The sequence below is a fragment of the Streptomyces sp. JJ36 genome, assembly GCF_021696945.1.
GTDB lineage: Bacteria > Actinomycetota > Actinomycetes > Streptomycetales > Streptomycetaceae > Streptomyces.
On sequence record NZ_JACYHE010000048.1, the window covers coordinates 1 to 43,968 of the forward strand.

A 43,968-nucleotide genomic window follows, 5' to 3' on the forward strand; every position below is an offset into this window, starting at 1 on the left:
TGGGGCCGCCCTGCGGGGCCGGCTGCTGCGGTCCGCCGGGGGGCTGCGCGGGGGCGCCCGGGTGCCCGGCCGGGGGCGCGGGTGTGCCCTGGGGGCCGCCGGGGCCCTGCTCCGGGGCGGCGGGGACGCGGCCCAGCAGCACCGTGTGCTCCGGGGCCTGCGACGGAGGCGTGGCGTCGCCGCCGGCGGGGACGCCCCCGGTGTCCACCGGGGCCCCGGAACCGCCGGGCGGCGGCTGCGGCGGCTGTGCGGGCCGGGCGTCCTGCGGGTCCTGCGGCCCCTGGGGGTCCTGCGGGTGCTGCGTGGTCATCGGGGGTCCTTGCTGTACGGCTGGGCGGTGTCGGGCGCGGGAGCGGGGGCGCCGGGCGGCGGGGCCTGCCACTGCTGGGGCGGCGGATACCCGCCGGGCCCGGGCGGCGCCGCCGCCGGGGGCCCGTAGCCGTGCGGTGCCGCGGCCTGCAGCGCGGCCCGCTGGTCCGCCGTGGAGCGGTAGTCGACGGCCCCCTGCGTCATCCGCATGTACGCCTCCTCCAGGGACGCCTGGTGCGGCGACAGCTCCCAGAGGCGTACGTCCGCGCCGTGCGCGAGGTCGCTGATGCGGGGCAGCGGCAGCCCGGTGACCCGCAGTGCGCCGTCCTGCTCCGGCTGTACCTGTCCGCCGGACTCCACCAGCGCGGCGGTGAGCTTCTCCCGCTGCTCCGGCTCGCCGTCCGGGGTGCGCACCCGGGCGAAGCCCACGGAGTTCTGCGTGATGAAGTCCTGCACCGGCAGGTCGGCCATCAACTGGCCGCGGCCGATGACGATGAGGTGGTCGGCGGTCTGCGCCATCTCGCTCATCAGGTGGCTGGAGACGAAGACCGTGCGTCCCTCGGCCGCCAGCCGCCGCATCAGGTTGCGCACCCAGTGGATGCCCTCGGGGTCGAGCCCGTTCACCGGCTCGTCGAAGAGCAGCACCTGCGGGTCGCCGAGCAACGCGGCGGCGATGCCCAGGCGCTGGCCCATGCCGAGCGAGAAGCCCTTGGACCGCTTGCGGCCGACTTCCCGCAGACCGACCACGTCCAGCACCTCGTCCACCCGGCGCTCCGGGATGCCGGAGAGCTGGGCGAGGCAGAGCAGGTGGTTGCGGGCGCTGCGCCCGCCGTGCACCGCCTTCGCGTCCAGCAGGGCGCCCACCTGACGCGGTGCGTTGGGCAACTGGCGGAAGGTGTGTCCCCCGATGGTCACCCGGCCCTCGGACGGGGCGTCGAGACCGAGGATCATCCGCATGGTGGTGGACTTCCCGGAGCCGTTGGGCCCCAGGAACCCGGTGACGGCGCCCGGCCGCACCTGGAAGGACAGGTTGTAGACGGCCGTCTTGGCGCCGTAGCGCTTGGTGAGGCCGTACGCCTCGATCATGCTTCGCCCCTGGACGCAGTTCGGGGCTCCGAGTCGCCCCCCGACACGGGTAGGAGGGTATCCGGGGCGCTTCCGGTTCCCTCGATCGGGTGGCTTTGGCGCTGCCTTCCCAAGGCGTTCCGAGGCGTTCCTCGGCGTTCCAAGGGCTTTGCGGGCGCGTTCCGGACACGGGCGGTCCCCGCCGCCCCGTCAGGCGTCGCGGCGCCGGAGGGTCGCGTAGCCCGCGAGCAGCGCGGCCGCCACCCAGCCGACCATGATGAGCAGCCCGCCCCACGGCCCGTACGGGCGGTCCCCGCCGCCCATGCTGCCCGGCACCACCGACATGATCATCGACCCGGCCTGGTCCGGCAGATACTGCGCGAACTCCCGGGTGGCGTCCACACCGCCGAGGATGTTCGAGATCAGGAAGAAGAACGGCATCAGGATGCCGAACGCCAGCAGCGGCGAGCGCAGCACGAAGGCCACACCCATGGCGAAGAGGGCGATGAGTGTCATGTAGAGGCCGCCGCCGAGGACGGCCCGCAGCACCCGGGGTTCCCCCAGCGAGGTGCCGTACTCGCCCAGCAGTGCCTGGCCCAGGAAGAAGGTGGCGAAGCTGGTCGCCATCCCCACCAGCAGCACCAGCAGGGAGGCCACCAGCACCTTGGCGGACATGAAGGTGCCGCGCTGCGGCACCGCGCCGAGCGAACTGCGGATCATGCCCGTGCTGTACTCGCCGGTCACCACCAGCACACCGAAGGCGATCATCGCGAGCTGGCCGAGCGACATCCCGGCGAAGCTGACGAAGGTCGGGTCGAAGGTGGCGCGCTCGGCGGCCGGCAGGTCCTGGTAACTCGTCCGGGTGAAGGCGGAGATCACCGCGGACAGGCCGACGGTCACCACCACCGCGGTGGCCAGCGTCCACAGCGTGGAGCGCACGGTGCGCACCTTGGTCCACTCGGACCGCAGCACCCGGGTCGTATGGGTCATCGCTCAGCCGCCCCTCTTCCGCGTCCGGCCCTGCCCGGCCTGCCGCTCCCGCCATCCCTCGCCCCAGGCCGCGGGGGCCGGCTCCGGCGGGGCGCCGCCCGGCGGGGGGATGCCCGCGGCGGTGGCCTCGCCCGCGGTGTGCGCGTGGTACTCCACGGCGCCGGCGGTGAGCCGCATGAACGCCTCCTCCAGCGAGGCCTGCTGCGGGCTCAGCTCGTGCAGCACGATCCGGTGCTCGGCCGCCAGCTCGCCGAGCCGGTCCGCGGGGGCGCCCTCCACCTGCAGGGAGCCGTCGGCCGCGGTCTGCGGCGGCAGCCCCTCCGCGTGCAGCACGTCCCGCAGCCGCTCCGGCTCCGGCGAGCGCAGTCGTACGTAGGTGCGGGAGTGGGAGGCGATGAACTCGGCCATCGTGGTGTCGGCCAGCAGCCTCCCCTGCCCGATCACCACCAGATGGTCGGCCGTCAGCGCCATCTCGCTCATCAGGTGGCTGGAGACGAAGACCGTGCGGCCCTCGGCGGCCAGCTCCTTCATCAGGTTGCGCACCCAGTGGATGCCCTCGGGGTCGAGCCCGTTCACCGGCTCGTCGAAGAGCAGGATGCCGGGGTCGCCGAGCAGGGCGGCGGCGATGCCCAGCCGCTGACCCATGCCCATCGAGAAGCCCTTGGGGCGCTTCCGCGCCACTCCGGTCAGCCCGACCAGATCGAGCACCTCGGGCACCCGCGACTCCGGAATGCCGTTGCTCTGGGCGAGGCAGAGCAGATGGTGGTACGCGGTGCGCCCGCCGTGCACCGACCTGGCCTCCAGCAGGGCGCCGATCGCGTTCAGCGGCTCCCGCAGCTCGGCGTAGTGCCGGCCGTCGATGCGGACGTCGCCGCCGGTGGGGAGGTCCAGACCGAGCATCATCCGCATGGTGGTGGACTTGCCCGCGCCGTTCGGGCCCAGAAAGCCGGTGACCACGCCGGGCCGCACGGAGAAGCTCAGCCGGTCGACGGCCTGCTTCTCCCCGTAGCGTTTCGTCAGCCCGTCGAGCTCGATCATGCTGCCGACGCTACGGGCACCGTGAGGCCGCCGCCATCGAGAGGGGCCCGTGCGAGTGCGCACGGGCCCCTCTCGCAGGCGGGTCGCGGCTCACCGCTCCGGAGCACGGCCGGCGCGGCGGCTGCGCCGGCCACGGCGGAGGACCGCCGGGACGTCAGCGCGACTGCTGCGCCGGAACGCCGCGGGTCAGCGCCTCCTCGTCCGACTCCTCCTCGCCCTGCGGCTGGCCGGCGGCGGCGACGGCCGCGCCGGTGAGCGTGGCCAGCATCTCGCGGACGTTGGTGAGCTGGGCGTTGATGCTGTCCCGGCGGTTGGTCAGGGCGGCCAGCTCCCGCTCCGACTCGCTGCGCACCCGGTCCGCCTTGGCGTTCGCGTCGGCGACGATGTCCTCGGCCTGGCGCTGCGCCGTCTCCACCGTCTGGCGGGCCCGACGCTCCGCGTCCGTGCGCAGCTTCTCGGCCTCCAGCCGGAGCTGCTCCGCGCGGTGCTCGATCTCCGCCAGCCGCTTCTCGGCCTTCGCCTGCCGGGAGGCCAGGTCGCGCTCGGACTGCTCACGCCGCTTGGCCAGGTTGGTCTCGAAGTCCGCGGCGGCCTGCGCGGCCTTCGCACGGGTGTCCTCGAAGAGGGAGTCGGCCTCCTCGCGCTTGGACTGCGCGTCCTTCTCCGCGTCCGCACGGAGCTGGGAGGCCTCGCCCTTGGCCTTCTCGACGATGCTCGCGCCCTCGTCCTCCGCCTTGGCCTTGCGCTCGGCGGCGAAGGACTCGGCGTCGTTCCGCACCTGCTGCGCGGCGTTCTCCGCGAGCTCGCGGTGCTGCTCGGCGGCGCGACGGGCCTCCTCGCGGAGGTCCTTGGCCTCTTCCTCGGCGAGGCGGAGGATCTTCTCGACCCGGGCGCCGAGCCCGGCGTACGACGGCTCCGCGTCGTTCACCTGGGCCTGCGCGTTCTGCGTCTCGAGATGGAGCTCCTCGATGCGCTTTTCCAGCGAGGTGATGCGAGCCAGGGCGCTGTCACGGTCGGCGATGAGCTTGGTGATGCGGTCGTCGACCTGGCCGCGGTCGTAGCCGCGCCGCACGAGCTCGAAGCCGAAGGGGGAGGAAGTGTCGCTCATGAGGTTCCTGTCGAGTCAGACGGGTTATCAGACGGGGAGTGATAGGGGGAATCCTAGGGGGACAAGCGGCGTGTCATCGAGCTAATGCCCGTTTGATCTGGAGAATGTGCGCTCGTTCGAGTGGCTACCCCTCCGAGCCCTTGCCACCCGAGCGTGCACTTCCGGCACCGGCGCCCGCTTTGACGCCCCCGTTCGCACCGGAACCGCCCTTGCCGGACTTGGAGGACTTCTCGGCGTTCCCGTTGCCGCTCTTGCCGCCGGACCCGCCGGGCGCCTCGAACGACTCCAGGGCTTCCAGCACGTCCTGCACCCGCGAGATCTCGGCGTTGATGTCCTCCTGGCGGCGCTCCAGGACGTCGAGTTCGCGCTTGCCGGCCTCCACCATGGACCGCGCCTCCTCCTCCGCCTCGGTGCGCAGCCGGCCGGCCTCCTCCTCGGCCTCCCGGCGGGTCTGCTCCGCCTCGCGCAGCGTCGCGGCCTTCTTCTGCTCGGCCTCCTTGAGCAGCCCCTCGGCCTTCTTCACGGCCGCGATACGGATCTTCCCGGCCTCCGAGCCGGCCTCGCCGACCAGCTTCTCGGCCTCCTCGCGGGCCTCGGCGAGCTGCTCCTCGGCGGCCTGCACCAGCTTGTCGCAGCGCTCCCCGGCGGACTGCATGGCCTCCGCCGACTCCCGGCGCGCCCGCTCGTGCAACTCCTCGACCTCGCTCTCCACACGGGACCGCAGCGTCTCCGTACGCTCCCGTATGGCGGCGGCGTCGTTCCGCGCCTCCTCCAGCAGGCCGTCCGCGTCCGCACGGGCCTTCTCCACGAGGTCGTGGCTCTCCGAACGGGCCTCCGTGACCAGCCGCTCCGCCTCCCCGCGGGCCGCGCCGACCATCGTGTCCGCCTGCTCCTCGGCGGCCGTCGCCGCGGCCTGCGCCTCCTCCCGGGCCTGCGCCAGCAGCCGGTCGGCCTGCTCGGCGGCCTCGTTCCGCCGGCGCGCCGCCTCCTCGCGCGCCTCGTCCCGGACCCGCTCGGCCTCGGCGTGGATCCGCTCGGACTCCTCCAGCGCCTCGTTGACCGTGCGCTCCGCCAGCGCCTTGGCGGCGTCGGTCTCCTCCCGCGCCTCCCGGCGCAGCGACTCGGCGTCGCGCTCCGCCGCCGACCGCAGCCCGGCGATCTCCTCCTCGGCCTGCTCGTGCAGCCCGGCCACCGAGTCGCGTACCTGCTGGGCCGTCTCCTCGGCCGCCGAGACCAGCTCCGCGGCCCGCCGCTCGGCCTCCTCCACCAGCCGCGCCGACTCGGTCTGCGCCTCCTCGACCCGCTGCCGCGCGGAGGCTAGCAGCTCCTCGCCCTGCTCCCGGGCGGCCGTCCGCTCCCGGTGCGCCTCCTCGCGGGCCTCGGCCAGCAGCTCCTCGGCCTCCCGGCGCCGCCGGGCCGCCTCCTCCTGGGCGGCCGTCAGCGCCTCGGCCGCCTCGCTGTTCGTGCGCTCCGCCGCCGCGTCCGCCTCGGCCCGCACCCGGTCCGCGGTCTCCTGGGCCTCCGCCCGCAGTCGCTCCGCCTCCGCGGCGGCCTCGCCACGCAGCCGTACGGCGACCGCCTCGCCCTCGGAACGGGTGTCCGAGGCGTCCGAGATGGCCTCCGTCCGCAGCCGCTCGGCCTCCTCCTCGGCCTGCTCCAGGAGCGTGCGGCGGCGCTGCTCGGCCTCCTCGCGCAGCCGCTCCGTCTCGCTCCGGGCCTCCTCGCGCAGCCGCTCCGCCTCACTGCGGGCGCCGCTCAGCTCCTCCTCCGCCGCGGAGAACCGCCGCTCCGCCTCCGCCCGCAGCTCGTCCAGCTCCCGCGCGGTCTGCTCGGTGCGCTCCCGGGCCGCCTGCTCGGCGTCCTCCCGCACCCGCTGGCCGGCCTCCACCGCGTCCGCCCGGGTGCGCTCTGCCTGCTCCTCGGCGGTGCCGTGCAGCTCCTCGGCCTCCGCCCGGGCGCGCTCCAGCGCCTCCTCGGCCTGCCGGCGCAGCGTGCCGGCCCGCTCGATGGCCTCGGTGCGCACCCGCTCGCTCTCCGCGGTGGCGTCGGTGCGCATCTCCTCGGCGTCGCCGCGCGCCTTGGCCAGCAGTTCCTCGGCGCCGGCGGCGGCCTCCTCGATCTGCTGGACGGCCTCGCGGCGGGCCTCGCCGCGGATCTTCTCGCCCTCCTCGACCGCCTCGGCGCGGAGCTGCTCCGCCTCGCCGCGCAGCCGCCGCGCCTCCTCCTGGAGTTCGACGGTCTTGGCGCGGTACTCCTTGGTGTCGTCCTTGGCCGCGCCCTTGAGCTCCTCGGCGACGTCGTGCGCCTCGGCACGCAGCCGGTCGGCCTCCTCCTCGGCCTCCCGGCGCAGCCGGTCGGCCTCCTCGCTCGCGGCCCTGGTGGTGGCCTTGGCCTCCTCGGAGGCCTTGTTCAGCACGTCCTCGGCCGTGCGGGCGGCCTCCGCGAGCTGGTTCGCGGACTCCTCGGCCGTGCGGGTACGGGCCTCCTCGCGGGCCTCGGCGACGATCCGCTCCGCCTCCGAGCGGGCGTCGGCGCGGAGCTGCTCGGCCTCGCTCCGCAGCGCCTCGGCCTCCTTGGTCGCCTCGGCGACCAGCCGGGAGACCTCCGACTTGGCCGTGCGGAGCCGCTGCTCGTGCACCGACTCGGCGTCCTCGAGCTTCTTGCCGGCCTCCTCCTCGGCCTCCTCCAGCTTCTTGGCGGCCTCCGTGCGCGCCTCGCGGAGCGCCGTCTCCGCCTCCTGCATGCGCTGCTCGGCGCGGCGCACCAGCTCCGCTGCCTCGCGGCGGCTGGTCTCCGTCTCGCTGGCCGCGCCGGCGCGGAGCTGCTCGGCCTGCTCGGTGGCCTCCCGGGCCTGGGTGGTGGCGGAGCCGAGCATCCGCTCGGCCTCCGTCCGGGCCCGGCGGAGGATCGACTCCGCCTCCGCCCGCGCCTGCTCCGTCTCGCTGCTGAAGCGCTGCCGCGCCTCCTCGGCCAGCCGGTGCGCCTCGGCCCGGGCCGAGGCGAGCGCCTGCTCGGACTCGGTCCGGGTCTCCTCCATCAGGCGGCGGGCCTGCTGCTCGGTGCGGGAGCGGAGCTGCTCGGCCCAGGCGACGTTCTCGTTGACGTGCGACTCGACGGTGGCGCGGCGCTCGGAGAGCTCCTGGTCGAGCTGCTGCCGCCGGCGCACCGCCTCGGCGTGCAGCTCGGCCTCCAGCCGGGACTGCTGTTCGGCCTGCTCCTGGAGGATGCGCTGGGTCTGGGCCCGGGCCTCGCGCAGCTCGCGCTCGGCGTCCGCGCGCATCTGGTCCGCCTGCATCTGGGCGTTCCGCAGGAGCTGTTCGGCCTGCGCGGACAGATTGTCGTAGCCGCCGGCCGGGCGCGCGGCGAGGGCGCGGCGCGCCTCGTGCAGCTTGGCGCGCAGCACTTCGACCTGGTAGCCGAGGTCGTCGGCGTGGTCGACAGCCTTCTCCCGCTCCTTCTTCAGCCGCTCCATCTCGGCCTCGAAACGCGAGAGGTGGTCGTCAGCCTCGTAGCGGTCGTAGCCCCGCACTGCGCGGTCCCATCCGTCCCCTGGTCGTCGTGAAGGTGATCCGGCGCTCACCCGTTCTCCGTCTCCCGGAACCTCTCACGGGGCAGGAGGTGCGTACCCCGCGGGCTGTTCCCGGGACGTGCCCCGGAAATGGTGTCAGATCATCGGCGGAACGTGGACCGAGCCCGGTCCGGAGGCCTTCCGGAGGTCCCGGACGAACCCGCCCCGGCCGCGTCGCCACTCTACCGGCCGGGGGAGCGGGCGTCAGTGCTCCGTCGTCGCGGAGGGCGACGCGGAGGTCACCAATTCGGTGAGAACGCCGTGGCAGTCCTTGGGGTGCAGGAAGGTGATCCGGGAATTCATGGAGCCCCGGCGGGGTTCCTCATAGAGAACACGGACGCCCTTGTCCCGGATCTCCGCGGCCTCGCCGTCCACGTCGGCGGTGCCGAAGGCGATGTGGTGGACGCCCTCACCGTTCTTGTCCAGCCATGTGGCGACCGTGGAGTCCGGGCGGATCGGCTCCAGGAGCTGCAGATAGGAGGCGCCGCCGTCGTCGGTGCCGTTGATGCGGAGCATGGCCTCGCGGACCCCCTGCTCCTCGTTGACCTCGGTGTGGAACACCTCGAAGCCGTAGGTGGCACGGTAGAACTCGACGGTCCGGTCCAGATCGAAGCAGGCGATCCCGATGTGGTCGATGCGTGTCAGCATGCTTTCAGTGCAGCGCCTGAAGTGTGGTTACGCAACGTGCGCACGGTCACACCGGCCGACCGGTGACCCGGAGGCGTACCGCTCAGTACCTTGAGTGGTAACCCTCGTTAACTTCCCGCTGGAAGGGAACCTCGCATGACAGGCACGACTGGCACGGCCGGCACCGCGTCCGGCACCACTTCCGTGATCGTCGCGGGCGCCCGGACGCCCATGGGGCGGCTGCTCGGGTCGCTCAAGTCCTTCTCCGGCGCGGACCTCGGCGGGTTCGCGATCAAGGCCGCGCTGGACCGCGCCGGCATCGGCGGCGACCAGGTCGAGTACGTGATCATGGGCCAGGTGCTCCAGGCCGGGGCCGGCCAGATCCCGGCGCGCCAGGCGGCGGTGAAGGCGGGCATCCCGATGAACGTGCCCGCGCTCACGGTGAACAAGGTCTGCCTGTCCGGCCTGGACGCGATCGCTCTCGCGGACCAGCTCGTGCGGGCCGGCGAGTTCGACGTGGTCGTGGCCGGCGGCCAGGAGTCCATGACCAACGCGCCCCACCTGCTGCCGAAGTCCCGCGAGGGCTACAAGTACGGCGCGATCGATATGCTCGACTCGATGGCCTACGACGGCCTCACCGACTCCTTCGAGGGCGTCGCCATGGGCGAGTCCACGGAGAAGCACAACACCCGGCTGGGCATCGAGCGCCCCGAGCAGGACGAGATCGCCGCCGCCTCCCACCAGCGGGCCGCCGCCGCGCAGGAGGCCGGCCTCTTCGCCGCCGAGATCACTCCGGTGGAGGTCCCCCAGCGGCGTGGCGAGCCGGTCGTCTTCTCCCAGGACGAGGGCATCCGCGGGGACACCACTGCCGAGTCGCTGGGCAAGCTGCGCCCGGCGTTCGCCAAGGACGGCACCATCACCGCCGGCTCCGCCTCGCAGATCTCCGACGGCGCCGCGGCCGTGGTGGTCATGAGCCGGGCCAAGGCCGAGGAGCTGGGCCTGGAGTGGATCGCCGAGATCGGCGCCCACGGCAACGTCGCGGGCCCGGACAACTCGCTCCAGTCGCAGCCGTCCAACGCCATCCAGCACGCGCTGAAGAAGGAAGGCCGCGCGGTCGCCGACCTGGACCTGGTGGAGATCAACGAGGCCTTCGCCGCGGTGTGCGTGCAGTCCACCAAGGACCTGGGCATCTCCCCCGAAAAGGTGAACGTCAACGGCGGTGCGATCGCCCTGGGTCACCCGATCGGGATGTCCGGCGCGAGGATCGTGCTGCATCTGGCGCTGGAGCTGAAGCGGCGCGGCGGCGGCCTCGGCGCGGCCGCGCTGTGCGGCGGCGGCGGGCAGGGCGACGCCCTCGTGCTGCGCGTGCCCGGCAGGTGACCGGCGGTCCCGGACGGCCCGCCCCTCCCGGGGAGGCGGGCCGGCCGGGCGGTCACGCAAAGTAACGGAAGGCCGCAGGCCCACGGGGGCCGCGGGAGAGCGGAGGAGCAACTGTGGTGGACGTCCCCACGCTGGTGACGCAGGCGCGGGAAGGGCGGCCGCGGGCCGTCGCCCGGCTCATCTCCCTGGTGGAGGGGGCGTCACCGCAGTTGCGCGAGGTGATGGCCGCGCTCGCCCCGCGCTGCGGCAACGCCTACGTCGTCGGCCTGACCGGCTCCCCGGGCGTGGGCAAGTCCACCTCCACCTCCGCACTGGTCTCCGCCTACCGGCGGGCCGGCCGGCGGGTCGGCGTGCTCGCCGTGGACCCCTCGTCGCCGTTCTCCGGCGGCGCGCTGCTCGGCGACCGGGTCCGGATGAGCGAGCACGCCTCCGACCCGGGCGTCTACATCCGCTCCATGGCCACCCGCGGCCACCTGGGCGGCCTGGCCTGGGCCGCCCCGCAGGCCATCCGGGTGCTGGACGCCGCCGGGTGCGACGTGATCCTGGTGGAGACCGTCGGAGTCGGCCAGTCGGAGGTCGAGATCGCCTCCCAGGCGGACACCAGCGTGGTCCTGCTGGCCCCCGGCATGGGCGACGGCATCCAGGCCGCCAAGGCCGGAATCCTGGAGATCGGCGACGTCTACGTGGTGAACAAGGCGGACCGGGACGGGGCCGACGCCACCGCCCGGGAGCTCAACCACATGCTGGGGCTGGGCGAGGCCCGCGCCCCCGGGGACTGGCGGCCGCCGATCGTGAAGACCGTCGCGGCCCGGGGCGAGGGCCTGGACGAGGTCGTCGAGGCCCTGGAGAAGCACCGCGCCTGGATGGAGGAGCACGGGGTCCTCGCCGAGCGGCGCACCCGCCGCGCCGCCCGGGAGATCGAGACGATCGCCGTCACGGCGCTCCGCGAACGGATCGGGGAGCTGCGCGGCGGCTGGGCCCTGGAGGCGCTGGCCGAACGCATCGTGAACGGCACGCTGGACCCGTACGCGGCGGCGGACGAACTGGTCGCGGGCGTCACCGAGCGGTGACCCCGCCGGGGCCGCCTCCCGCCGCGCCGGTGCTGCGGCGGAAGCGGCCGGGGCCCACCGGTGGACCGGTCGTCGGTGCTCCGCTGCGGCGTCGTCACCTGGGGAACCGGCCCGCCTGCCGGGCCCCTCTCCGCCGTTGCGGCCGGTGTCCACGGCGCGACGGACCGGCCGGCGGGCGGCGTGCTCGCGGTGGACCGCCTCGCCGTTCTCCGGCGGTCCGCAGCCGTCGGGCCGCGCTCCCGGTGCTCCCGGTGACCCGGTGCTGCGGGCCGTCAGTCGTCGTCGCCCTCGGCCCCGTCGTCGGAGCCGTCCCCGCGCTCGGCCCGGCCGTCCCCGTCGGTGTCGCCGTCGGTGTCCCGCTCCTGGACCAGTACCTTTCCGGTCTCGGCGTCGATCAGGACCTCGTACGCGGTGTGGTCGCTCCCCAGCACCTCGGTCTCCCAGGCGAGCCGCCCGTCCCCGTCGTCCCCCTCGTCGTCCTCCTGATCTGCGTGGCCTTCGCCGTCCAGCTCCACGGACCGCACGGTGCCGCCCCCGACCGCGGAGAGCGCCTTCTCGGCGGCCTCGCGGGCGGAGAGCCGCGTCCCCGAAGCCTCCTCCCCGGCCCGGTCGTCCTCCCGGCCGTTCCCGCGGGCGTCCCCGGACTCCCCGGCGTCGTCACCGGCACGGGCGAGGGAGGCTGCGGCCCGCGCGGCGTCCCGCGTCCCTCCGGCGGCGCGGTCGTCGTCCCCGAAGCCCGCGAAGGCCGTGGTCGCGCCTCCGACGGCGACCGCGGAGGCGGCGACGGCGGCGATGAGCAGCTTGCGGTTCATGGTTTCTCGTCCTCCCGTGGGGCGGGCTCGTGCACTGACCTCCACACCGTTCCAGCAGCACCCTGAAGCCACGCTGAAGCCACCTGAAGAGGGCTTCAGGCGACCGGTGGCAGGGTGGGCCCATGCGGTTGCTGATCGTGGAGGACGAGCGCCGGCTCGCGCTGTCGCTGGCCAGAGGCCTGGAGGCAGAGGGTTTCGCCGTGGACGTGGTGCACGACGGCCTGGAGGGCCTGCACCGGGCGCGGGAGGGCACGTACGACCTGATCGTCCTCGACATCATGCTGCCGGGCCTGAACGGCTACCGCGTGTGCGCGGCGCTGCGGGCGGCGGGCGACGAGGTGCCGATCCTGATGCTCACCGCCAAGGACGGGGAGTACGACGAGGCCGAGGGCCTGGACACCGGGGCCGATGACTACCTCACCAAGCCGTTCTCCTACGTCGTCCTCCTCGCCCGGGTACGGGCCCTGCTGCGGCGGCGCGGCCGCGGCCGGGTGGAGGTGTTGCGGGTGGGCGCGCTGACGGTCGACCCGGGCAGCCGGCAGGTGGCCGTAGGGGAGCGCGACGTGGCGCTGACGGCGAAGGAGTTCGCCGTGCTGGAGCAGCTCGCGACCCGGGCCGGCGAGGTCGTCTCCAAGGCGGAGATCCTGGAACACGCCTGGGACTTCGCCTACGAGGGCGACGGGAACATCGTCGAGGTCCATGTCAGCGCCCTGCGCCGGAAGCTCGGCGCCGAGTGGATCCGCACCGTACGCGGGGCCGGCTACCGGCTGGTGGACGGCCGTGCGTAGGGCTCCCGTCCGGGTACGGGCCGCGGTGGGTGCCACGGTCGTGGTGGCGCCGGCGCTGGTCGCCACCGGGCTTGCGGTGGTACTGACGCTGCGTTCCGGGCTGGCCGACACCGCGCGGCTGGAGGCGGAGTCGGTGGCCCGGGAGGCGGCCGCCCAGGCCACCGACGTACGCGACGGCGGGCTCTCCGGGATCGAGGCGCTGGAGGGCGACGCACCGGTGCAGGTGGTGGACGCCCGGGGACGGGTCCGCGGCACCACCGAGGGGCTGCGCGGCCGGCTGGCCGACTTCTACCGGGTCGGCATGCGGCCGCCCGCCCCCGGCCCCACCGGGGACGCGAGGGAGCCGGACGACGCCGCCGGCGGGGACGACCGGAGCGGCCCCGCGGCCACCGGCGACGCGACGGGTGGCGACGGCGACCAGGACGACGACGGGGAGGGTCCCGGCGGCGACTCCGGCGACTCCGGCGACTCCGGCGACGACAGAGACGACGGAGACGACGGAGACGAGGGAGGCGACCGGGACGACGACTCCGGCGGCGAACAGGGCGCGCACGACCCGGGCGACGGCACGCCGGCCAGACCGGACCCCCGGATCGGCGCCGAGGACGACGGCGACGCGCCGGTGTCCGCCGCCCCGTCCCCGGAGCCGGTCCGCGTCGACCGCGACAGCCGGGACGGAGTCGTCACGCTGCCCGTCGACGAGGACGGCGAGCCCGCGGCGCAGGCCGCGGCGCGCCAGGACTTCAGCGTGGTCGGCGTGCACGCCGTGACCCGGGACGGCACCCCGGTGACGGTGTACGCCGGGACCTCGCTGGCCGGTCAGCAGGAGGCCGTGGCGTCGGTCAGCCGGGCGATGCTGCTGGGGCTGCCCGCCGTGCTGGCCGTGGCCGGCGGGGTCACCTGGCTGGTGACCCGGCGGGCCCTGCAGCCGGTGGAGGGCATCCGGCAGGGCATGGCCGACATCACCGCCAGCCGCGACCTCTCGCGGCGGGTGCCGGAGCCCGGGGCCCGGGACGAGGTGGCCCGGCTCGCCCGTACCACCAACGAGACGCTGGCCGCCCTGGAGGAGGCCGTGGAGCGGCAGCGCCGCTTCGTGGCGGACGCCTCGCACGAGCTGCGCAGCCCGATCGCCTCGCTGCGCACCCAGCTCGAGGTGGGGGCCGCCCATCCGGAGCTGCTGGACGTCGGCGGGGCCGTGGAGGACACCGTACGGCTGCAGGAGCTGGCCGCGGATCTGCTGCTGCTGGCCCGGCTGGACGCGGGCGAGGGGCCCGGGGAGGCGCGGGTGGAACTGGCGGAGCTGGTGCGGGAGGAGCTGGCACAGCGCCCCGCCCGGGTGCCGGTGCGCACCGAGCTGGCGGCGAGCGGGGTGACGGGCTCGCGGCCGCAGCTCGCCCGGGTGGTGGGCAACCTCCTGGACAACGCGCAGCGGCACGCCGGGTCCGCGGTCCGGGTGAGTCTGCGGGACGGGGTGCTGGAGGTCGCGGACGACGGCGCGGGGGTCCCCGAGGCGGAGCGCGACCGGGTGTTCGAGCGCTTCGTGCGGCTGGACGACGCCCGCAGCCGGGACGACGGCGGCGCCGGGCTCGGGCTGGCCATCGCCCGGGACGTGGTCGAGCGGCACGGCGGCACGCTGACCGTCGGCACCTCCCCCGAGGGCGGCGCCCTCTTCACCGTCCGGCTCCCGGCCGCCTGAGCCGTGGACCGCTTCCCGGCCCGCCTCCCGGGAGCGGGCCGGCGGGGCACCCGGTATGTTCCGTCACGGCGTCCCCGGGTACTCACGCGCTGCACGCGCACCCTTGTGGTCCGGAGGTACCCCATGGCCGAGGTCACCGATGTGGTGAGAACGCGGATCCCGGCGCGGATGGACCGTCTGCCGTGGTCCCGGTGGCACTGGCTCGTCGTCTTCTCGCTCGGCACCGTCTGGGTGCTCGACGGGCTGGAGGTGACGATCAAGGGTGCCGTGGGCGCGCAGCTCCGCGAAACCATCGGCTTCTCCACCGTCCAGGTGGCCGGCTCCGCCTCGATCTACATCTTCGGCGCGATCTCGGGTGCGCTCTTCTGGGGCTTCCTCACCGACAAGTTCGGGCGGAAGAAGCTCTTCATGGCCACCCTGGCCGTCTACATGGTCGGTGTGGTGGCCACCAGCTTCACCGGTGCCTTCGGGCTCGGCTACGAGTTCCAGTGGTTCGCGGTGGCCCGCTTCCTGACCGGCTTCGGCATCGGCGGCGAGTACGCGGCGATCAACTCGGCGATCGACGAGCTGATGCCCGCCCGGGTACGGGGCCGGATCGCGCTGGCCATCAACGGCAGCTACTGGCTCGGCGCCCTCTTCGCCGCCTCGCTCGGCTATCTCTACCTCACCTCGCTCCCGTCCGGCCTGGGCTGGCGGATCGCCTTCGGCACCGGCGGGCTGCTGGCGTTCGGCATCCTGCTGCTGCGGATGTACGTCCCGGAGAGTCCGCGCTGGCTGCTCACCCACGGCCGGGCGGACGAGGCCGAACGGGTGACCCGGGAGATCGAGGAGGACGTGCAGGAGCACGTCGACGAGCCGCTGTCCGAGCCCGAGGACGAGATGACGCTGCGGCAGCGGCGGTCCGTCGGCTTCGTCGAGATCGCCAAGACGGTCTTCGTGGTCTACCCCCGGCGGGCCGTGGTCGGCTTCTCCCTGATGGGCGCGCAGGCCTTCCTCTACAACGCGATCTTCTTCACCTACGGCCTCATGCTGACCACGTTCTACGACGTCAGCGCGTCGAGCGTGGGCCTCTACCTGATCCCCTTCGCCGCCGGGAACTTCCTCGGCCCACTGCTGCTGGGGCCGCTCTTCGACAGCTGGGGCCGGCGCCTGATGATCCCCGGCACGTTCGTGCTCTCCGGGCTGCTCACGGTGCTCGTCGGGTGGCTGTTCGCGGCCGAGGTGCTGGGCGTGCTGCTGCTCACCGCCGGCTGGGTGGTGATCTTCTTCTTCGCCTCGGCGGCCGCGAGTGCCGGGTATCTCACGGTCAGCGAGACCTTCCCCATGGAGATCCGGGCCATGGTGATCGCCTTCTTCTACTCGGTCGCCACCGCGATCGGCGGCATCCTGGGCCCGATCTTCTTCGGCAACCTCATCGCCAGTGAGACCCGCTCGCGGGTCCTCACCGGCTATCTCATCGCGGCCGGCGTCATGATCATCGCCGGGCTGGTCCACCGCTTCCTCGGTATCGCGGCGGAGAAGCGGTCCCTGGAGGGCGTCGCCGCGCCGCTCTCCGTCGAGGAGGCCCGCGAGCAGGAGAAGGAAGGACAGCAGGCGGAGGGAGAGCGGAAGGAGCCGGAGGGCGCGCGGGAACCCGCGGCGGCCGGGGCGCGGCCGTCCGGGGGACGGGCCGCGGGGCCGGCGCCGCCCACGGGTCCTCCGTACCGGCCGTACCGCGGCTACAGCGCCCTGCCCATGGTGCTGGGCCCGGTCGGCACCGACCGGGAGATCGCCGGTGAACTGGAGATCCTGGTGCGCGCCCTCGCCGAGGACGGACCCGCCACCCGCAGCGAGCTCCAGCGGCGCGTACGGTCCCGTTTCTGGGGCCCCGGCCGGTTCCGGCAGGCGCTGCGGGCGGGACTCGCCGAGGGGCGGATCGTCCGGTCCGGCCGCGGGCGGGTCGAGGCGGCCGCCTCGGAGCTGGAGCGCTACGGCACGGGAGGGCGGTGAGCATGGGACGCCCGCTCGCCTGCCGGCTGCTCGGCTGCACCTGGGACTTCCGCGCCGAGGACGCCGAGGTGCTCTGGACGTGCGCCCGCGGCTGCGGCCGCGGCGGGCACGCGCCCACCGCCGGGCCCGAGGCGGCCGCACGGCTCGTACGGCAGCTCGAACGCGGACGGCCCGGGCCGCCCCTGAGCCTGCTGTCTGCGATGGCCGGGACGGTGCACCGGCCGCGGGGCGGCTCCGGGGGGCGCTGACGCGTGGACCCCTCGGGCCCCGGGGCACGTCGCCCCGGGGCCCCGCGCAGACTCCGCGTGGAGCGCCGTGTCTCAGGCGTCCCGCGCCGTGTGCAGGTGTTCGGCGACCACACCCAGGTGCTTGGTCAGGTCGGCCAGTGCCTGCGGCGGCAGCAGGTCGATGAAGTGCCGCCGGACCGAGGCGACGTGGTGCGGTGCGACGTCCCGCATGGTGTCCCAGCCGGTCTCGGTGAGCACGGCGAAGAGGCCGCGCTTGTCCGAGTCGCAGCTCTCCCGCCGCACCAGCCGGGCGTTCTCCATACGGGTGATCTGGTGCGAGAGGCGGCTCTTGGACTGGCGGGTGCGGACGGCGAGTTCGCTCATCCGCATCCGGTGGCCCTCGGACTCGGAGAGGTTGACCAGGATCTCGTAGTCGTTGAGGGTCAGCCCGAAGGGGTGCAGGTCCCGCTCGAGCTGGTGCAGGAGCAGCCGACTGACGTCCAGATGAGTACGCCAGGCCCGCTGCTCGTCGGCAGTGAGCCAGCCCTTTTCCGTGTCCATGGCATGAGACCTTACGTCACCGGACCGTACACGTGTGCTCACAGTCCGAAGCGGCGCTGGAGACCGCCGAGCTGACCGGGGAGCCGCGGGGTCTGCGGGCCGCCGTGCCCGGCCCCCTCCCCGTGTCCGCCCTGGCCTCCGCCGGGCACCCCCGCCTGCTGCGGGACCGCTCCCGTGGCCTGCTCCGCCATCAGCACCTCCGTCGACTGCACGAGCACGGTGCCCGCACCCGTGAACTCGAACTGATGTTCCTCTCCGGAGGCGCCCCCCAGCCCCGTCATGGCCCGCAGGCCGCCCAGCACGCCGCGCAGGTACTGGTGGTCGTAGTGATGGCACGGCGACGGGCAGTCCGCCCAGCCCACCAGCGCCTGCGGGTCCACCCGCACCGGCGGCTCCACGAAGTGCACCGGGCCGTTGGAGGCGGCCACGAACGTGCCGGTGCCGACCAGGGTGAGGAACCCCGGGATGATCGACTGCTTGAGCGAGAGCGAGGGTTCGAAGGCGAGCAGGCTGCCCGAGCGGATGGTGAGGTTGCCCTCGTCGAGGTCGTAGGAGTTCACGTCGAAGGCGCGGTCGGCCAGGAGCATCTTGCCCCGTCCCTCGGCGACCACCCAGTCCGCAGCGTGCAGCGGGGAGTGGAAGCTGCTCGCCACCAGGCCGTCCAGGGGGCCGTGGCCGATGCCGTGGAAGTCGATCTGCCCGTAGTAGGCGATCATCTTCCCCTTCTGCAGGAACCACCGGTCGTGCAGCTCCACGCAGAAGGTGTACGCGTTGACGTTGTCGTCCGCCGGCAGGGACCCGTACTCCAGGGGGGCGCTCACGTCGCTCACGGCTTCTCCTCGTTCGCTCCGCCCGCTCGGCGCAGGGGTGCGGGGATCGTCTCCGGGTGCGGGCCGGTGGCCTCGCGTGCGTCGCTCACAGCTTCTCCTCGCTCGCCTGTACGTACACCGTCCCGCTGCCGCTGAGCTCGAGCTGGAAGGCCTCGCCGGAGCCGCGGCCCACCATGTCCCGCCAGCCCAGGGCCGTGGACAGCTTGTTGCGCACGTCGCCGTGGTGCGCGACGTACGCCTGCGGGTCGACATGGACCGGCCGGCCGGGCGTGACGGGCAGCTCCAGCACCCCGCCGTGCGCCATCACGGCCACCGCGCCCTTGCCCTTGAGCGTGGTGGTGAACAACCCCTGCCCGGTCACCTGACCCCGCACCATGCCCATCACCCCGCCCTGCGAGCCGAGGAAGACCGTCCCCTGCTCCAGGGAGCCGTCGAAGGCCAGCAGCCGGTCCGACTCGACGTAGAGGGTGTCCCCGTCCAGCTCCACGACCTCCACATGGTGGCCGCCGTGGCCGAACAGCACGGTGCCGTCCCCCTCGACGGTCATCAGCGGGGCGGCCTCGCCCGCGGCGCGGCGGCCGATCATGGACATCACCCCACCCTGACCGCTCGCCATGTCGGGGGTGAAGGCGACGTCGCCGTGGTAGGCGATCATCGCCCCGCGCTGGCTGAACATCCGCTGCCCGGGCACCACCCGGGCCTCGACCAGCTTGGAGTTGATCTCGCGGAACGGCATCTAGACCTCACCTCCGACGGTGTTCCGCTCGCTGGGCTGCACCCAGACCAGGCCGTCGCCCTCGAAGCGGATCTGGAAGGCCTCGCCACCGCCCTCACCCAGCAGTGTGCGGAAGTTCACACCCGTCTGGAAGTTCTGCCGGAGGTCGCCCTGGTGGGCGACGTAGGCGCCGGGGTCGACCTGGAGCGGCGTGCCGTGGGTGACCCGCAGCACCACCGGTGTGCCGTCGGAGATCAGTGCGGCCTGGCCGCTGCCCTCGACGGTGGTGGTGAACAGGCCGTTGCCCTGGCTGGCGCCGCGCAGCCCGGTGAAGCTGGTGCCGGTGCGCAGCGAGCCGTCGGCACAGAGCAGGTTGCTCGCCTCCACGTGCAGGGTGTCGCCCTGCAACGAGACCAGGCTGATGTCGCTCGCGCGGTCGGCGAAGTAGCAGGTGCCCTGCCCCTTCACCTCCATCAGCGTCATCTGCTCGCCGGTGAGGCGGCGGGTGACCATGCCGCGCAGCCCCTCGCCGCCGCCGGAGAGCTTCCTGAAGTCCATCTGGCCGTCGTAGGCGACCATCGCGCCGTTTTTCGCCTTCACCGCGTCGCCGGTCATCGTCACGGCGAGCACCTTGCTGCCTTGGAGTCGGAACTGAGCCACACGGGTGAAAATACCCCGCGTCCGCCGCCCGTGGGGGGCCTGCCACAATGGAGCAGCGCTTGTGCATCCGTTCACAAAGATCGAGGACCCCCACCGTGGACATCAAGACAGTCTCCGCGCTGCGTCGGCTGCGCCTCGTCTCGGCCCCCGAGGCGGTCTCCTTCCTGCTGCTGCTCGTGTGCTCCGTACTGAAGCGGACCACGGACTTCAACGCGGTGCCGGTGATGGGTGCCGTGCACGGCATCCTCTTCATCCTCTACGTGGTCTTCCTGCTGGACGCCTGGAACCGCACCAGGTGGCCCGTCACCACCGCGGCCTTCTACTTCGTGCTGGCCGTCCTGCCGGCCGGCGGCTTCTTCGCGGACCGCCGGCTGCGGCGGGCGGAGGACGCGGGCGTCATCGCGGCGCGGGCCCGCCGGGAAGGTCTCGTCAGCTCGTGATCGTCGCCTTCTCGGTCACCCCGCTCGGCGTCGGCGAGGACGTGGGGGAGTACGTCGCCGACGCCGTGCGCGTCGTCCGCGCGTCCGGCCTGCCGCACCGTACCGACGCGATGTTCACCTCGGTCGAGGGCGAGTGGGAGGAGTGCATGGACGTGGTGCGCCGTGCCGTCGCCGCCGTCGAGGAGCGGGCGCCGCGGGTCTCGCTGGTGCTGAAGGCCGACATCCGGCCCGGGGTGACGGACGGTCTGACCGGCAAGGTGGAGGCCCTGGAGCGCCATCTGGGTTGACACCGCGCCACACCACCCGCTCGGCCCCTCCCGGCTCGACGCCCCTCCGGACGTCCCTTTGGGTGGAGTCGTCGGCTGAGTTGTCGAGGCGGGAGGGACCGTGGCGCCGGTGGGCTATGACTACGAAACCTACAGCCGCCTGGCCGGCCCGAGCGGCCCCGCGGGTCCCGACTACCGGGTGTGCTACCGCAGTCTGCTGGCCCGGGAGCCGCACCGCATACGGGCGGTGCTGCTGCTGGCCGCCGCCCCGTTGCTCTCCGCCACCCTGCTCTGCTGGCTGCTCTGGCCCTCGCACTGGACGCGCCGCGAGGCGGGCGCCCCCGGCTGGCTGCTCGCCGCGGACGCGGTGATGCTCGTCTCGATCGGCCTGATCGAGCTCTGCCGCCTGGCGAACGTGGTCTCGGTCGCGCACGCCGCGCTCGTCGCCCGCGATCCCGTGCCCGTCCGGCCGGAGAAGGGCACCCGGGTCGCCTTCCTCACCACCTATGTGCCCGGCAAGGAACCGATGTCCATGGTCCGGGGCACCCTCTCGGCGGCCGTGCGGCTGCGGCACCGCGGCCTGCTGCACGTCTGGCTGCTGGACGAGGGTGACGACCCGGAGGCCCGGAGGCTCTGCGCCGAGCTCGGCGTCCGGCACTTCACCCGCAAGGGCATACCGGAGTGGAACCGGCCCCGCGGCGCGTTCCGTGCGAGGACCAAGCACGGCAACTACAACGCCTGGCTGGAGGCGCACGGCGACTCCTACGAGTTCTTCGCCTCCGTCGACACCGACCACGTCCCCCTCCCCGGCTACCTGGAACGGATGCTCGGCTACTTCCGGGACCCGGACGTCGCCTTCGTCGTCGGCCCGCAGGTCTACGGCAACTACGAGGCCACCGTCACCAAGTTCGCCGAGAGCCAGCAGTTCCTCTTCCACGCGCTGATACAGCGGGCCGGCAACCGCTACGGCTGCCCGATGTTCGTCGGCACCAACAACGCCGTCCGGATATCCGCGCTCCGCGGCATAGGCGGCCTCCGCGACTCCATCACCGAGGACATGGCCACCGGGTTCGAACTGCACCGCCGCACCAACCCCCGCACCGGCCGCCGGTGGCGCTCCGTCTACACCCCGGACGTCCTCGCCGTCGGCGAGGGCCCCGCCTCCTGGACCGACTTCTTCACCCAGCAGCTCCGCTGGTCCCGCGGCACCTACGAGACGCTGCTCCGGCAGTACGGACGCTCCCCGCACCGCCACTCGCTGGGCGGCCTGCTCAGCTACTCGCTCATGCTGGCCTACTACCCGATGGCCGCCCTCACCTGGGTACTCGGCGCGGTGAGCTGCACCCTCTTCCTCTGGCTCGGCTCCTCCGGCACCACCGTCCCGCCCTCCCTCTGGCTGATGCTCTACGGCGACGCCGCCGCCCTCCAGGTCGCCCTCTACCTCTGGAACCGGCGGCACAACGTCTCGCCGCACGAACCCGAGGGTTCCGGCGGGCTCGCCGGGATGGCGATGTCCGCCCTGGCCGCCCCCATCTACGCCCGCTCGCTGGCCGGGGCGCTGTTCCGCCGGCCGTGCCGGTTCGTGGTCACCCCGAAGGGACTCTCCGCCAGCCTCGACCGGCCCGTCACCTTCCGCACCCATCTGTGCTGGGGGACCGTGCTCGGCGTGTCGCTGGCCGCCTCCCTCTTCCTGGGCCACACCCATACCGTGATGAGCTTCTGGGCGGTGCTCGCCCTGACGGTCTCCCTCGCTCCGGGGCTCACCTGGGCGTACGGCCAGTGGTCCCGGCGGGCGGGCGCGCCGCACCCGGTGCCCGCGCCGGGGGCAGGACCGGACCACGACCGGCGGGGCCGGGGACGCGGCGAGCCGGAGCCGTCGCTCGCCGGGACGGGTACCGGCGGCCGCTGAGCGCGCCCCCGCCGCCCCCCGCTCGGGGGCTACTCCGGCTCCCCGCCCGTCGCCAGCGCTATGCCCAGCGGCGTCCGCTCGTACAGCACCTGGTGGCGTACCCGGCGGGAGGTGAGCAGGCCCGCGCCGCGCAGCGTCGACAGGTGCACCGAGACGGACGACGGGGCGAGCCCCAGCAGCGCCGCCAGCCCGGTGGTGGAGGCCGGCTCGGAGAGGGCCGTCAGCACCGCGGCCCGGTTGGCGCCCAGCAGCCGCTCCAGCGGCTCGGGCGCCCCCGAGGCGGTCTCCGGCTCCGACCAGAGCGCCCCGATGCCGCGCGCCGGGTAGACCAGGGCGGGCCGCCACGGCGGCTCGAACCCGCTGATCACGTCCGGCCAGACGAAGACGCTGGGGATCAGGGTCAGGCCCGCGCCGTCCAGGTCGCGGGCTGCCTCCGCGGAGTTGTGCACCGTGAGGGTGCCGTCCGACCAGGAGACCCGTGGGTGCAGCCCGTCGAAGAGGGCGGCCAGACCGCCCTCCGCCAGCCGCCGGGTGTGGAAGGCGATGTCCGCCTCCAGCAGGGTCCTCAGCCGTGGCCAGTAGGGTGCGATCAGGGCTTCCCAGGCCCGTTCCTTGACGTCGGCCAGGAGCTGCACGGCCGCCGCGGGGTCCGCCAGCAGTGCCTTCCCCTGTCCGGATGCGGCCGCGCCCGGGGTGTCGGCCAGAGCCCGGGACATCTCCGCGGCCGCCAGTGCGGGATCGGTCTCCCGGAGCCGGGCGATCTCGTCCTCGAAGGTCGCGGTCGGCCCCTCCGGCGGCGGGCACAGGAAGTCCGGGGTGTAGCCGCGGGTGGGCATCAGCAGCCACAGCGGCTCCAGCCCGAGCGAGCCGGCCGCCGCGGCGCTGCGTCTGAGCCAGGGCAGGTGGTGGCCCCACTGGCCGGGCCGGGCCAGGACCCGCACCGCCTCCTGGGTCTCCCAGGCCGGCGACACCGCGAACCGGCAGCGGAGCAGGTCGTCCGCACCGAAGTGCATGCGGAACGGCATGGACTCCCCCCAAGGTTTCGTCCGCATTACGGAAAACCGGAAAACGGAATGTACGCCCCCCACGACGCCGTACGGGAATGTGCCCGCATGGTGACACGGCGAATCCGCCATCCGGAGAGACGGCGGCCGGTGCCGCCACGGCACGGGGGCGCGCGGCCTCCCCGCCTGCCGTACGGGCCACGCTGCCCGTCACCGGGACGTCGCGTCCCGAGAGCGCGCTGCCCGTTCGGGCACCCGCCGAAACCGCTGACCGCGGCGGCCCCGGTCCCCGGCGCGGCCCGGGCGTCCCCCTCCCGGGTGGTGAGACGCTTGTGCCCACCATATGACCGGCCGGTAGGGTCGGAGACGTGCCGAAGCCGCTCAGCCTCCCGTTCGACCCGATCGCCCGCGCCGACGAGCTCTGGAAGGAGCGATGGGGCTCCGTGCCCTCGATGGCGGCGATCACCTCCATCATGCGGGCGCACCAGATCCTGCTCGCGCAGGTGGACGCCGTCGTCAAGCCGTACGGGCTGACCTTCGCCCGGTACGAGGCACTGGTGCTGCTCACCTTCTCCCAGCGCGGCGAGCTGCCGATGTCCAAGATCGGGGAGCGGCTGATGGTGCATCCCACCTCGGTGACCAACACCGTGGACCGGCTGCAGAAGGCCGGGCTGGTGGCCAAGCGCCCCAACCCGGAGGACGGCCGCGGCACGCTCGCCTCCATCACGGACAAGGGGCGCGAGGTGTGCGACGCGGCCACCCGTGAACTGATGGCCATGGACTTCGGGCTCTCCGCCTACGACGACGAGCAGTGCCGGGAGATCTTCGGCCTGCTCCGGCCGCTGCGGGTGGCGGCCGAGGACTTCGACGCGTCCTGAGCGCGGGGCCGACGGGCCCGTCCCGGACCCCGTCCGGCACCCGCGGGCGGAACGTCCGGAACCGGCCGTTACGCTCTCTTCCATGAAGAAGAGCGTGCTGACCCGCTACCGGGTCATGGCCTATGTCACCGCCGTCATGCTGCTGGTGCTGTGCACCTGCATGGTCTTCAAGTACGGCTTCGACACCGGCGAGGACGTGACGTTCGTCGTCTCGCAGCTCCACGGGGTGCTCTACATCGTCTATCTCGTCTTCGCCTTCGACCTGGGCCAGAAGGCGCGCTGGTCGTTCGGCAAGCTGCTGTGGGTGCTGGTGTCCGGCACGATCCCGGCCGCCGCGTTCTTCGTGGAGCGGCGGGTCGCCCGCGAGGTGGAGCCGCTGGTGGAGGGCGCGGCCGCGGAGCCCGCGCAGGCGTAGCGCCGGGACCTGTGGAGCTCGCCGCCCCGGTCCGCGCGCCCGCCGCGCCGTTCCGGGCCCGTGTGCCGGTTCCGCCTGCTCCGTACGGGGGGCTCCCGGCGCCGGGAGCGGGTTCCCCTTGCGCCCGGTGCCGTCTCGGGCGGACACTTACTAGGACGTCCTAGTAATTTTGCCTCCGAGAGGCGGAGACCCCGGCCACGGGGGCGCAGGGAAGGCGGAAACACCGCATGGATGCTGAGGCCATCGAGCAGGGGCGCCGCCGCTGGCAGGCGCGCTACGACGCGGCGCGCAAGCGCGACGCCGACTTCACCACGCTCTCCGGCGACGAGGTCGCGCCCGTCTACGGGCCGCGGCCCGGAGACAGCTACGAAGGGTTCGAGCGGATCGGCTGGCCCGGTGAGTTCCCGTACACCCGGGGGCTGCACCCCACGGGCTACCGCGGCCGCACCTGGACCATCCGCCAGTTCGCCGGCTTCGGCAACGCCGAGCAGACGAACGAGCGGTACAAGATGATCCTGGAGGCGGGCGGCGGCGGACTCTCGGTCGCCTTCGACATGCCGACCCTGATGGGCCGCGACTCCGACGAGCCCAAGTCGCTCGGCGAGGTGGGCCACTGCGGCGTCGCCGTCGACTCGGCCGCCGACATGGAGATCCTCTTCCGGGACATCCCGCTCGGCGACGTCACCACCTCGATGACCATCTCCGGACCGGCCGTGCCCGTCTTCTGCATGTACCTGGTGGCGGCGGAGCGGCAGGGTGTCGACCCGGGCGTGCTCAACGGCACGCTCCAGACCGACATCTTCAAGGAGTACATCGCGCAGAAGGAGTGGCTCTTCCAGCCCGAGCCGCATCTGCGCCTGATCGGCGACCTGATGGAGCACTGCGCGCGGCACATCCCCGCCTACAAGCCGCTCTCGGTCTCCGGCTACCACATCCGGGAGGCCGGCTCCACCGCCGCGCAGGAACTGGCGTACACGCTGGCGGACGGCTTCGGCTACGTCGAGCTGGGGCTCTCCCGCGGCCTGGACGTCGACACCTTCGCCCCCGGGCTCTCCTTCTTCTTCGACGCGCACCTCGACTTCTTCGAGGAGATCGCCAAGTTCCGCGCCGCGCGCCGCATCTGGGCCCGCTGGATGCGGGACGTCTACGGCGCGACCTCGGAGAAGGCCCAGTGGCTCCGGTTCCACACCCAGACCGCCGGCGTCTCGCTGACCGCGCAGCAGCCGTACAACAACGTCGTGCGGACCGCCGTGGAGGCGCTGTCTGCCGTCCTCGGCGGCACCAACTCGCTGCACACCAACGCCCTGGACGAGACCCTGGCGCTGCCCAGCGAGCAGGCGGCCGAGATCGCCCTGCGCACCCAGCAGGTGCTGATGGAGGAGACCGGCGTCACCAACGTCGCCGACCCGCTCGGCGGCTCCTGGTTTGTGGAGCAGCTCACCGACCGCATCGAGGCCGACGCCGAGAAGATCTTCGAGCAGATCAAGGAGCGCGGTCGCCGCGCCGTGCCGGACGGCAACCACCCCATCGGCCCGATGACCTCCGGCATCCTGCGCGGCATCGAGGACGGCTGGTTCACCGGCGAGATCGCCGAGGCTGCCTTCCGCTACCAGCAGGCGCTGGAGAAGAACGACAAGAAGGTCGTCGGGGTCAACTGCCACACCGGCTCGGTCAGCGGCGACCTGGAGATCCTGCGGGTCAGCCACGAGGTGGAGCGGGAGCAGGTGCGGGTGCTGACCGACCGCAAGGCCCGGCGTGACGACGCGGCGGTGCGCCGGGCGCTGGACGGCATGCTGGCGGCCGCCCGCACGGACGCCAACATGATCGAGCCGATGCTGGAGGCCGTCCGCGCGGAGGCCACGCTGGGCGAGATCTGTGACGCGCTCCGGGACGAGTGGGGCGTCTACACCGAACCGCCCGGCTTCTGAGCGGCAGCGGGCGCCGGGCCCCCGGGCCCGGCGCCCGCCGGCGCTGTGTTTCCGGACCCGGCGCCCGCCGCCTCCGGGGCCCCGCCGAGCGACGCGAGCCCGCCCAGCAGCAGCCCGGCCAAGGCGGCGGCCCAGGCGGCGTCCACCCGCTCGTCGCTGACCAGCGCCCGGTGCACCACGGCGCCCGCGATGACGTCGAAGACCAGATCGGCCTCCCGGGCCGCCGTGCCCGGGTCGGGGTCCGGCGGCAGTTCGCCGCGCCGCTGGGCGCGCGCCCGGCCCTGCACCACCAGGTGCTTCTGGCGGTCCACCACGGCGGTGCGGATCCGGGCCCGCAGCGCCGGGTCGCGGGTGGACTCGGCCACCACGGCCATCAGTGCCGTCCTGGTCTCGGGCCGCTCCAGCAGCGCACCGAAGGAGAGCACCACGCCCTCGACGTCGGCCCGCAGGCTGCCGCGGTCGGGGAGCGCCAGCTCGTCGAAGAGGACCGCTACGGCGTCCACGACCAGCTCGTTCTTGCCGGACCAGCGGCGGTAGAGGGTGGTCTTCGCCACACCGGCGCGGGCCGCGACGTCCCCCATCGTCACCCTGGACCAGCCGCGTTCCACCAGTGCGGCACGGGTCGCTTCCAGAATCGCGCCGTCGGCGGCGACATCACGGGGTCGTGCCATGGCTGCACCTTATGTGCTCACCGGTGTTACGCTACGACCCGTATCGGAATCACCGGGGGAGCGACAGCCACACGCTGGGTGGGGACCCGGCACAGAAGACCGCGCGAAGGGGGGAGACTGGTCTCATGCAGCCACGCAACATGTCCATGAGCGGAGTGGTCGACCTCGCCGCGGTGAAGGCGGCCGGGGAGGCCAAGCAGAAGGCGGAGCAGGCACGTGCCGACTCCGCGGCCGGGCGGGGCGGCCCCGCACCCGCCGGCCTGGTGATCGACGTCGACGAGGCGGGGTTCGAGGCGGAGGTCCTCCAGCGCTCCGCCGAGGTCCCGGTCGTGATCGACTTCTGGGCCGAGTGGTGCGAGCCGTGCAAGCAGCTCAGCCCGGTGCTGGAGCGGGTCGTGCAGGAGTACGGCGGCCGCGTCCTGCTCGCCAAGATCGATGTCGACAAGAACCAGATGCTCTTCCAGCAGTTCGGCGTCCAGGGGATCCCCGCGGTCTTCGCGGTGGTCGCCGGGCAGGCGCTGCCGCTCTTCCAGGGCGCGGCGCCCGAGCAGCAGGTCCGGCAGACCCTGGACCAGCTCGTGCAGGTCGCCGAGGAGCGCTTCGGCATCACCGGCCTGACCGGCGTGCCCGAGGGGGCCGAGGCGGAGGAGGAGCCGCAGGCACCGGAGACCCCCGAGGACCCGGCACTGGCGGCCGCGCACAGCGCGCTGGACGCCGGCGACCTGGGCGGCGCCGTGCAGGCGTACAAGAACGTCCTCTCGGACGACCCGGCGAACACCGAGGCCCGGCTCGGCCTCGCCCAGGCCGAACTCCTGGGCCGGGTGCAGGGGCTGGACGCCCAGGAGGTGCGCACGGCGGCGGCGGACGACCCGGCGGACGTCGAGGCACAGCTCCGGGCGGCGGACCTGGATCTGGTCGGTGGTCATGTCGAGGACGCCTTCGGGAGGTTGGTGGAGACCGTGCGACGGTCCGCCGGAGAGGACCGGGAGCGGACGCGACTCCGTCTGCTGGAGCTGTTCGAGGTGATCGGACCGGAGGACCCGCGCGTCGTCACGGCGCGTGGCGCCCTGGCCCGTGTCCTGTTCTGACCTGGGTCCCTGAACTCAGGGCCCGCTCTTCTCGACACAGCGACAGAGCGATTGCGGCGGCTGCGTTTTACCAAAACTTGGTAATCGCAGCCGCTGTTACTCGCAGTAAGAGGACGGCGGCGATTCGCCCTTCCCTGTCCTGGTCTGTCCCGCCGGGGTCGCGCCGTCCGCCGCGACCGTCCGTGCTCGGCCTCCCAACGGCCTCCCGGATTGGGTGGTTCAGGCGTTACTCGCAAGTAACGAACCCCTTGTGCCCCGGCCCCTGATGCACCACGATCGGCCACGCTCGGTCCGTTCTCCTCCTCCGGTCACCACGTCCGGAACTCCCGGGGAGGGTGGGTCCCCACCGGGCCGGCCGGCGGCAGCACCGCCGGTCGCGGGCAGGGGGGTCTCTGCCACCCGGCAGAGCCTGTCCGGTAGTGCAGGTTGCGCGAGAGCGTGGCCCGTGGTTGTCGCTCGGGGGTGATCGCCGACCGTCCGGACGCACGTCTTGTGTACGGCCCCAGATCGGCGTTCTCCTTCCCGAGGGCGTAGCACTTCTCCCATCCCGGCCGCGGAACCGCAGTCCGCACCGGAGATGCACGTCCGAGAAGGAGGAAAGGCATGGAGTCCCAGGCTCGTGGCGGGACCAGATGGAAGCGGTTCGCCGTGGTCATGGTGCCGAGCGTCGCCGCCACGGCGGCGATCGGCGTCGCCCTCTCGCAGGGTGCCCTGGCCGCGTCGTTCAGCGTCTCCGGTCAGCAGTTCAAGCTGACCGCAGGCAAGATCAACGCGACCGGCTTCACCCAGTACGGTGCGCTGGACAGCACCAAGGCGGGTAAGAAGCCGGTCACCGTGGTCGGTATGGACAAGGCGGAGATCAGCGATCTCTGCCAGTCCGTCGTGATTCCGGTCCCGGTCTTCGGCGACGTGTCGATGAACCTGACCGCCGGCAAGGACGCGCCGGTCGAGGCGAAGAAGCTCTTCGTCGACGCCGACGAGCTCTCGGCGAACGCCACGTTCAACAACATCGACATCGGCGTCTCGGTGGACGACACCACCAAGGGGCCCGGTCCGCACAAGGGCGACACGTACCTGCCGGGCTCCTTCGCCCAGCAGGCCGAGAGCGCCACGCTGACCGACGTCAAGCAGCGGGCGTGGGCGACCACGGCCGGCACGTTCAAGCTCAGTGGCCTCCACATGTCCGTCAAGAAGGGCAAGCACGAGTGCTACTGAGGCGCTGACCGTACGGGTGCGGGGCACCGGTCCCGCGCCCGTACGGCCGCTTCACCATGCAAAGCCTTTGCCAGTCCCGAGGAGCTGTACCTATGAGCGCCGACACGCATGAGCGGCCGAACGACCGGTTCGCCCGGATGCGCCGGGATTTCCGGGCTTGGCGCGGACAGCGCCCGTTCTGGGGCGGGATGCTGACGCTGCTCGCCGGCATCCCGATCATGTACATCCCCTACCAGAACCTCACTCTGGGGTCGCTGACCATCCGCATGTCCACGACGGCGGGCGCCGGTTCGCTCATCATCGGTGTGCTGCTGGTGGTGCTCGGGCTGACCATGTGGTTCCAGCCCCAGCAGCGGGTGTTCGCCGGTGTCGCGGCGATCCTGCTGGCCCTGGTCTCTCTGGTCGTCTCGAACTTCGGCGCCTTTCTCATCGGCTTCCTGCTGGGACTCGTCGGCGGCGCGCTCGCCGTCGCCTGGGCACCGGCACCGCCTGCCCCGCGCTCCGCGGCCGCACCGGCCGCCCCCGGCGCGACGGACGACCCGGCCCCCGCGGGGGACGGCGGTGCCCCGGACGACCTGTCAGTCACTGGAACGGCTTCCTCGCCCGCGACGGAGGCCGAGGCGAACCACGCGAACGGGAGGCACCGTGCCGGGTGACGAGCTGCACGAGGACGCGGCCGCCGCGGCGGAGAAGGCCGCGGCCGGCGCCCGCCGGGCGAGAAGCGGCCCGCGGCACGCCGCTCCCAGAAAGCCGCTGCTGACCCGGCTGCACATGCCCGCCGGCAAGGCGATAGCCATGGCGGCCATGCCGTCGGCCGTCCTCATGGGCATGGGACTCACCCCCCAACTCGCCACGGCCAAGCCGCTGCCCAAGAACCCCTTCCGGGAGGGGCCCTGCGTCTCCGCCCCGGACAAGGACCAGCAGGCGGAGGCCGACGCGGCCCGGGAGAAGGCCCGCGAGAAGGCCCGGATCGAGGCGGAGCGGCAGGCCGCCGAGGCCCGGAAGCAGGCGGAGGCCGAGAAGCAGGCCCTGGCCGAGCAGCAGGCGGAGCAGCAGGACGGCGACGAGGAGGACGCCGGGGGCGCGGAGGACTCCGGTGCGTCCTCCGGCGACACCGGCCCCTCCGCGCAGGACACGTCCGGCGACTCCGGCTCGGATACGGAGGCTCCGGAGCCCTCCCCGAGCCCGTCGGAGACCGAGGAGGAGCGGAACCCGCTCGACCCGCTGGGCCTCGGGGAGAAGATCCGCGACGTGTTCACCCCGGACGAGGAGGAGCAGGCGACGGAGGAACCGGCCGAGCCGCAGCCCTCGCCCAGCCCTTCCGGCGACCGGGAGAGCCAGGACCCGGCCGGGGACACCGCAGAGGAGCTGGAGGAGGGCGTCGAGGACGCGCTGCCCGGCACCGGCGGCACCCAGGGCCCGCAGGCCCCGGAGAGCACGGAGGAGCCGGCGGCCCCGGAGGAGGACGCCGGCGGGGACTCCACGGCATCCCCGGACTCCGGGGACTCCGGGGACGACGCCACCGGTCAGGACCCGGCCGCGGGCGGCAAGGAGGCGTTCCCCTGCGTCGAGGAGAAGAAGGTCGCCGGCGAGGGCGAGCAGACCCCGGCCACCCTGCCCAACCAGCCCTGGCGGCTGGAGGCCTCCTCGCTCGCCCTGCACGGCCTGGACTACAAGGGCGTCTACAACGTCCGTACGGCCGACGGGAGCAGCAAGCAGGTGCTGAAGTTCACCGCCGACAGCGTGGACATAGGCGACCTGCACCAGATCGTCGCGGGCGACGGCGTGCAGTACCACGTCCAGGCCGCCCCTGGCTCCACCTCCACGATCCGCGGCGGGCAGGTGACGATGTACACCGAGCGGCTGGAGGGCAAGCTCTTCGGGCTGATACCGATCGTCTTCGACCCCGAGCACCCGCCGCCGCTGAACCTGCCGGAGGTCTACTTCACCGAGGTGACCGTGCGGCAGGCCGGCCAGTTCGGCGGCAACCTGACCGTCCCCGGGCTGCACAGCACCATCACGCGGTAGGCCGCGCCCCCAGGCACCGGGCCCGCACCCCTCCGGGGTGCGGGCCCGTGGTACGGGTGCGGGGACGCATCCCGCGGCTCAGGCGTCAGCGCGCCGGCTCGCCGCCGCCCAGGTGGTGCACCCGGACCATGTTGGTGGTGCCCGGGACGCCGGGCGGGGAGCCCGCGGTGATGATCATGGTGTCGCCGGCGTCGTACCGCTGGAGGCGCAGCAGTTCCGCGTCCACCAGGTCGACCATCTCGTCGGTGGTGTCCACGTGCGGCACCACATAGGTCTCCACGCCCCAGCTCAGCGTGAGCTGGTTGCAGGTGGAGGACTCGGTGGTGAAGGCGAGGATCGGCTGGACCGCGCGGTAGCGGGAGAGACGCCGCGCCGTGTCGCCGGACTTGGTGAACGCGATCAGCGACTTGGCGTGCAGGAAGTCGGCGATCTCGCACGCCGCCCGGGCCACCGAACCGCCCTGGGTGCGCGGCTTCTTGCCCATCACCAGCGGTTGCAGGCCCTTGCTCAGCAGCTCCTGCTCCGCGGCCTGCACGATCTTCGACATCGTGCGGACCGTCTCCACCGGGTACTGCCCGACGGAGGACTCCGCGGAGAGCATCACGGCGTCCGTGCCGTCCAGGATGGCGTTCGCCACGTCCGACGCCTCGGCGCGGGTGGGACGGGAGTTGGTGATCATCGACTCCATCATCTGGGTCGCCACGATCACCGGCTTGGCGTTCCGCCGGCAGAGCTCGATCAGGCGCTTCTGCACCATCGGGACCTTCTCCAGCGGGTACTCCACCGCCAGGTCGCCGCGCGCCACCATCACGCCGTCGAAGGCCAGCACGACCTCCTCCATGTTCTCCACGGCCTGCGGCTTCTCGACCTTGGCGATCACCGGCACCCGGCGCCCGACCTCGTCCATCACCCGGTGCACGTCCCGCACGTCCGAGGCGTTCCGCACGAAGGACAGCGCCACCATGTCGCAGCCCATGCGCAGGGCGAAGCGCAGGTCCTCGACGTCCTTCCCGGAGAGCGCGGGCACGTTCACGGCCGCGCCCGGCAGGTTGATGCCCTTGTGGTCGGAGATGACGCCGCCCTCGATCACCAGGCAGCGCACCCGCGGTCCGTCCACCTCCAGCACCTGGAGCGCGACGTTGCCGTCGTTGATCAGCACCGGGTCGCCCTTGGCCACGTCGCCGGGCAGGCCCTTGTACGTCGTCCCGCAGACGGACCGGTCGCCCGGCACGTCCTCCGTGGTGATGGTGAACTCCTCGCCGCGCACCAGCTCCACCGGGCCCTCGGCGAAGGTCTCCAGCCGGATCTTGGGACCCTGGAGGTCGGCGAGGACGCCGACGGCCCGCCCGGTCTCCTCCGAGGCCTTGCGCAGCCGGTGGTAGCGCTCCTCGTGCTCGGAGTGCGAGCCGTGGCTCATGTTGAAGCGGGCCACGTTCATCCCGGCCTCGAGCATGGCCTTCAACTGGTCGAAGGTGTCGACGGCGGGGCCCAGCGTACAGACGATCTTGGAACGGCGCATGGGGACGATCCTATCGGGTTTGTTCAGGTGCGGAACGTTCGGGGGTGAGCCAGCTCACTCGATCATGCCGCCCGGGTACCGCGGCCCTGCTCGACGTATGCTCCGGGGGTGCTCCGGGGGTGCTCCGGGCGGGCTGCGTCATGCCGCGCTCATCCGGGGTTCTCCTCGCTGACCAGCGCGTAGGTCTGGCGGGCGATCTCCAGCTCCTCGTCCGTGGGGACCACGGCCACCGCCACCCGCGCCCCGGGCGGCGAGATCAGCCGGGGCTCCCCGCCGGGCGGCTCGTTGCGCTCCGGGTCGACCGCGAGGCCGAGCCCCTCCAGGCCGCCCACCGCGGCCGCCCGTACCGGCGCGGAGTTCTCCCCGACACCGGCCGTGAAGGCCACCGCGTCCACCCGGCCCAGCACGGCGCAGTAGGCGCCCAGGTACTTCTTCAGCCGGTGCACATAGACGTCGAAGGCCAGCCGCGCGTCCGCGTCGCCCGCGTCGACGCGGCGCCGGACCTCCCGCATGTCGTTGTCCCCGCAGAGCCCGAGCAGCCCGCTCCGCTTGTTCAGCAGGGTGTCGATCTCGTCCACGGACATCCCGGCCACCCGGGAGAGATGGAAGACCACCGCGGGGTCCACGTCCCCCGAGCGGGTGCCCATCACCAGGCCCTCCAGCGGGGTGAGACCCATCGATGTCTCCACGCACACCCCGCCCCGCACGGCGGAGGCGGAGGCGCCGTTGCCCAGGTGCAGCACGATGACGTTGACCTCCGAGGGCGGTCGGCCCAGGAGTTCCGCGGTGCGGCGCGAGACATACGCGTGCGAGGTGCCGTGGAAACCGTAGCGCCGCACCCGGTGGGCGTCCGCGGTCGCGGTGTCGATCGCGTAGCGTGCGGCGTGCTCCGGCATCGTGGTGTGGAAGGCCGTGTCAAAGACCGCGACCTGCGGCAGCCGGGGACTGAGCGCCTGCGCGGTGCGGATGCCACGCAGGTTCGCCGGGTTGTGCAGCGGGGCGACCGGCACCAGCCGCTCGATCTCCGCCAGCACCTCGTCGTCGATCAGCACCGGCTCCGTGAAACGCAGCCCCCCGTGCACCACGCGGTGCCCGACCGCGGCCAGTTCCGGTGCGCCCAGACCCAGCCCGTCCGCGGCGAGCTCGGCGGCCGCCGCCTTCAGCGCCGCCTCGTGGTCGGCGACCGGCGCGTCCGACGTACGCTCCGGGCCGCCCGCCGGCGGCCGGTGCACCAGCCGGGAGGTGCGCTCGCCGATCCGCTCCACCAGCCCGGCCGCGGGCCGCGAACCGTCGGCCATGTCGACGAGCTGGTACTTCACCGACGAGGAACCGGAGTTGAGGACGAGGACACGGGTGGCGGTCATGCCGGGGAGTTCCTTCCGCGGACCTGCTGGGCCTGCACGGCCGTGATGGCGACCGTGTTGACGATGTCCTGGACGAGTGCCCCGCGGGACAGGTCGTTCACCGGCTTCCGCAGCCCCTGGAGCACCGGCCCGACCGCCACCGCGCCCGCCGAGCGCTGCACCGCCTTGTAGGTGTTGTTGCCGGTGTTCAGGTCGGGGAAGACCAGCACCGTGGCCCGGCCGGCCACGTCGGAGTCCGGCAGCTTGGTCGCCGCGACCGAGGGCTCCACGGCGGCGTCGTACTGTATCGGCCCCTCCACCAGCAGGTCGGGGCGGCGGGCCCGCACCAGTCCGGTGGCCCGCCGTACCTTGTCCACCTCCGCGCCCGAGCCCGAGGCCCCGGTGGAGTAGGAGAGCATCGCGACCCGCGGCTGCACGCCGAACCGGGCGGCGGTGCCGGCCGACTGGATCGCGATGTCCGCGAGCTGTTCGGCGTCCGGGTCCGGGTTGACCGCGCAGTCGCCGTAGGCGAGCACCCGGTCGGCCAGGCACATGAAGAAGACCGAGGAGACGATCGAGGCGTCCGCCGTGGTCTTGATGACCTCGAAGGCCGGGCGGATGGTCGCCGCGGTGGAGTGCGCGGCGCCCGAGACCATGCCGTCGGCCAGCCCCTCCCGCACCATCAGGGTGCCGAAGTAGGAGACGTCGGCGACCACGTCGTACGCCAGCTCGAAGGTGACGCCCCGGTGGGCCCGCAGCTTCGCGTAGAGCTCGGCGAAGCGCTCGCGCAGCGGGGACTCCTGCGGGTCCACCGTGCGCGCCGAGGCCGCGGCCGTCTCCGCGACCTCGTCGTCCTCCAGCAGCGGCAGGTCGACGCCCAGCTCGGCGGCGCGCTTGCGCACCGCGACGGGGTCTCCCAGCAGGGTGAGATCGCAGACGTTCCGGCGCAGCAGCACCTCGGCGGCGCGCAGCACCCGGTCCTCGGTGCCCTCCGGCAGCACCACGTGCCGGCGGTCGGACCGGGCCCGCTCGATCAACTCGTGCTCGAACATCATCGGGGTGACCCGCGGGCTCCGCACCACCGAGAGCCGGTCGGTGAGCTCGTCGGTGTCCACATGGGTCTCGAACAGGCCGAGAGCGATCTCCGCCTTCCGCGGCGTCGTCGCGGTCAGCTTCCCCTCCAGCCCGAAGAGCTCCCCGGCGGTGGCGAAGGAGTGGTGCGGCACGGAGAGCACCGGTGTCCCGGGGGCCAGCCGCTCCGCCAGCGCCATGGTCTCCGCCCCCGGCAGCTCGCCCAGGGTGAGCAGGAGCCCCGCGATCGCCGGCGACCCGGCCGAGTGCGCGGCCAGCGCGCCGACGATCAGATCCGCCCGGTCGCCCGGGGTGATGACCAGGCAGCCGTCGGTCAGCGCCGGCAGGAAGGCCGGCAGGTGGGCCCCGCCGAAGACGATCTCCCGCACGTCCCGGGCCAGCCCCGAGGGGTCGCCCAGCAGCACCTCGGCGCCGAGCACCTCCCGCACCTGGGAGACCGTGGGCGCCGCCAGCGCCGGGTCGGGCGGCAGCACGTACACCGGGACCGGCAGGTGCCCGCCCAGGTCGCGGGCGGCCGTACGGGCACCCGCGGTGTTCTCCTCGCCCGCCGGGGTCCGCACCGGACCCGGGCCCTCGCTCCCCTCTCCGTCGCCCACCCGGTTGGCCACCATGGCGATGACCTCGCAGCCCAGCGCGGCATACGCCTCGTAGGCGTTGCGCACCTCGGCGACCACCGACTCGGCGCTCCGGTCCTGGCAGCCGACGACGGGCAGCACCGCGGCGCCGAACTCGGTGGCCAGCCGCGCGTTGAGCGCCAGCTCCGCGGGGAGGCCGGTGTCGGCGAAGTCCGTGCCCAGCACCAGCACCACCTCGTAGTCCGCGGCCACCGCGTGGAACCGGTCGACCAGCCGCGCGACCAGCGCGTCCGTGCCCTTCTCGGCCTGGAGCGCGGCGGCCTCGTCGTAGCCCAGCCCCATCACGGTGCCCGTGGGCTGGGTGAGCCGGTAGCGGGCGCGGAGCAGGTCGAAGATCGGGTCCGGCCCGTCGTGGGCCAGCGGCCGGAAGACCCCCACCCGGTCCACCTGGCGGGTGAGGAGCTCCATCACTCCCAGCTCGACGACCTGCCGGCCGTCCCCCCGCTCGATGCCGGTCACATACACGCTGCGCGTCACGCGTGCTCTCCCTCTGCTCTCTGCTGCGTGGTGGGCCCTGCCGGGTGTGGGACGCGTCCGCCGGGAAACCGGGACACCCGGAGGAAAGGGTGGACCCGTACTCTTGACACTACCCGTGGGCCCCGCAGCGGCGCGCGCCGGAGCGCCCGCATGCCGGACGGGGCGTTTCCTCTTGTGTTCAAGACATGAAAGAATCCGGTCGGCTCGGCACACCTTCCGGAGCCCCGTAGCGACCAGCGAGGCAGGAGAAGCGAACCTCATGCGCATCGGAGTCCTCACCGCGGGCGGCGACTGCCCCGGCCTCAACGCCGTGATCCGGTCCGTCGTCCACCGCGCCGTGCACGACCGGGGCGACGAGGTCATCGGCTTCGAAGACGGCTTCCGGGGCCTGCTCGACGGCCGTTACCGCACGCTCGACATCAACGACGTCAGCGGCATCCTGGCCCGCGGCGGCACGATCCTGGGGTCCTCCCGGCTGGAGCGCGGCCGGCTCGCAGAGGCCTGCGACAACTCCGAGGAGCTGATCGCCCGGCTCGACCTGGACGCCCTCATCCCGATCGGCGGCGAGGGCACCCTGACGGCCGCCCGCATGCTGGCCGACGCCGGAGTGCCCGTGGTGGGCGTGCCCAAGACCATCGACAACGACATCTCGGCCACCGACCGCACCTTCGGCTTCGACACCGCGGTCGGCGTCGCCACCGAGGCGATGGACCGGCTCAAGACCACCGCCGAGTCGCACCAGCGGGTGATGGTGGTCGAGGTCATGGGCCGGCACGCGGGCTGGATCGCGCTGGAGGCCGGGATGGCGGCCGGCGCGCACGCCATCTGCGTCCCGGAGAAGCCCTTCCAGGTGGACGACCTGGTCAAGATGGTGGAGGAGCGCTTCGCGCGGAACAAGAAGTTCGCCATCATCTGCGTCGCCGAGGGCGCGCACCCGGCCGAGGGGTCCATGCCCTACGAGAAGGGCACCATCGACCAGTACGGGCACGAGCGCTTCGTCGGCATCGGCAACCGGCTCGCCGCCGAGCTGGAGTACCGGCTCGGGAAGGAGGCCAAGCCCGTGATCCTGGGCCATGTGCAGCGCGGCGGCACGCCCACCGCGTACGACCGGGTGCTGGCCACCCGCTTCGGGTGGCACGCGGTGGAGGCCGCGCACCGGGGGGAGTTCGGCATGATGACCGCGCTGCGCGGCACGGACATCGTGATGGTGCCGCTGGCCGACGGCGTCTCGGAGCTCAAGCGGGTGCCGCAGCACCGGATGGACGAGACCGAAGCGGTGTTCTGAGCCCCGCACCGGGGCGCGCTCCGGCGGGCCGTGCCCCGGGTGCGTCGTGCCGCTGTGCCGCTTGCCGGGCGGGCGCGCCGGCCAACGCACCCGAGGACGCCCGGCTCAGCGGGCGCGGGCCCAGAAGCGGTCCACGATGCCCGCGAGGAACTCCTCGGCCGCGGCCTGCGCGGTGGCCGAACTCCCCGCCCCGCCCCAGTTCAGCGAGCCCGCCGCCGCGGACCGGTAGTCCGCGTGCAGGGCCCGCAGCACCGTCTCCAGCCGGCGCCGGGGGAACGCCACCAGATCCGCGACCGGCCCGGTGTAGGCCTGCCATCGGGTGGTGACCGCGCTGCGCAGCAGCTCGGCCAGGCGGTCGGCGCGCCCGGTCAGTTCCAGCAGCACGTCCGGCGGCAGCTCCAGCGCCCCGCCGAGCGCTGCCGCCTGCCGGTCGTCTCCGCGCCACTCGCCGTCCCGCTCCATCTGCACGTACTCCTCCGGCTGCATGCCGACGAGGAGGGCGAGGTCGCTCACGGCCATGCCGCGGGCCAGCCGGTACTGGCGCAGGCTGCTCGGGGTGCCCAGCAGGTCCGCCGGGGCGCACCAGAGCGCCCCCGCCAGCGCGGGCAGCTCCGCCTCACCGGGCTCCGCCTCGCCCAGCTCCCAGGAGGCGACCGTGGCGGGCGCGACGCGGAGACCGTAGGCGGCCCACATCCCGTGCGCCACGTGCGCGGGCGTCATGCCCAGCGCCTCGCGCAGGCGCCGGGCCGCCGCCGCGTCGAACGAGGTGGTGGCGGGGTCGTACGGCTGCTGCATCCGCACACCCTAGGAGCCGCCGGCGGCAACCTCCACGGTGTGTTCCCCCGAAGTCACGGATCGTTGCTTCCTCCAGTCACGGCTGCTTGTTCCGCGGCGGCGGTCCCGGGACCGGCCTGTCCGGCGCGGGCCCGGCCCTCCTGCACGCCGCCGGGGTGCAACCGTCGCCGAGCAGGAAGGCGAGGGGCGCCGTGCGGTGACCGCCCCCTCCGGGAGGGAGGAGAGCCGCTCGTCGCCGGCCCCGTCCGGTCCGGCGGGCGAGGAGTCCCCGGTGTGGCCCGCTCCATGGCCTCCGTGCGGGCGGCCGACAGCCGGGGTGGGTCTTCTCGACGTCGGGCGACGACGGTCGGCGATGGTCAACGGGCCCTGCCGGAACCGCTGTTCACACGGACGAGCGGTTTCCCGCCGTGCCCCCTCAGCCCTCCGGGTGAGCGGGGGAGTGCCACCGGTAGCAGTATTCCGGCCGGCCCACCTGGCCGTACTGCGGGCGCCGTTCGGCCTGACCGGCCGTCACCAGATGCTCCAGATAGCGCCGCGCGGTGATCCGGTTGACGCCGATCCGCCCGGCGGCCGCGCTGGCGGTCAGCCCGTCCGGACCCGCCTCCCGCAGCGCCACCGTGACCCGCTCCAGGGTGGGCGCGCTGAGCCCCTTGGGCAGGGTCGCCGGCTGCGGCGCCCGCAGCGCGGAGAGGGCCCGGTCCACCTCGGCCTGGCTGCCCGCCTCGCCGCCGGCCGCCCGGGTGGTCTCCCGGAACTCGGCGTAGCGCCGCAGCCGGTCCCGGAGCGTGGCGAAGGTGAACGGCTTCAGCACATGCTGCACCACGCCCAGCGACACGCCCTCCCGCACCACGGTCAGATCGCGGGCCGAGGTCACCGCGAACACGTCCGTGCTGTGCCCGGCCGCCCGCAGCGCCCGCAGCAGCGCCAGGCCGTGCCCGTCGGGGAGGTAGAGGTCGAGCAGGATCAGGTCGACCGGCAGCCGGTCGAGCGCCCGCCCGGCCTCGGCGCGGGTGTGGGCCACGCCGGCCACCGCGAAGCCCGCCACCCGGGAGACGTAGAGGGCGTGTGCGTCGGCCGCCACCGGGTCGTCCTCCACGACCAGAACCTGGAGCGGCCTGCCCGGCACCTCGCTCACCGTCCGCCTCCCGCCCCGGGCGCCGCCGGCGCCGCGGGCTGCCCCGGTGCGTCCGGCGGGACCGGCGCTCCCGGTCCGCCGGGCCCGCTCGCTCCGGGCCCGGGCAGGCCGCCGGGCGCCACCGGCTCCGCCGCGGCGGGGTCCCGGTCCCCGGACGCGCCCCTGCCCCGGGCCCCCGGACCCAGTGGCAGCCGTACGGTGAACTCCGCGCCGCCGGCCGCCGCCCCGGTGAGCACGATGCCGCCGCCGTGCCGCCGCACGGCCTGCCGCACCAGGGCCAGTCCGAGCCCGTGGCCGCCGTCCGGGCCCGGAGCGCCGTCGCCGCCGTTCGCGCCGGGCTTGGTGGTCCAGCCGCGCCGGAACACCTCCTCGACGGAGGCCGCGTCCACCCCCGGCCCGGTGTCGGCGACCCGCACCAGCAGGGTCAGCGCGTCCCCGGCTGCATCCGCTGCCGCGTCCCCGGCGGCGGCCCCGGCAGCGTTGCCGGCCTGCCCCGGCCCGCCGTCGCCGGGCCCGTCCGGCACGGTGGCCGTCGCCGGCTCCCGCTCGGCCCGTACGGTCACCGAGACCCGCGGCGTGCGGTCCCGGGCGGGGGTGCGGGCGGCTGCCTCCACCGCGTTGTCCACCAGGTTGCCGACCACCGTGACCAGGTCGCGGGCGGGCAGCCCGGCCGGGAGCAGCCCGTCGTCGATCCGGCTGTCCGGGGTGAGGACCAGCTCCACGCCCCGTTCGTTCGCCTGTGCCGCCTTGCCCAGCAGCAGCGCCGCGAGCACCGGCTCCGCGACGGCGGCCACCACCTGGTCGGTGAGGGCCTGCGCCAGTTCCAGCTCCTCGGTGGCGAACTCGACCGCCTCCGGCGCCCGTCCCAGCTCGATCAGCGACACCACCGTGTGCAGCCGGTTCGCCGCCTCGTGCGCCTGGGCACGCAGGGCCTCGGCGAAGCCGCGCACCGAGTCCAGCTCACCGGCCAGCGACTGCAGCTCCGTGTGGTCGCGGAGCGTCACCACGGTGCCGCGTCGCTCGCCGCCGGAGACCGGCGAGGTGTTCACCACGACCACCCGGTCCGCGGTCAGGTGCACCTCGTCCACCCGCGGCTCGGAGGCCAGCAGCGCCCCGGTGAGCGGCGCCGGCAGACCCAGCTCCGCGACGTTGCGGCCCACCACCTCCGGGCCGGTCAGGCCCAGCAGTTCCCGGGCGCCGTCGTTGATCAGGGCGATGCGGCGCTGTCCGTCCAGCATCACCAGGCCCTCGCGGACCGCGTGCAGCGTCGCCTGGTGGTAGTCGTGCATCCGGCTGAGCTCGGCGGCGTTCATGCCGTGCGTGTGCCGCCGCAAACGTGCGTTCACCCAGTAGGTGCCGAGACCGCCCGCGGCCAGTGCCAGCCCGGCCGCCACCAGCAGCGCCGTCACCTGCTCGCGCACCTGCTCGCTGATGGCCTCCACCGCGATGCCCGCGCTCACCAGGCCCGTGATCCGTCCCCGGTCCCGCACCGGGGTGACCACCCGGACCGACGGCCCCAGGGTGCCGGTGTAGGTCTCGGTGAAGGTCTCCCCGCGCAGCGCGGGACCGGTGTGGCCGACGAAGGTGCCGCCGATGCGCTCCGGGTTCGGGTGCGTCCAGCGCACGCCCTCCGGGTTCATGATGGTGATGAAGGTCACGCCCGTGTCCTTCCGTACCCGTTCCGCGTACGGCTGGAGCAGTGCGCTGGGGTCGTCCGTACGGATCGCCTCGCGCACGGACGGGGAGTCCGCGACGGCGCGTGCGGTGGCCGTCGCCCGGTGCCGCGCGGACTCCTCGGCCTGCTCCTGGTCCTTGACGTAGGCGAAGACCGAGCACCCGGCGACCAGCACCGTCACCAGCACGACCTGCATCGCGAAGAGCTGGCCGGCGAGGCTGCGGGGACGGGGAACACGCATGCGGCCAGTGTGCCTGCCGGGTGAGCGGGAGTGAATGCGAGGTTTGCCGCGAGGTTTCCGGGGCGCTGCCGGGGTGCTGCCGCGCCGTGACGAGCGGGGTCCGTGCACGAAATGCACGTAACAGTGACCTGCGCCACTCCGGGGTGCATATTCGCCGGGATTCGTTCAGCAGCGACCCCGAGGAGCCGACGTGTCAGGCCAGACAGCGACCCAGGCGCCACCCCGGCGCAGGCGGGACCGTACGCACTATCTGTACATCGCGGTGATCGGCGCGGTGCTCGCCGGCATCACCCTCGGCTTCGTCGCCCCGGGCGTGGCCACCGAGCTCAAGCCGCTCGGCACCGGGTTCGTGGCGCTGATCAAGATGATGATCTCACCGGTGATCTTCTGCACCATCGTGCTCGGCGTGGGCTCGGTGCGGAAGGCCGCCAAGGTCGGCGCCGTGGGCGGGCTCGCCCTGGGCTACTTCCTGCTGATGTCGGTCGTCGCGCTGACGATCGGGCTGGTCGTCGGCAACGTGCTCGACCCGGGCAGCGGGCTCCACGTGACCGACGAGGTGCGGAACGCGGGCGCCGCCGAGGCCGAAGGGGCCAGTGCCGGCACCGTGGACTTCCTGCTCGGCGTCATCCCGACCACGCTGATCTCCGCCTTCACCGAGGGCGAGGTGCTCCAGACGCTGCTGGTGGCGCTGCTGGTGGGCTTCGCGCTGCAGGCCATGGGCTCCGCCGGGGAGCCGGTGCTGCGCGGCATCGGCCACCTCCAGCGGGTGGTCTTCCGCGTCCTCGCCATGATCATGTGGGCGGCCCCGGTGGGCGCCTTCGGCGCCATCGCCGCGGTCGTCGGGGAGACCGGCGTGGACGCGCTGAAGTCGCTGGCCATCATCATGGTCGGCTTCTACACGACCTGCTTCCTCTTCGTCTTCGCGGTGCTCGGCGTGGTGCTGAAGCTGGTCGCGGGGGTGAACATCTTCTCCCTCTTCCGCTACCTGGGCCGGGAGTTCCTGCTGATCCTCTCCACCTCCTCCTCCGAGTCGGCGCTGCCGCGGCTCATCGCGAAGATGGAGCACCTGGGCGTCAGCCGGCCCGTCGTCGGCATCACCGTGCCGACCGGCTACTCCTTCAACCTCGACGGCACCATGATCTACCTGACCATGGCCTCGCTCTTCGTCGCCGAGGCGATGGGCGACCCGCTGTCGCTGGGCGAGCAGATCTCGCTGCTGGTCTTCATGATGATCGCCTCCAAGGGCGCCGCCGGTGTGACCGGCGCCGGGCTGGCCACCCTGGCCGGCGGCCTCCAGTCGCACCGGCCCGACCTGGTCGACGGCGTCGGGCTGATCGTGGGCATCGACCGCTTCATGAGCGAGTGCCGCGCGCTGACCAACTTCGCGGGCAACGCGGTGGCCACGGTGCTGGTGGGCACCTGGACCAAGGAGATCGACCGGGAGCAGGTGGGGGCCGTCCTCGCCGGGCGGCGCCCGTTCGACGAGGCGACCATGCTGGACGACCACGGCGACGCCTCCGGGGCGGACGAGGCCCCGGCGACCGAGCCGGCCCCGGAGAAGCAGCCGGCCCCGGTCGGCTGACCCCGCGGCCGCCCGCAGCCGCCGGCGCCCGCTCGCGCACCTCCCCGCGCGGGCGGGCGCCGACGGTCGGTCAGACGAGGGCCAGCGGGGCGGAGGACGAGTCCGCCGAGTCGGCGAGTGCCAGGACGAGATCGCCGACGGTGGCCTCGGAACTCAGCCCGAGCTCACTGATGCGAAGGGCAGCCAGGGCGGCCCCGACAGCCCGGGCGAGGCATGCGGGGCCGCTCCGGGGTGCCGGGTCAGGAGCCGTCGTAGCCGGCGGTGGGGAGGGAGAGGCGGCGGTGGACCGCCGCCTTCATCTCGGAGGTGTACGCCGGCTCCGGCCCGTCCACCGTGACGATCTGCACGCCCAGCTCGGCGCACCGGGCCCGGAACTCCACCACCGAGCGCAGCGCCGCGCTCAGCACCGCGCGCCCCGCGCAGAGGAAGGCCGAGGCGCCCTCCTGCACGTCCAGCCAGAGGGCGGGCGTGTCGGTCGGCGCGTTGTGGGTCTCGACGGTGGAGGCGATGGCGAAGCCGTTCGCGTCCGCCCAGGACCGGCACACCTCGAACTGGCGCCGGGTGTCCACCAGGAAGGGCGTGGTCTCCAGTTCGGAGAGCGGGACGAGCGAGGCCAGCACGACCGCCCGCGGCAGGACCGCACCGGGCACGGGCGACGCGGGGTCGACGGGTGTCTGCATGGTGCTCCCCTCCCCTGCTGAGCGGGGCCGCCGGTGGTCGTTCCAGTAGACAGTCCGCCGCGGGGGGCGGCAAGCCGCGTGGGGCCTGTCGGGTCACGCGCCGGCGCGCACCCCGGGCCCGCGCGAACGGGGGTCCGGCGCTCACCAAGGGCCACCGCGCCCCCGGCCACCGCACCCCGGGCCGCGCGGCACCCGTGCGCGCCCGGGCACCCGCGACACCCGCCCGCCGCACCG

General features: G+C 73.5%; 38 protein-coding genes and 1 pseudogene. 18 read left to right on the plus strand and 21 right to left on the minus strand.

Features of this window, described 5'->3' with window-relative positions:
* The 7 genes and pseudogenes from HOY81_RS17965 to mce all read right to left on the minus strand — a co-directional run.
* Positions 1 to 310, minus strand: a pseudogene (locus tag HOY81_RS17965) (hypothetical protein); the annotation flags it as partial.
* Entirely contained in the window at positions 307 to 1,395 is a 1,089-nt protein-coding gene (locus tag HOY81_RS17970) for an ABC transporter ATP-binding protein (RefSeq protein ID WP_237321461.1), read from the minus strand. The pseudogene HOY81_RS17965 and the gene HOY81_RS17970, both read right to left, overlap by 4 nt.
* A 189-nt stretch (positions 1,396 to 1,584) precedes the next feature.
* Complete coding sequence (locus HOY81_RS17975; RefSeq protein WP_237321462.1) at positions 1,585 to 2,364, minus strand: ABC transporter permease subunit; 780 nt, start codon at positions 2,362 to 2,364, stop codon at positions 1,585 to 1,587.
* 3 nt (positions 2,365 to 2,367) lie between these two features.
* Entirely contained in the window at positions 2,368 to 3,402 is a 1,035-nt protein-coding gene (locus HOY81_RS17980) for an ABC transporter ATP-binding protein (protein ID WP_237321463.1), read from the minus strand.
* Positions 3,403 to 3,556: 154 nt separating this feature from the next.
* Entirely contained in the window at positions 3,557 to 4,510 is a 954-nt protein-coding gene (locus HOY81_RS17985) for a cellulose-binding protein (RefSeq protein WP_237321464.1), read from the minus strand.
* Positions 4,511 to 4,634: 124 nt separating this feature from the next.
* Complete coding sequence (scy, locus tag HOY81_RS17990) at positions 4,635 to 8,039, minus strand: polarized growth protein Scy (RefSeq protein ID WP_308341103.1); 3,405 nt, start codon at positions 8,037 to 8,039, stop codon at positions 4,635 to 4,637.
* Positions 8,040 to 8,282: 243 nt separating this feature from the next.
* Positions 8,283 to 8,726: a methylmalonyl-CoA epimerase gene (gene mce, locus HOY81_RS17995; protein ID WP_237321465.1), complete on the minus strand. Its 444-nt coding sequence runs from the start codon at positions 8,724 to 8,726 to the stop codon at positions 8,283 to 8,285.
* Between the two features lie 135 nt (positions 8,727 to 8,861).
* Between mce and HOY81_RS18000 the strand changes: the two genes are divergently transcribed.
* Both HOY81_RS18000 and meaB read left to right on the plus strand, forming a co-directional pair.
* Positions 8,862 to 10,085: an acetyl-CoA C-acetyltransferase gene (locus tag HOY81_RS18000; RefSeq protein WP_237321466.1), complete on the plus strand. Its 1,224-nt coding sequence runs from the start codon at positions 8,862 to 8,864 to the stop codon at positions 10,083 to 10,085.
* A gap of 113 nt (positions 10,086 to 10,198) precedes the next feature.
* Positions 10,199 to 11,155, plus strand: a complete 957-nt coding sequence (meaB, locus tag HOY81_RS18005; RefSeq protein WP_237321467.1) for a methylmalonyl Co-A mutase-associated GTPase MeaB — start codon at positions 10,199 to 10,201, stop codon at positions 11,153 to 11,155.
* 272 nt (positions 11,156 to 11,427) lie between these two features.
* Here the strand turns inward: meaB and HOY81_RS18010 are convergent, their stop codons facing one another.
* Positions 11,428 to 11,967 (minus strand): PepSY domain-containing protein, encoded by a 540-nt coding sequence (locus tag HOY81_RS18010; RefSeq protein ID WP_237321468.1) that lies wholly within the window; start codon positions 11,965 to 11,967, stop codon positions 11,428 to 11,430.
* A gap of 122 nt (positions 11,968 to 12,089) precedes the next feature.
* Here HOY81_RS18010 and HOY81_RS18015 point away from each other — a divergent pair, with 122 nt between their 5' ends.
* From HOY81_RS18015 to HOY81_RS18030, 4 genes are all read left to right on the plus strand, one after another.
* A complete protein-coding gene (locus HOY81_RS18015; RefSeq protein ID WP_237321469.1) occupies positions 12,090 to 12,755 on the plus strand; it encodes a response regulator transcription factor in 666 nt (221 codons plus the stop codon).
* Between the two features lie 25 nt (positions 12,756 to 12,780).
* Complete coding sequence (locus HOY81_RS18020) at positions 12,781 to 14,451, plus strand: cell wall metabolism sensor histidine kinase WalK (protein WP_237321470.1); 1,671 nt, start codon at positions 12,781 to 12,783, stop codon at positions 14,449 to 14,451.
* A gap of 123 nt (positions 14,452 to 14,574) precedes the next feature.
* Positions 14,575 to 16,440, plus strand: a complete 1,866-nt coding sequence (locus HOY81_RS18025) for an MFS transporter (protein WP_237321471.1) — start codon at positions 14,575 to 14,577, stop codon at positions 16,438 to 16,440.
* A gap of 2 nt (positions 16,441 to 16,442) precedes the next feature.
* The gene (locus tag HOY81_RS18030; RefSeq protein WP_237321472.1) at positions 16,443 to 16,688 is read left to right on the plus strand and encodes a hypothetical protein; all 246 of its coding nucleotides are present in this window, start codon (positions 16,443 to 16,445) and stop codon (positions 16,686 to 16,688) included.
* A 72-nt stretch (positions 16,689 to 16,760) separates the two neighbouring features.
* On the opposite strand, the gene HOY81_RS18035 is transcribed toward HOY81_RS18030, so the two are convergent.
* From HOY81_RS18035 to HOY81_RS18050, 4 genes are all read right to left on the minus strand, one after another.
* The gene (locus HOY81_RS18035; RefSeq protein ID WP_237321473.1) at positions 16,761 to 17,228 is read right to left on the minus strand and encodes a MarR family winged helix-turn-helix transcriptional regulator; all 468 of its coding nucleotides are present in this window, start codon (positions 17,226 to 17,228) and stop codon (positions 16,761 to 16,763) included.
* Positions 17,229 to 17,266: 38 nt separating this feature from the next.
* Positions 17,267 to 18,049, minus strand: coding sequence for an AIM24 family protein (locus HOY81_RS18040; protein WP_237321497.1), 783 nt, complete (start codon positions 18,047 to 18,049; stop codon positions 17,267 to 17,269).
* Between the two features lie 94 nt (positions 18,050 to 18,143).
* Positions 18,144 to 18,794 carry an AIM24 family protein gene (locus tag HOY81_RS18045; protein WP_237321474.1) on the minus strand — a complete coding sequence of 217 codons (651 nt, stop codon included), beginning with the start codon at positions 18,792 to 18,794 and terminating at the stop codon, positions 18,144 to 18,146.
* Positions 18,795 to 19,433 (minus strand): AIM24 family protein, encoded by a 639-nt coding sequence (locus HOY81_RS18050; protein WP_308341104.1) that lies wholly within the window; start codon positions 19,431 to 19,433, stop codon positions 18,795 to 18,797.
* Positions 19,434 to 19,528: 95 nt separating this feature from the next.
* Between HOY81_RS18050 and HOY81_RS18055 the strand changes: the two genes are divergently transcribed.
* The 3 genes from HOY81_RS18055 to HOY81_RS18065 all read left to right on the plus strand — a co-directional run bounded on the left by HOY81_RS18055 (position 19,529) and on the right by HOY81_RS18065 (position 22,048).
* Complete coding sequence (locus tag HOY81_RS18055) at positions 19,529 to 19,873, plus strand: DUF3817 domain-containing protein (protein WP_237321475.1); 345 nt, start codon at positions 19,529 to 19,531, stop codon at positions 19,871 to 19,873.
* Positions 19,870 to 20,160, plus strand: a complete 291-nt coding sequence (locus HOY81_RS18060; RefSeq protein ID WP_237321476.1) for an MTH1187 family thiamine-binding protein — start codon at positions 19,870 to 19,872, stop codon at positions 20,158 to 20,160. Before HOY81_RS18055 ends, HOY81_RS18060 begins: the two co-directional genes overlap by 4 nt.
* A 100-nt stretch (positions 20,161 to 20,260) precedes the next feature.
* Complete coding sequence (locus tag HOY81_RS18065; protein WP_237321477.1) at positions 20,261 to 22,048, plus strand: glycosyltransferase family 2 protein; 1,788 nt, start codon at positions 20,261 to 20,263, stop codon at positions 22,046 to 22,048.
* A 29-nt stretch (positions 22,049 to 22,077) separates the two neighbouring features.
* On the opposite strand, the gene HOY81_RS18070 is transcribed toward HOY81_RS18065, so the two are convergent.
* The gene (locus tag HOY81_RS18070) at positions 22,078 to 23,073 is read right to left on the minus strand and encodes a DUF5937 family protein (protein ID WP_237321478.1); all 996 of its coding nucleotides are present in this window, start codon (positions 23,071 to 23,073) and stop codon (positions 22,078 to 22,080) included.
* Between the two features lie 347 nt (positions 23,074 to 23,420).
* Here HOY81_RS18070 and HOY81_RS18075 point away from each other — a divergent pair, with 347 nt between their 5' ends.
* From HOY81_RS18075 to HOY81_RS18085, 3 genes are all read left to right on the plus strand, one after another.
* Complete coding sequence (locus tag HOY81_RS18075) at positions 23,421 to 23,930, plus strand: MarR family winged helix-turn-helix transcriptional regulator (RefSeq protein WP_237321479.1); 510 nt, start codon at positions 23,421 to 23,423, stop codon at positions 23,928 to 23,930.
* 82 nt (positions 23,931 to 24,012) lie between these two features.
* Positions 24,013 to 24,345: a DUF3817 domain-containing protein gene (locus HOY81_RS18080; RefSeq protein WP_237321480.1), complete on the plus strand. Its 333-nt coding sequence runs from the start codon at positions 24,013 to 24,015 to the stop codon at positions 24,343 to 24,345.
* Positions 24,346 to 24,572: 227 nt separating this feature from the next.
* A complete protein-coding gene (locus HOY81_RS18085) occupies positions 24,573 to 26,273 on the plus strand; it encodes a methylmalonyl-CoA mutase (RefSeq protein WP_237321481.1) in 1,701 nt (566 codons plus the stop codon).
* Here HOY81_RS18085 and HOY81_RS18090 read toward each other — a convergent pair.
* Positions 26,249 to 26,944 carry a TetR/AcrR family transcriptional regulator gene (locus HOY81_RS18090; protein ID WP_237321482.1) on the minus strand — a complete coding sequence of 232 codons (696 nt, stop codon included), beginning with the start codon at positions 26,942 to 26,944 and terminating at the stop codon, positions 26,249 to 26,251. The genes HOY81_RS18085 and HOY81_RS18090 overlap by 25 nt on opposite strands.
* Before the next feature lie 125 nt (positions 26,945 to 27,069).
* On the opposite strand from HOY81_RS18090, the gene HOY81_RS18095 reads away from it, so the two are divergent.
* The 4 genes from HOY81_RS18095 to HOY81_RS18110 all read left to right on the plus strand — a co-directional run bounded on the left by HOY81_RS18095 (position 27,070) and on the right by HOY81_RS18110 (position 31,275).
* The gene (locus tag HOY81_RS18095) at positions 27,070 to 28,032 is read left to right on the plus strand and encodes a tetratricopeptide repeat protein (protein WP_237321483.1); all 963 of its coding nucleotides are present in this window, start codon (positions 27,070 to 27,072) and stop codon (positions 28,030 to 28,032) included.
* A gap of 603 nt (positions 28,033 to 28,635) precedes the next feature.
* Positions 28,636 to 29,247, plus strand: a complete 612-nt coding sequence (locus HOY81_RS18100; RefSeq protein WP_237321484.1) for a DUF6230 family protein — start codon at positions 28,636 to 28,638, stop codon at positions 29,245 to 29,247.
* A 92-nt stretch (positions 29,248 to 29,339) separates the two neighbouring features.
* Positions 29,340 to 29,903, plus strand: coding sequence for a DUF6114 domain-containing protein (locus HOY81_RS18105; RefSeq protein ID WP_237321485.1), 564 nt, complete (start codon positions 29,340 to 29,342; stop codon positions 29,901 to 29,903).
* Positions 29,893 to 31,275 carry a hypothetical protein gene (locus HOY81_RS18110; RefSeq protein ID WP_237321486.1) on the plus strand — a complete coding sequence of 461 codons (1,383 nt, stop codon included), beginning with the start codon at positions 29,893 to 29,895 and terminating at the stop codon, positions 31,273 to 31,275. Before HOY81_RS18105 ends, HOY81_RS18110 begins: the two co-directional genes overlap by 11 nt.
* A gap of 85 nt (positions 31,276 to 31,360) precedes the next feature.
* Here the strand turns inward: HOY81_RS18110 and pyk are convergent, their stop codons facing one another.
* The 3 genes from pyk to pta all read right to left on the minus strand — a co-directional run bounded on the left by pyk (position 31,361) and on the right by pta (position 36,341).
* Positions 31,361 to 32,794, minus strand: a complete 1,434-nt coding sequence (gene pyk, locus HOY81_RS18115; protein WP_237321487.1) for a pyruvate kinase — start codon at positions 32,792 to 32,794, stop codon at positions 31,361 to 31,363.
* A gap of 149 nt (positions 32,795 to 32,943) precedes the next feature.
* Complete coding sequence (locus HOY81_RS18120; RefSeq protein WP_237321488.1) at positions 32,944 to 34,158, minus strand: acetate kinase; 1,215 nt, start codon at positions 34,156 to 34,158, stop codon at positions 32,944 to 32,946.
* Positions 34,155 to 36,341: a phosphate acetyltransferase gene (gene pta, locus HOY81_RS18125; protein WP_237321489.1), complete on the minus strand. Its 2,187-nt coding sequence runs from the start codon at positions 36,339 to 36,341 to the stop codon at positions 34,155 to 34,157. Before pta ends, HOY81_RS18120 begins: the two co-directional genes overlap by 4 nt.
* A 259-nt stretch (positions 36,342 to 36,600) precedes the next feature.
* On the opposite strand from pta, the gene HOY81_RS18130 reads away from it, so the two are divergent.
* Positions 36,601 to 37,626 (plus strand): ATP-dependent 6-phosphofructokinase, encoded by a 1,026-nt coding sequence (locus HOY81_RS18130; protein ID WP_237321490.1) that lies wholly within the window; start codon positions 36,601 to 36,603, stop codon positions 37,624 to 37,626.
* A 105-nt stretch (positions 37,627 to 37,731) separates the two neighbouring features.
* On the opposite strand, the gene HOY81_RS18135 is transcribed toward HOY81_RS18130, so the two are convergent.
* The 3 genes from HOY81_RS18135 to HOY81_RS18145 form a co-directional block, all read right to left on the minus strand.
* Entirely contained in the window at positions 37,732 to 38,421 is a 690-nt protein-coding gene (locus tag HOY81_RS18135; protein WP_237321491.1) for an XRE family transcriptional regulator, read from the minus strand.
* 415 nt (positions 38,422 to 38,836) lie between these two features.
* A complete protein-coding gene (locus tag HOY81_RS18140; protein WP_237321492.1) occupies positions 38,837 to 39,556 on the minus strand; it encodes a response regulator in 720 nt (239 codons plus the stop codon).
* Entirely contained in the window at positions 39,553 to 41,472 is a 1,920-nt protein-coding gene (locus tag HOY81_RS18145; protein WP_237321493.1) for a sensor histidine kinase, read from the minus strand. Before HOY81_RS18145 ends, HOY81_RS18140 begins: the two co-directional genes overlap by 4 nt.
* A 190-nt stretch (positions 41,473 to 41,662) precedes the next feature.
* On the opposite strand from HOY81_RS18145, the gene HOY81_RS18150 reads away from it, so the two are divergent.
* Positions 41,663 to 43,054, plus strand: a complete 1,392-nt coding sequence (locus HOY81_RS18150) for a cation:dicarboxylase symporter family transporter (protein ID WP_237321494.1) — start codon at positions 41,663 to 41,665, stop codon at positions 43,052 to 43,054.
* A gap of 239 nt (positions 43,055 to 43,293) precedes the next feature.
* Here HOY81_RS18150 and HOY81_RS18155 read toward each other — a convergent pair whose 3' ends face one another.
* A complete protein-coding gene (locus tag HOY81_RS18155) occupies positions 43,294 to 43,734 on the minus strand; it encodes a hypothetical protein (protein ID WP_237321495.1) in 441 nt (146 codons plus the stop codon).
* Positions 43,735 to 43,968: the final 234 nt, after the last annotated feature.

Bases quoted from the DNA above. Each gene is read 5' to 3' on its own strand.
- HOY81_RS17975 (WP_237321462.1), bottom strand. From the start codon at position 2,364: ATGACCCATACGACCCGGGTGCTGCGGTCCGAGTGGACCAAGGTGCGC.
- HOY81_RS18155 (WP_237321495.1), bottom strand. From the start codon at position 43,734: ATGCAGACACCCGTCGACCCCGCGTCGCCCGTGCCCGGTGCGGTCCTG.
- HOY81_RS17985 (WP_237321464.1), bottom strand. From the start codon at position 4,510: ATGAGCGACACTTCCTCCCCCTTCGGCTTCGAGCTCGTGCGGCGCGGC.
- HOY81_RS18070 (WP_237321478.1), bottom strand. From the start codon at position 23,073: ATGCCGTTCCGCATGCACTTCGGTGCGGACGACCTGCTCCGCTGCCGG.
- HOY81_RS18085 (WP_237321481.1), top strand. From the start codon at position 24,573: ATGGATGCTGAGGCCATCGAGCAGGGGCGCCGCCGCTGGCAGGCGCGC.
- HOY81_RS18045 (WP_237321474.1), bottom strand. From the start codon at position 18,794: ATGCCGTTCCGCGAGATCAACTCCAAGCTGGTCGAGGCCCGGGTGGTG.
- HOY81_RS18030 (WP_237321472.1), top strand. From the start codon at position 16,443: ATGGGACGCCCGCTCGCCTGCCGGCTGCTCGGCTGCACCTGGGACTTC.
- HOY81_RS17970 (WP_237321461.1), bottom strand. From the start codon at position 1,395: ATGATCGAGGCGTACGGCCTCACCAAGCGCTACGGCGCCAAGACGGCC.
- HOY81_RS18095 (WP_237321483.1), top strand. From the start codon at position 27,070: ATGCAGCCACGCAACATGTCCATGAGCGGAGTGGTCGACCTCGCCGCG.
- HOY81_RS18145 (WP_237321493.1), bottom strand. From the start codon at position 41,472: ATGCGTGTTCCCCGTCCCCGCAGCCTCGCCGGCCAGCTCTTCGCGATG.
- HOY81_RS18120 (WP_237321488.1), bottom strand. From the start codon at position 34,158: ATGACCGCCACCCGTGTCCTCGTCCTCAACTCCGGTTCCTCGTCGGTG.
- HOY81_RS18010 (WP_237321468.1), bottom strand. From the start codon at position 11,967: ATGAACCGCAAGCTGCTCATCGCCGCCGTCGCCGCCTCCGCGGTCGCC.
- HOY81_RS18135 (WP_237321491.1), bottom strand. From the start codon at position 38,421: ATGCAGCAGCCGTACGACCCCGCCACCACCTCGTTCGACGCGGCGGCG.
- HOY81_RS18105 (WP_237321485.1), top strand. From the start codon at position 29,340: ATGAGCGCCGACACGCATGAGCGGCCGAACGACCGGTTCGCCCGGATG.
- mce (WP_237321465.1), bottom strand. From the start codon at position 8,726: ATGCTGACACGCATCGACCACATCGGGATCGCCTGCTTCGATCTGGAC.
- HOY81_RS18090 (WP_237321482.1), bottom strand. From the start codon at position 26,944: ATGGCACGACCCCGTGATGTCGCCGCCGACGGCGCGATTCTGGAAGCG.
- HOY81_RS18080 (WP_237321480.1), top strand. From the start codon at position 24,013: ATGAAGAAGAGCGTGCTGACCCGCTACCGGGTCATGGCCTATGTCACC.
- HOY81_RS18025 (WP_237321471.1), top strand. From the start codon at position 14,575: ATGGCCGAGGTCACCGATGTGGTGAGAACGCGGATCCCGGCGCGGATG.
- HOY81_RS18000 (WP_237321466.1), top strand. From the start codon at position 8,862: ATGACAGGCACGACTGGCACGGCCGGCACCGCGTCCGGCACCACTTCC.
- HOY81_RS18100 (WP_237321484.1), top strand. From the start codon at position 28,636: ATGGAGTCCCAGGCTCGTGGCGGGACCAGATGGAAGCGGTTCGCCGTG.
- HOY81_RS18130 (WP_237321490.1), top strand. From the start codon at position 36,601: ATGCGCATCGGAGTCCTCACCGCGGGCGGCGACTGCCCCGGCCTCAAC.
- HOY81_RS17980 (WP_237321463.1), bottom strand. From the start codon at position 3,402: ATGATCGAGCTCGACGGGCTGACGAAACGCTACGGGGAGAAGCAGGCC.
- HOY81_RS18015 (WP_237321469.1), top strand. From the start codon at position 12,090: ATGCGGTTGCTGATCGTGGAGGACGAGCGCCGGCTCGCGCTGTCGCTG.
- HOY81_RS18035 (WP_237321473.1), bottom strand. From the start codon at position 17,228: ATGGACACGGAAAAGGGCTGGCTCACTGCCGACGAGCAGCGGGCCTGG.
- pyk (WP_237321487.1), bottom strand. From the start codon at position 32,794: ATGCGCCGTTCCAAGATCGTCTGTACGCTGGGCCCCGCCGTCGACACC.